This window comes from Streptomyces sp. NPDC087310 (assembly GCF_044744405.1).
In the GTDB taxonomy this organism is placed as follows: domain Bacteria; phylum Actinomycetota; class Actinomycetes; order Streptomycetales; family Streptomycetaceae; genus Streptomyces.
On record NZ_JBIUYF010000011.1, the window covers coordinates 1 to 57,671 of the forward strand.

At 71.2% G+C, this 57,671-nt stretch carries 48 protein-coding genes and 1 pseudogene (1 of these 49 running past the window's edge); 14 read left to right on the top strand and 35 right to left on the bottom strand.

Features of this window, described 5'->3' with window-relative positions:
- The 16 genes from ACIO3P_RS34740 to ACIO3P_RS34815 all read right to left on the bottom strand — a co-directional run.
- A partial coding sequence (locus tag ACIO3P_RS34740) for a PH domain-containing protein (RefSeq protein ID WP_401978265.1) occupies positions 1–1,539 on the bottom strand: 1,539 nt, incomplete at its 3' end.
- Entirely contained in the window at positions 1,536–2,033 is a 498-nt protein-coding gene (locus ACIO3P_RS34745; protein ID WP_401787871.1) for a PH domain-containing protein, read from the bottom strand. The genes ACIO3P_RS34745 and ACIO3P_RS34740, both read right to left, overlap by 4 nt.
- Before the next feature lie 4 nt (positions 2,034–2,037).
- Positions 2,038–3,690: a glucose-6-phosphate isomerase gene (gene pgi, locus ACIO3P_RS34750; protein ID WP_401850833.1), complete on the bottom strand. Its 1,653-nt coding sequence runs from the start codon at positions 3,688–3,690 to the stop codon at positions 2,038–2,040.
- Between the two features lie 88 nt (positions 3,691–3,778).
- Positions 3,779–5,002 (bottom strand): MFS transporter, encoded by a 1,224-nt coding sequence (locus tag ACIO3P_RS34755; protein ID WP_401850294.1) that lies wholly within the window; start codon positions 5,000–5,002, stop codon positions 3,779–3,781.
- 192 nt (positions 5,003–5,194) lie between these two features.
- Positions 5,195–5,530, bottom strand: a complete 336-nt coding sequence (locus ACIO3P_RS34760; RefSeq protein ID WP_078854845.1) for an RNA polymerase-binding protein RbpA — start codon at positions 5,528–5,530, stop codon at positions 5,195–5,197.
- A 183-nt stretch (positions 5,531–5,713) separates the two neighbouring features.
- On the bottom strand, positions 5,714–5,944 hold the full coding sequence (gene secG / locus ACIO3P_RS34765; protein WP_365742844.1) for a preprotein translocase subunit SecG: 231 nt from the start codon (positions 5,942–5,944) through the stop codon (positions 5,714–5,716).
- 235 nt (positions 5,945–6,179) lie between these two features.
- A complete protein-coding gene (gene tpiA / locus ACIO3P_RS34770; protein WP_329826152.1) occupies positions 6,180–6,974 on the bottom strand; it encodes a triose-phosphate isomerase in 795 nt (264 codons plus the stop codon).
- A gap of 7 nt (positions 6,975–6,981) precedes the next feature.
- The gene (locus tag ACIO3P_RS34775; RefSeq protein WP_401850295.1) at positions 6,982–8,193 is read right to left on the bottom strand and encodes a phosphoglycerate kinase; all 1,212 of its coding nucleotides are present in this window, start codon (positions 8,191–8,193) and stop codon (positions 6,982–6,984) included.
- A 135-nt stretch (positions 8,194–8,328) separates the two neighbouring features.
- Positions 8,329–9,333 carry a type I glyceraldehyde-3-phosphate dehydrogenase gene (gene gap / locus ACIO3P_RS34780; RefSeq protein ID WP_329826150.1) on the bottom strand — a complete coding sequence of 335 codons (1,005 nt, stop codon included), beginning with the start codon at positions 9,331–9,333 and terminating at the stop codon, positions 8,329–8,331.
- Positions 9,334–9,525: 192 nt separating this feature from the next.
- Positions 9,526–12,489 carry a M14 family zinc carboxypeptidase gene (locus ACIO3P_RS34785; protein ID WP_401850296.1) on the bottom strand — a complete coding sequence of 988 codons (2,964 nt, stop codon included), beginning with the start codon at positions 12,487–12,489 and terminating at the stop codon, positions 9,526–9,528.
- A gap of 187 nt (positions 12,490–12,676) precedes the next feature.
- Positions 12,677–13,666, bottom strand: a complete 990-nt coding sequence (gene whiA, locus ACIO3P_RS34790) for a DNA-binding protein WhiA (protein WP_329826148.1) — start codon at positions 13,664–13,666, stop codon at positions 12,677–12,679.
- On the bottom strand, positions 13,657–14,691 hold the full coding sequence (yvcK, locus tag ACIO3P_RS34795; protein ID WP_329826147.1) for a uridine diphosphate-N-acetylglucosamine-binding protein YvcK: 1,035 nt from the start codon (positions 14,689–14,691) through the stop codon (positions 13,657–13,659). Before yvcK ends, whiA begins: the two co-directional genes overlap by 10 nt.
- A complete protein-coding gene (gene rapZ / locus ACIO3P_RS34800; protein WP_329826146.1) occupies positions 14,688–15,626 on the bottom strand; it encodes an RNase adapter RapZ in 939 nt (312 codons plus the stop codon). The genes yvcK and rapZ overlap by 4 nt, the downstream gene beginning before the upstream one ends.
- Positions 15,619–17,823: an excinuclease ABC subunit UvrC gene (uvrC, locus tag ACIO3P_RS34805; protein WP_401850298.1), complete on the bottom strand. Its 2,205-nt coding sequence runs from the start codon at positions 17,821–17,823 to the stop codon at positions 15,619–15,621. Before uvrC ends, rapZ begins: the two co-directional genes overlap by 8 nt.
- Before the next feature lie 107 nt (positions 17,824–17,930).
- Entirely contained in the window at positions 17,931–18,359 is a 429-nt protein-coding gene (locus ACIO3P_RS34810) for a Rieske (2Fe-2S) protein (RefSeq protein ID WP_329826144.1), read from the bottom strand.
- A 116-nt stretch (positions 18,360–18,475) separates the two neighbouring features.
- Complete coding sequence (locus ACIO3P_RS34815) at positions 18,476–18,988, bottom strand: MarR family winged helix-turn-helix transcriptional regulator (RefSeq protein WP_401850300.1); 513 nt, start codon at positions 18,986–18,988, stop codon at positions 18,476–18,478.
- A gap of 132 nt (positions 18,989–19,120) precedes the next feature.
- On the opposite strand from ACIO3P_RS34815, the gene ACIO3P_RS34820 reads away from it, so the two are divergent.
- Both ACIO3P_RS34820 and ACIO3P_RS34825 read left to right on the top strand, forming a co-directional pair.
- On the top strand, positions 19,121–19,243 hold the full coding sequence (locus tag ACIO3P_RS34820; protein ID WP_329826142.1) for a hypothetical protein: 123 nt from the start codon (positions 19,121–19,123) through the stop codon (positions 19,241–19,243).
- A complete protein-coding gene (locus tag ACIO3P_RS34825; protein ID WP_401850301.1) occupies positions 19,240–20,481 on the top strand; it encodes a cytochrome P450 in 1,242 nt (413 codons plus the stop codon). The genes ACIO3P_RS34820 and ACIO3P_RS34825 overlap by 4 nt, the downstream gene beginning before the upstream one ends.
- A gap of 61 nt (positions 20,482–20,542) precedes the next feature.
- Here ACIO3P_RS34825 and uvrA read toward each other — a convergent pair whose 3' ends face one another.
- Positions 20,543–23,602 (bottom strand): excinuclease ABC subunit UvrA, encoded by a 3,060-nt coding sequence (uvrA, locus tag ACIO3P_RS34830; protein ID WP_401850302.1) that lies wholly within the window; start codon positions 23,600–23,602, stop codon positions 20,543–20,545.
- Between the two features lie 229 nt (positions 23,603–23,831).
- Here uvrA and ACIO3P_RS34835 point away from each other — a divergent pair, with 229 nt between their 5' ends.
- Together ACIO3P_RS34835 and ACIO3P_RS34840 are read left to right on the top strand one after the other, a co-directional pair.
- Positions 23,832–24,518 (top strand): maleylpyruvate isomerase family mycothiol-dependent enzyme, encoded by a 687-nt coding sequence (locus ACIO3P_RS34835; RefSeq protein WP_401850303.1) that lies wholly within the window; start codon positions 23,832–23,834, stop codon positions 24,516–24,518.
- 172 nt (positions 24,519–24,690) lie between these two features.
- A complete protein-coding gene (locus ACIO3P_RS34840) occupies positions 24,691–25,344 on the top strand; it encodes an MBL fold metallo-hydrolase (protein ID WP_401850305.1) in 654 nt (217 codons plus the stop codon).
- A 121-nt stretch (positions 25,345–25,465) separates the two neighbouring features.
- Here ACIO3P_RS34840 and ACIO3P_RS34845 read toward each other — a convergent pair whose 3' ends face one another.
- The 5 genes from ACIO3P_RS34845 to ACIO3P_RS34865 form a co-directional block, all read right to left on the bottom strand.
- Entirely contained in the window at positions 25,466–26,473 is a 1,008-nt protein-coding gene (locus tag ACIO3P_RS34845; protein WP_401850307.1) for a TerC/Alx family metal homeostasis membrane protein, read from the bottom strand.
- Positions 26,474–26,726: 253 nt separating this feature from the next.
- The gene (locus tag ACIO3P_RS34850; protein WP_401850836.1) at positions 26,727–28,688 is read right to left on the bottom strand and encodes a TerD family protein; all 1,962 of its coding nucleotides are present in this window, start codon (positions 28,686–28,688) and stop codon (positions 26,727–26,729) included.
- 325 nt (positions 28,689–29,013) lie between these two features.
- The gene (locus tag ACIO3P_RS34855; protein WP_329826330.1) at positions 29,014–29,580 is read right to left on the bottom strand and encodes a TerD family protein; all 567 of its coding nucleotides are present in this window, start codon (positions 29,578–29,580) and stop codon (positions 29,014–29,016) included.
- Between the two features lie 191 nt (positions 29,581–29,771).
- A complete protein-coding gene (uvrB, locus tag ACIO3P_RS34860; protein ID WP_329826136.1) occupies positions 29,772–31,898 on the bottom strand; it encodes an excinuclease ABC subunit UvrB in 2,127 nt (708 codons plus the stop codon).
- Between the two features lie 85 nt (positions 31,899–31,983).
- Entirely contained in the window at positions 31,984–32,874 is an 891-nt protein-coding gene (locus ACIO3P_RS34865; protein WP_401850309.1) for an MHYT domain-containing protein, read from the bottom strand.
- A gap of 304 nt (positions 32,875–33,178) precedes the next feature.
- Between ACIO3P_RS34865 and ACIO3P_RS34870 the strand changes: the two genes are divergently transcribed.
- From ACIO3P_RS34870 to ACIO3P_RS34885, 4 genes are all read left to right on the top strand, one after another.
- Positions 33,179–34,081, top strand: a complete 903-nt coding sequence (locus ACIO3P_RS34870) for a glycerophosphodiester phosphodiesterase (protein WP_401787901.1) — start codon at positions 33,179–33,181, stop codon at positions 34,079–34,081.
- An 84-nt stretch (positions 34,082–34,165) separates the two neighbouring features.
- Complete coding sequence (locus tag ACIO3P_RS34875) at positions 34,166–34,720, top strand: methylated-DNA--[protein]-cysteine S-methyltransferase (RefSeq protein WP_401850311.1); 555 nt, start codon at positions 34,166–34,168, stop codon at positions 34,718–34,720.
- Between the two features lie 82 nt (positions 34,721–34,802).
- Positions 34,803–35,798: a pseudouridine-5'-phosphate glycosidase gene (locus tag ACIO3P_RS34880; protein ID WP_401850312.1), complete on the top strand. Its 996-nt coding sequence runs from the start codon at positions 34,803–34,805 to the stop codon at positions 35,796–35,798.
- Positions 35,795–36,709, top strand: coding sequence for a carbohydrate kinase family protein (locus ACIO3P_RS34885; protein WP_401850314.1), 915 nt, complete (start codon positions 35,795–35,797; stop codon positions 36,707–36,709). The genes ACIO3P_RS34880 and ACIO3P_RS34885 overlap by 4 nt, the downstream gene beginning before the upstream one ends.
- 89 nt (positions 36,710–36,798) lie before the next feature.
- Here the strand turns inward: ACIO3P_RS34885 and ACIO3P_RS34890 are convergent, their stop codons facing one another.
- A complete protein-coding gene (locus ACIO3P_RS34890) occupies positions 36,799–37,443 on the bottom strand; it encodes a uridine kinase (RefSeq protein WP_401850315.1) in 645 nt (214 codons plus the stop codon).
- 84 nt (positions 37,444–37,527) lie between these two features.
- Positions 37,528–38,208, bottom strand: coding sequence for a winged helix-turn-helix transcriptional regulator (locus tag ACIO3P_RS34895; protein WP_401850316.1), 681 nt, complete (start codon positions 38,206–38,208; stop codon positions 37,528–37,530).
- A 69-nt stretch (positions 38,209–38,277) separates the two neighbouring features.
- Here ACIO3P_RS34895 and ACIO3P_RS34900 point away from each other — a divergent pair, with 69 nt between their 5' ends.
- Complete coding sequence (locus tag ACIO3P_RS34900; RefSeq protein ID WP_401850318.1) at positions 38,278–39,489, top strand: pyridoxal phosphate-dependent aminotransferase; 1,212 nt, start codon at positions 38,278–38,280, stop codon at positions 39,487–39,489.
- Between the two features lie 479 nt (positions 39,490–39,968).
- Here ACIO3P_RS34900 and ACIO3P_RS34905 read toward each other — a convergent pair whose 3' ends face one another.
- On the bottom strand, positions 39,969–40,700 hold the full coding sequence (locus ACIO3P_RS34905) for a hypothetical protein (RefSeq protein ID WP_401850320.1): 732 nt from the start codon (positions 40,698–40,700) through the stop codon (positions 39,969–39,971).
- A 226-nt stretch (positions 40,701–40,926) separates the two neighbouring features.
- Between ACIO3P_RS34905 and ACIO3P_RS34910 the strand changes: the two genes are divergently transcribed.
- A complete protein-coding gene (locus tag ACIO3P_RS34910) occupies positions 40,927–42,084 on the top strand; it encodes a S1 family peptidase (protein WP_329826126.1) in 1,158 nt (385 codons plus the stop codon).
- Between the two features lie 100 nt (positions 42,085–42,184).
- Here the strand turns inward: ACIO3P_RS34910 and ACIO3P_RS34915 are convergent, their stop codons facing one another.
- The 5 genes from ACIO3P_RS34915 to ACIO3P_RS34935 form a co-directional block, all read right to left on the bottom strand.
- The gene (locus tag ACIO3P_RS34915) at positions 42,185–42,628 is read right to left on the bottom strand and encodes a hypothetical protein (protein ID WP_401850321.1); all 444 of its coding nucleotides are present in this window, start codon (positions 42,626–42,628) and stop codon (positions 42,185–42,187) included.
- Positions 42,629–42,695: 67 nt separating this feature from the next.
- The gene (locus ACIO3P_RS34920; RefSeq protein WP_401850323.1) at positions 42,696–43,943 is read right to left on the bottom strand and encodes an SWIM zinc finger family protein; all 1,248 of its coding nucleotides are present in this window, start codon (positions 43,941–43,943) and stop codon (positions 42,696–42,698) included.
- On the bottom strand, positions 43,940–46,912 hold the full coding sequence (locus ACIO3P_RS34925; protein ID WP_401850325.1) for a DEAD/DEAH box helicase: 2,973 nt from the start codon (positions 46,910–46,912) through the stop codon (positions 43,940–43,942). Before ACIO3P_RS34925 ends, ACIO3P_RS34920 begins: the two co-directional genes overlap by 4 nt.
- Before the next feature lie 92 nt (positions 46,913–47,004).
- Positions 47,005–48,480 carry a carboxylesterase/lipase family protein gene (locus ACIO3P_RS34930; protein WP_401850326.1) on the bottom strand — a complete coding sequence of 492 codons (1,476 nt, stop codon included), beginning with the start codon at positions 48,478–48,480 and terminating at the stop codon, positions 47,005–47,007.
- Between the two features lie 10 nt (positions 48,481–48,490).
- Positions 48,491–49,546, bottom strand: coding sequence for a slipin family protein (locus ACIO3P_RS34935; protein ID WP_401850328.1), 1,056 nt, complete (start codon positions 49,544–49,546; stop codon positions 48,491–48,493).
- Positions 49,547–49,808: 262 nt separating this feature from the next.
- On the opposite strand from ACIO3P_RS34935, the gene ACIO3P_RS34940 reads away from it, so the two are divergent.
- Both ACIO3P_RS34940 and ACIO3P_RS34945 read left to right on the top strand, forming a co-directional pair.
- Positions 49,809–50,150 (top strand): hypothetical protein, encoded by a 342-nt coding sequence (locus ACIO3P_RS34940; protein ID WP_401787926.1) that lies wholly within the window; start codon positions 49,809–49,811, stop codon positions 50,148–50,150.
- A 90-nt stretch (positions 50,151–50,240) separates the two neighbouring features.
- Positions 50,241–50,498, top strand: a pseudogene (locus ACIO3P_RS34945) (DUF6343 family protein); the annotation flags it as partial.
- A 130-nt stretch (positions 50,499–50,628) separates the two neighbouring features.
- On the opposite strand, the gene ACIO3P_RS34950 reads toward ACIO3P_RS34945, so the two are convergent.
- The 5 genes from ACIO3P_RS34950 to rpsA all read right to left on the bottom strand — a co-directional run bounded on the left by ACIO3P_RS34950 (position 50,629) and on the right by rpsA (position 56,243).
- Positions 50,629–51,003 (bottom strand): tetratricopeptide repeat protein, encoded by a 375-nt coding sequence (locus tag ACIO3P_RS34950; protein ID WP_329826119.1) that lies wholly within the window; start codon positions 51,001–51,003, stop codon positions 50,629–50,631.
- Positions 51,004–51,110: 107 nt separating this feature from the next.
- A complete protein-coding gene (gene coaE / locus ACIO3P_RS34955) occupies positions 51,111–51,716 on the bottom strand; it encodes a dephospho-CoA kinase (protein ID WP_329826118.1) in 606 nt (201 codons plus the stop codon).
- A 113-nt stretch (positions 51,717–51,829) separates the two neighbouring features.
- Positions 51,830–52,774 (bottom strand): PAC2 family protein, encoded by a 945-nt coding sequence (locus ACIO3P_RS34960; RefSeq protein WP_329826117.1) that lies wholly within the window; start codon positions 52,772–52,774, stop codon positions 51,830–51,832.
- Between the two features lie 132 nt (positions 52,775–52,906).
- Positions 52,907–54,430 carry a flavin monoamine oxidase family protein gene (locus ACIO3P_RS34965; RefSeq protein WP_401850839.1) on the bottom strand — a complete coding sequence of 508 codons (1,524 nt, stop codon included), beginning with the start codon at positions 54,428–54,430 and terminating at the stop codon, positions 52,907–52,909.
- Between the two features lie 301 nt (positions 54,431–54,731).
- Positions 54,732–56,243: a 30S ribosomal protein S1 gene (gene rpsA, locus ACIO3P_RS34970; RefSeq protein WP_365808547.1), complete on the bottom strand. Its 1,512-nt coding sequence runs from the start codon at positions 56,241–56,243 to the stop codon at positions 54,732–54,734.
- A gap of 337 nt (positions 56,244–56,580) precedes the next feature.
- Between rpsA and ACIO3P_RS34975 the strand changes: the two genes are divergently transcribed.
- Both ACIO3P_RS34975 and hrpB read left to right on the top strand, forming a co-directional pair.
- Positions 56,581–57,471 (top strand): class I SAM-dependent methyltransferase, encoded by an 891-nt coding sequence (locus ACIO3P_RS34975; RefSeq protein ID WP_401850842.1) that lies wholly within the window; start codon positions 56,581–56,583, stop codon positions 57,469–57,471.
- A gap of 78 nt (positions 57,472–57,549) precedes the next feature.
- On the top strand, positions 57,550–57,671 hold the 5' end (the start) of the coding sequence (hrpB, locus tag ACIO3P_RS34980; RefSeq protein ID WP_401850329.1) for an ATP-dependent helicase HrpB. The gene runs 2,419 nt beyond the window's last position; only the first 122 of its 2,541 coding nucleotides appear in the window; the start codon lies at positions 57,550–57,552; its stop codon lies off the right edge, out of view.

The window sequence follows — 57,671 nt, forward strand, 5'->3', positions numbered from 1 at the left end:
GCCCTCCCCCGCGGCCGTCGTCGCCGTCAGGGTGACCAGGCCGGCCCGGCGCTGGAACAGGGACTGCCGGACCGTCCAGCCGATCACCCCGGTCCGCTGGAGCGCGACCGTCGAGCGGCGGACCGTGCCCGAGCGGGCCACCAGATAGGCGCCGCGCAGAGCGTGGCCCAGATTCCGGTAGGCGTCCAGGGCGAGGAGGACCGCGGCCGGGAACAGCAGCACCGCGCAGGCCGCCGCCACCGGCAGGAGTACGTCCGTGAGCAACAGGCCGAGGCCCGCGAGCAGCGCCACCGGCAGCAGCGCGGCGGCCAGGGACCGGCGCAGCCTGCGACTCCGCGCGGCGCGCGGATGCGGGGTCAGACGGGCCTGGCCTGTCGGGTCCGTGTCCGTGGGGCCCTTCGGGCCTGTCGGGCCTGTCGGGTCCGTCGAGTCCCCCGGGTCCGTCGGGGAGACGGCTTCGCGCAGGACCCGCGCGGCCACCGCGTGGGCCACCGCTCGGGGCGCGGCGGGCAGCAGCGCCTTGTTGTCGGCGTGCTCGTCCTCCTCGTCCTGAGTGAGGCCGGTGGCGATCGCGTCCAGCCGCGCCGCGCCCGCCAGCCGGACGCCCAGCGGTTCGACCAGCTCCACACCGCGCAGCCGGCGCTCCTCGATGGAGACCGAGCGGGAGGTCAGCAGTCCGCGGCGGACCCGCAGGGTGCCGCCAGGCTCGCGCTCCAGCCGGTAGTTCCACCACATCTCGACCCACAGGCCGAGCGCGCCGACGATGCCCGCGAGCGCCGCCGCGGCGACCAGGATCAGGATCGTCCAGACGAGCGGGGTGTTCTCGAAGCGGTCGCGCACCCAGTCGATGACCTGGGTCTGCGCGCCGAACCACTCGCTGATCTGGAGCAGCCCGCCGGCCGCCGCGCCGCCGAGCACCGGGGCGACGAACGAGAGCGGCGCGTACCGGAGCCAGCCGGGGTCGAGGACGGCGAGCATGCCCTCGGGGTGGGTTCCCGGCTCGCCCCGCGTCCGGTCGAGCAGTTCGGTACGGAGCCGTTCGCCCTCGGCGCGGGTGACCGGGTCGAGTTCCAGCGTGGACTCGCCGCCGGAGTGCTCGCCGGTGCCGATACGGACCTTGACCAGGCCGAGGATCCGCAGCAGCGGATGCGCCGTCAGGTCGACGCTGCGGATCCGCTCCCGGGCCAGCGAACGGCGTTTGACCAGGAACAGGCCCGTGTGGAGTTCGGCGCGCTCGGGCCCTATCCGGTAGCGGGTGCGGCGCCAGCGGACATACTCGCCGCCCGTCCCGGCGACGACCAGCAGCGCGGCCCCGGCCACCACCCAGGCCACCGCCTCCCCCGGCGGCATCCGGCCGGCCATCCCGACGGCGGTGGGCAGCCCGGCGCCGAGGACGACCCCGGCCAGGACGAGGGCGGTGACCAGCAGGGTGCGCCGGTCGAGCCGCCGCCACGGCGCCTCGGCCCCCGTCGCCTCGGCCCCCGTCGCCCCGGCCGGTTCCACCACCGGCGCGGCCGCCGGTTCCGGGGGCCCGCTCATGTCGCGTCCCCCGGCGTGGCCTGGGTGATGTGGGTCAGGCGCTCGGCGAGCCCCGCCGCCAGCTCGTGGTCGAGGCCCCGGATGTGTACGGCGCCCTTGGACGAGGCGGTCGTGACGATGACGGTGGAGAGCTTGAAGAGCTGCTCCAGCGGGCCGCGCACGGTGTCCACGGTCTGGATCCGGGACATCGGCGCGATCCGCCACTCCTGCCGGAAGAAGCCGGTGCGGACGTAGACGGCCTCGTCCGTCACCTCCCAGCGGTGCACCCGGAACCACCACACGGGTATCAGCGCCGTACAGGCGAGGCCCAGCACCGCGAGGACGGCCGCCGGGCCCAGCAGCCATCCCCGCGCGGGGGCGATGAACACGCCGAGCACCACCAGCACGGCCACCGGGGCCAGTGTCAGCAGCAGCCACTGCGCGCGCCACCAGCCGACGGCACGCCCGTCCAGCGTGTTGTTCGGCGGTCGCAGTCTCCGCACCCCCTCCCCCATCGGCTCAGCGGCCCCGCAGCGAGCGGTACGTGGCGACCAGCGCCGCGGTCGAGCCGTCGAGCTGCTCGCCGGGCTCGTCCCCGGTGAGCACGGGCTCGATCTTCTTGGCGAGGACCTTGCCCAGCTCGACGCCCCACTGGTCGAAGGAGTCGATGTTCCACACGGCGCCCTGGACGAACACCTTGTGCTCGTACAGCGCGATCAACTGGCCCAGTACGGACGGGGTCAGCGTCTCGGCGAGGATGGTCGTGGTCGGGTGGTCGCCCCGGAACGTCTTGTGCGGCACCAGTTCCTCGGCCACCCCCTCGGCCCGTACCTCCTCGGGCGTCTTGCCGAAGGCGAGCGCCTGGGTCTGGGCGAAGAAGTTCGCCATCAGCAGGTCGTGCTGGGCGACCAGGCCGGGCAGCAGGTCGTCGACGGGCCGGGCGAAGCCGATGAAGTCCGCCGGGATGGTCTTCGTCCCCTGGTGGATGAGCTGGTAGTACGCGTGCTGCCCGTTGGTGCCCGGGGTGCCCCAGACCACGGGCCCGGTCTGCCACTCCACCGGATGGCCGTCCCGGTCCACGGACTTGCCGTTCGACTCCATGTCGAGCTGCTGGAGGTACGCGGTGAACTTCGACAGGTAGTGGCTGTACGGCAGGACCGCGTGCGACTGGGCGTCGAAGAACGCTCCGTACCAGACGCCCAGCAGCCCGAGCAGCAGTGGCGCGTTCTCCTCGGGGGGCGCGGTGCGGAAGTGCTCGTCGACGAGGTGGAAGCCGTCCAGCATCTCGCGGAACCGGCGGGGCCCGATCGCGATCATCAGCGAGAGCCCGATGGCCGAGTCGAACGAGTAGCGTCCGCCGACCCAGTCCCAGAACTCGAACATGTTCGCCGTGTCGATGCCGAAGTCGGAGACCTTCTCGGCGTTCGTCGACAGGGCCACGAAGTGCTTGGCGATCGCCTCGGGGCCGACGCGCAGCTCCGTCAGCAGCCAGTTGCGGGCCGAGGTGGCGTTGGTGATGGTCTCGATGGTGGTGAAGGTCTTGGACGCGACGATGAAGAGCGTCTGGGCCGGGTCCAGGTCCCGTACCGCCTCGTGGAGGTCCGCGCCGTCCACGTTCGACACGAAACGGACCGTCAGGTCGCGGTCGGTGAAGGAGCGCAGCGTCTCGTACGCCATGGCGGGGCCGAGGTCGGAGCCGCCGATGCCGATGTTGACGATGTTCCTGATGGGCAGGCCGGTGTGGCCCGTCCACTCGCCGTGCCTGACCTGGTCGGCGAAGGCGGCCATCCGGTCGAGCACGGCGTGCACCGCCGGGACGACGTTCTCCCCGTCGACCTCGACCACGGCGTCGCGCGGGGCGCGGAGCGCGGTGTGCAGGACGGCGCGGTCCTCGGTGGTGTTGATCTTCTCGCCGCGGAACATCGCGTCGCGCAGTTCGGCGACCCCGGTGGCCGAGGCCAGCTCGCGCAGCAGCGCCAGGGTCTCGTCCGTCACCAGATGCTTGGAGTAGTCCAGGTACAGGTCGCCCACCTGGAGGGTGTAGCCGGTGCCACGCGCCGGGTCGGCGGCGAACAGCTCCCGCAGAGTGGTGCCCGCCAACTGCTCCCGGTGCTTGCCCAGGGCGCTCCACTCGGGCGTCCGGTTGAGCCTGGTACGGCTTTCCGCGTTCATCTCGGACATCAGCCCACTTCTTCTCGTGCCTGTGTTCCTGCGTGGCTCTACGCCTACGAGTCTGTCTGCCCCCACTGTCGGTCCCAACTTAATTGATCAGAGTGCCGAGCGAGGCGACAGCCAGTGCGAAGAGTCCGGCGGCGAGCAGGGCCGGGGTGTTCAGCCCCCAGCCGGCCGCCGCGGCCCCGGCCAGCAGCGCGCCGAGCGGCGCCCCGGCGAGCGCGAGCGTACGGAACGCGGAGCTGATCCGGCCCAGCATCTCCTGGGGGCTGCGCTCCTGCGTCAGGGTGGTCTGGCTGACGTTCCACACCATGGTCATCGCCCCGAAGACCGCGAGGCACAGGGCCGGCGCCCAGATCTCCCGTACCGAGCCCAGCGCGACCAGACAGCCGATCTGTACGGATCCGGCGAGGAACATGGCCCGTACCCGCCCGATCCGCTCGGCTATCCGGCCGGCCAGCAGACCGCCCGCCACGCTTCCCGCGCCGAAGGCGGTGAGGGTCAGCGCGTACGCCCGGTCGCCGCCGCCCAGCCACCCCGTGACATGCAGGACCAGCGTGGCGATCAGCCCGCCCATCGCGATGTTGCAGAGCGTCGTGGCCAGGCACAGCCCGCGCAGCGTCCGGTCCGCCACCAGGAACCGGATCCCCTCGGCGATCTCCGTGCGCAGGGTGGATCCTGACGCGCGGGGCGGGCGCTCCGGCGCCGCGATCCGCAGGGAGGCGATGAGCAGGGCCGCCACCCCGTAGGTGAGGGCGTTGGCCGCGTGCGGCGCGGCCACGCCGACGACCAGCAGCACCGGGACCAGCGGGGCGGCGAGGAACGCGTTCGCCATCTGCTGTCCGGTCATCAGCCGGGCGTTGGCGGCGGCGAGGGCCGGCCGCGCCACGAGCGAGGGCAGCAGGGCGGTGGCCGCGTTGTCGAAGAGCGTCTGGAGCGTCGTGAGGAGGAAGGCGAGCGCCAGGAGCAGCGCGATCGACGCGTGGCCGAGGGCGACGGCCCCCGCGAAGGCGGCCATCAGCACGCCGCGCGCCAGGTCGACGCCCCACATCGCCCGCCGCTGGTCGACCCGGTCCGCGAGCGCCCCGCCGAGCAGTCCGAACAGCAGCCACGGCAGATAGCCGCAGGCCGTCACCGAGGCGATCAGCAGCGGATTGTCCGTGAGGGAGGCGGCGAGCAGCGGCAGGGCCGCCGTGCGCAGCGCGTCACCGAACCGCGAGACGACCGCGGCCGACCACAGCCGCCCGAACCCCCCGCGCCAGGCGGGCGCGCGTACCTCCGCGCGTACCTCCACCGTGCCGACAGCCGTCATCACTACCCCCTCCGGTCGACTGATACAGACCGTAAGGGGTGCCACTGACAATGCCGCCGGACACCGCGTGGAGCCGGGTCGGCGCCGAAAGGGCGGCGACGCGGGAAAAACGGTTCGGCCGGACACGTGCCACGTGTCCGGCCGGAAAAGCTTTCCAGTACCGGAGGGGGTACCAGTGCCGCGAGGCGGTAGCTAGAGTTCGCCGCGCAGTTTGGCGAGGGCCTCGGCGAGAATCGCCTCTCCGTCCGCGTCGCTGCGCCGCTCCCGTACATATGCGAGATGGGTCTTGTACGGCTCGGTGCGCGGCGGGTCCGGTGGATTGTCCCGGTCCTGACCGGCCGGGAATCCGCAGCGCGGGCAGTCCCACGTCTCCGGAACCTGTGCGTCACTGGCGAAGCTCGGCACCGTCTCGTGCCCGTTCGAGCACCAGAAGGAGATGCGCAGGCGGGGCGCGGACTCGCCACGCTCGGCCTCACCCATCGGCCCCGCTCCGACCCGGCTTCCCCGGATCGCGTTGCCACTTGCCACGGTCGTAACTCCCTGCGTGATGGTGCCGCAAAGCATCGGTAGGCAGCTCCGCTGCCGGGCGCCCCAGTCTACGTAAGGCCCAACGCGCGTCCAGTGAAGGGAGTTACCCTCCTGCCGCCGGTCGCGCAACCCATGATAGGCCGCGCCCGCGGTGCCGTACGGCAGCCATCCCCAGGGCCTGTCCTAGCTGTCCAGCTTGAGGACGAGACCAAGCACGACAATGCACGCGAACCACAGCAGCCCGACCACCACGGTGATGCGGTCGAGGTTGCGCTCGGCCACCGAGGACCCGCCGACGGAGGACTGCATTCCGCCACCGAACATGTCGGAGAGGCCGCCGCCCTTTCCCTTGTGCATCAGCACCAGCAGCATCATCAGCAGGCTGAAGACGATGAGGGCGATCGAGAACCCCATAACCACGGCTGGACCAACTTCCTCGGACTGATCGACCTGCTGGCTCGATCCGATCGACGTGATCGACTTGATCGCACTAACAGGATCAACAGGACTGATTATCGGCAGAACGCATAAAGCATAAAGAACGACGGGGGCCGGGTGACATCTCCCGCAATACCGCACCGGAAATGCCCACTCGACCCCCGCCAGGGTACGACGGATCCGCGCCCCCGCATACTCAGACCGACCGGTCTTACTGGTCGCGGAACCTGACGATCTTGACGAACTCGTCCGTGTCCAGCGCCGCGCCGCCCACCAGGGCGCCGTCCACATCGGGCTGCGCCATGATCGCGGCGACGTTCCCGGACTTCACCGAGCCGCCGTACTGGATCCGGACCCCGTCGGCCAGCTCCTGCGAGTACAGCTCGGCCAGCCGCCCGCGGATCGCCCCGCAGACCTCCTGCGCGTCCTCGGGGGTGGCGACCTCGCCGGTACCGATGGCCCACACCGGCTCGTACGCGATGACCACGGACTCGGCCTGCTCGGCCGGGATGTCCTTGAGGCCGCCGTCGAGCTGGTTGAGCGTGTAGGAGACCTGGTCACCGGCCTTGCGGATGTCCAGGCCCTCGCCGACGCAGAGGATCGGGGTCAGGCCGTGCTTGTACGCGGCCTTCACCTTGGCGTTGCAGACCTCGTCCGTCTCGGCGTGGTACTGCCGGCGCTCGGAGTGGCCGACGGCCACGTACGAACACTTGAGCTTGGCCAGCATGGGGCCCGAGATCTCGCCGGTGTACGCACCGGAGTCGTGCGCCGAGATGTCCTGGGCGCCGTACTTGATCTTGAGCTTGTCGCCGTCGACCAGCGTCTGCACGGAGCGCAGGTCGGTGAAGGGCGCCAGTACGGCGACCTCGACGGCGTCGTAGTCCTTGTCGCCCAGCGCGAAGGCGAGCTTCTGGACGTGGGCGATGGCCTCAAGGTGGTTGAGGTTCATCTTCCAGTTGCCCGCCATCAGCGGGGTGCGGCCGGTGGTCTCTGTCAAAGCGGTCATGAAGTGTTCAGTCCTCCAGTGCGGCGAGGCCGGGAAGCGTCTTGCCCTCTAGGTATTCGAGGCTGGCGCCGCCACCGGTCGAGATGTGGCCGAAAGCCTTCTCGTCGAAGCCCAGGATCCGGACGGCCGCGGCGGAGTCCCCGCCGCCGACGACCGAGAAGCCCGGGGAGTCGACGAGCGCCTGGGCGACGGCCTTGGTGCCCTCGGCGTAGTCGGGGTGCTCGAAGACGCCCATGGGACCGTTCCAGAAGACGGTCTCCGCGTCGGCGAGCTTCGAGGCGTACAGCCGGCCGGTCTCGGGGCCGATGTCCAGGCCCATCTGTCCGGCCGGGATGGCGTCCGCGGCCACGGTGGCGGGGTGCGCGGGCGCCTTGGTCTTAAGGTCGGGGAACCGGTCCGCGACCAGGACGTCGACGGGGAGCACGAACTCCACGCCGCGCTCCTCGGCCCGCTTGAGGTAGCCCTGGACGGCCGGGATCTGGTCCTCCTGGAGCAGCGAGGTGCCGATCTCGTGGCCCTGCGCCTTCAGGAAGGTGTAGGCCATGCCGCCGCCGATCAGGATGCGGTCGGCCTTCTCCAGCAGGTGGTCGATGACGCCGAGCTTGTCGGAGACCTTGGCGCCGCCGAGGACGACGGCGTACGGCCGCTTCACGTCGTCGGTGAGGCGCTTGAGTACGCCGACCTCGGTGGCGATGAGTCCGCCAGCCGCGTGCGGCAGCCGGGCCGGGAGGTCGTAGACGGAGGCGTGCTTGCGGTGCACGGCGCCGAAGCCGTCGCCCACGTACAGATCGGCCAGCGCGGCGAGCTGGTCGGCGAAGGCGCCGCGCTCGGCGTCGTCCTTCGCGGTCTCACCGGCGTTGAAGCGCAGGTTCTCGATAACGGCGACCTGGCCGTCGGCGAGCGCGGCGACGGTCGCCCGGGCGGAGTCGCCGACCGTGTCGGTCGCGAAGGCCACCTCGGCGCCGAGGAGTTCCCCGAGGCGCGCGGCGGCGGGGGCGAGCGAGAAGGCGGGGTCCGGGGCGCCCTTGGGGCGGCCCAGGTGCGAGGCGACGATCACCCGGGCGCCGGCCTCGGCGAGCCGGGCGACCGTGGGCTGTACGGCGCGGATGCGGCCGTCGTCGGTGATGGTGGTGCCGTCGAGCGGCACGTTGAGGTCGGCACGGACGAATACGCGCCGGCCGGCGACCCCTTCTGCGAGGAGTTCGTCGATCGTCTTCACTGGTGCTGGGCTCCTTGGGATCTCTGGACAGACAGACCAACAGGGCTCGAACAGCGCCTCATGTGCGCCGACCGAGCCCTGTCACTCATATCGAGGTGCCTACGCCTGCCGGCGCTGAACTCAGAGGCCCTGAGATCAGAGCTGGCCGCCGACGAAGACGGTCAGGTCGACCAGACGGTTGGAGTAGCCCCACTCGTTGTCGTACCAGCCGATGATCTTCACGCTCTTGCCCTGGACCATGGTCAGGGAGGAGTCGAAGGTGCAGGAGGCCGGCCAGTTGACGATGTCCGAGGAGACGATCGGGTCCTCGGTGTAGTCCAGGTAACCCTTGAGCTCGCCCTGCGATGCCTTCTGGAAGGCGGCGTTGACCTCTTCCTTGGTCACCACGCGCTCCGTCTCGACGACCAGGTCGGTGACGGACCCCGTCGGGACGGGGACGCGCATCGCCATGCCGTTGAGCTTGCCGGCCAGCTCCGGGATGACCAGCCCGAGCGCCTTGGCCGCGCCGGTGCTCGCCGGGATGATGTTCTCGGCGGCGGCACGGGCCCGGCGGAGGTCCTTGTGCGGGAAGTCCTGGAGGCGCTGGTCGCTGGTGTACGCGTGGACCGTGGTCATCAGGCCCGAGACGACGCCGAAGTTCTCCAGGAGAACCTTGGCCATCGGCGCCACACAGTTGGTGGTGCACGAGGCGTTGGAGATGATGTGGTGGTTGGCCGCGTCGTACTTGTCCTCGTTGACGCCCAGCACGATCGTGATGTCCTCGTCCGAGGCCGGAGCCGAGATGAGGACCTTCTTCGCGCCGCCCGCGATGTGCTTCTCGGCGTCGGCTTTCTTGGTGAAGATGCCGGTCGACTCGATGACGATGTCGACGCCCAGCTCACCCCAGGGGATGTCGGCCGGGTTGCGCTCGGAGAGCACCTTGATGGTGTGACCGTCGACAGTGATCGTGTCGGCGGTGTGGGTCACCTCGGCCTTGAGTCGGCCCAGGATGGTGTCGTACTTCAGCAGATGCGCCGTGGTCGCAGTGTCACCCAGGTCGTTGACAGCCACGATCTCGATGTCTGCACCCTGCTCCAGCAGCGCGCGGAAGTAGTTACGACCGATGCGGCCAAAGCCGTTGATGCCTACGCGGATCGTCACGAACCGATCTCCTCGTTGGTACGCCGGGTTTCGACGCCGGCGAGTTGTATGGGATGTCCCCGACCGCTTATGACCCTACCTCTCCACGGCCTGGCTGGTGACATCGAGTGCCCGGGGAAACCGGCGGACGGCCGGCGCCCGGCCCGTGCCCGTACCGGCGCGTAGGGGCTGGTACGGGCGCGGGTCCGGGAATCAGCGCCGGAGCGAGCGCAGCGCCCGGTCCAGGAGCGCCGCGCGCTCCCCCGCGCCGGTCAGGTGCTCCAGGCCGAATCCGAGGAGCACGGTGTCACGCGTGGTGACGGAGGCGTACGAGGTGAAGAGCGTCCGGGAGCGCGCCCAGTCCCCCGCGACGGCGGGGGATCCGGCCGGTGGCCCGGGTACGGACCAGGCGCCGAGCGAGGTCTCGAAGCCCTCGGCCTCCCGCTCCGCGCCGCCCACGGCCAGACGCGCGTCGTCCGCGAAGACGCCGCGCCCGCCGCTGCCGGGGTCGGTGACGTAGCTCAGCGACAGCTCGGCCTTCTTACCCGCGTAGGCGCTCAGGTCGAAGGCGACCTGCTGCCAGCCGTCGGAGGCGCCGGTGAGGCTGTTCCAGGCGCCGCTGGTGCCGGTGGCGGCGCAGCCGTCGGCGCCGAGGGTCAGGTAGTGGCCGAGGAAGGGGTGGCCCTGGAGGAGGAACCCGGCGTCGCACTCGGTGGGTACGGCCGCGCTGCTGGCGCCGCCGGCCTCGGGCAGGGTGGTCCAGTCCTCGCCGCCGCTGGTGCGGGCCTCCAGGAGGGCGTGGTCGTACCCCTCCTCGGTGTTCCAGTTGAGCGCGAGGCGCAGCTCGGGCCGGTCGGCGGCGCTGACACCGGTGAGGTCGACGGTGCGGGTGAGCCGGCGCCAGGCGTTGTCCTGGTGGGCGGTGGCGGCCATCCACTGGCCCGCATAAGGGGCGTACGGGTTGGAGATGCCCGCGTACGAGCCCGACTGGGCGCTCCTGAACTGCGGATACGTCGCCGGGTCCAGCGTGTCGGAGGTGACGGTGTACGCGCCCACCGGGTTCAGCGGGCTGCCGGGCAGGGCGGCCAGGGAGCCGTTCGCGCCGGTGAGCGTGCCGGCACCGGTGAAGCCGGTGGCGCCGGAGGTGGCGGTCCTGCCGTAGGCGCCCAGGTAGTACTGGCTGAAGTCGTTGGTGGCGGCGCGGCCGATCTGGGTGTTGCCGCCGGCGAGCCGGCCGGCCTCGATCAGCTTGCCGCCCTCGTTGAGGAAGGCGCGCAGCGCGAGCTGGGTGGCGCCGCCGGGGGCCGCCGCGCCGGTGTAGTGGACCGCGGCGGAGAAGTGGCCGAGGACGCCCAGCGGGTGCGGGGCGCCCTGGGTGGCGACGTCCCAGACGGCGGCGGTACGGCCGCTCGCGCGCAGCGCGTCGGTGTAGGCGGCCGTCCGCTGGGCGGGGGCGCCCTCCTCGGCGATCACGAGGGTGTCGGCGCGGGGGCGTTCGGCGACGGTGTAGCCGAAGTGCTCGCTGGAGGTGGGCTTCCCGCCCTTCGTGCGCGCGGTGAACCAGACCTCGACCTTGTCACCCGTACGAGCGGTTCCGGTCGTGCCGCGGTACTCGTCGAAGTGGAGGTTGTCCTCGCCGCCGTAGGTCTCGCCGCCCTTCCAGGCATGGAGCTTGCCGGTCTGGGTGCGGCCGCCGTTGACGCGGTACTTGAGCTCCTTGTTCCGCAGCGACTTGCGGGCGGTGACGGAGACCTCCTGGCCCGTGCCGCGCGCGTACGAGGTGGTGAACGGGTCGAGCGTGAAGTCGGGGGCGGTCAGGCCGACCGAGGAGGACGGCAGGTCGGGGTGGGCCGCGGTCTCGGCGACGGAGAGCGCGAAGGGGATGTTCTTGGCGAACTCGTCCTGGATCAGCTTCTCGTCGTCGGGGAAGTTGAAGCCCGAGCGGCAGTCCCTGGCCTCCCACGCGTCGTCCGGGTCGAGTGCGGAGGCGGTCTGGCAGGTCGTCATCTCCGGGGTGAACATCATCGTGCCGTTGACGTTCGCGGCGTGCCCGTCGGCCTCGCCGTTGGTGGTGTACAGCTCGGAGGAGACCTGCGGGTAGTAGCCGGGGACCGCCGGGTTCTCCGGGGTGCCCGCGAGCGCCTTGTAGAGCACGTCGTCGGGGGTGGGGGTGGCGACCTGCCAGCCGACGCCGTAGAGCAGCAGTTCGGCGGCGGAGTGGTAGTTGATGCCGTAGTCGAAGCCGATGCGCTTCTGGAACCGGTCGAGCGCCTGGGTCTCCGGCTCGGATCCGGGGCCGCCGCCGCGGTAGGTCTCGCTCGCGGGCCGTGGTGACGAGCCCTCGTCGTCGTAACCCCACTTGTAGGGGAAGTTCCGGTTGAGGTCCACGCCGTCGCCGGAGGTGATCTGCCCGTCGCCGTTGACGTCACGGAGGTTCTTGCGCCAGAGGCGGTTGCTGTCGGCGCTGTGGGTGAAGTCGTAGCCGTCCGGGTTGGCGGAGAGGACGAACCACAGCTCGGTGGAGTCGACGATCTTCGTGATCCGCCGGTCCTTGCCGTAGTTGTCGATGTAGTGGTGCATCAGCCGGCGGGTCATCTCGGGAGTGATCCACTCCCGGGCGTGCTGGTTGGACATGTACAGCACGGAGGGTTTGGTGCCGTCCTTGGTGGTCCGCGCGCCCTTGCTGAGCTTGAGGGCGAGGATGTCCTGGCCGCGCAGGGTCTTGCCGAGGGAGACGACCTTGGTTGTCCGGGGGTTGGCCTGCCCGGTCGCGACGATCTCCTCCTGGAGGTTGCCCGCGCCGCTGTACGGGCGGAACACCCCGTCCCCGGCGGCCCGCAGCCGGGCGGCGGACCGGTCGGAGACCGTGCGCTCCGTGACGGTGACGCCCTGCCGCTCCAGGTCGCGCGCCTGGGCGTCGGTGAGGAAGACCTCGACCTTCGCCGTGCCCTTCTCGGGGGCCCGTTCGCTCAGTTCGTGGGCGTCCTGGCCGGCCGCGAGGAGCAGGGGTATCTGCTCCTCGGTGACCTCGGCGTCGAAGACCTTCACCGCGTCGGCGGCGGTCCCCTCCCCGGCCGGCGTGCCGGGCGCCTGCTGTGCCTGGGCGGCGGTGGCCGCCGTCATGCCGCCCAGCAGCAGCGCGCCCGCCACCAGGATCGATCCCGCTCTTCGTCTCATGTGCCCCTCTTGCCGTCGACTGTCATGTCCCTGGACAGACGTCAGGCTCGCGAGGGCCTCATGATCATGTCAAGAGCGCCTCAAGGGGCCGTAAAATACCTGCTGCCGGCACCTTTCGGCACCGGCAGCAGGCGTACGCGGGAACGCGGGAAGCCAGTCCTGTACGCGGGAACGCGGGAAGCGGGTCCTATCCGACGAGACCGTCGGCCAGCTCCTCGCTCAGATTGGACTCCGTACCCGGGATCCCCAGGTCCTGCGCCCGCTTGTCGGCCATCGCCAGCAGCCGCCTGATCCGCCCCGCGACCGCGTCCTTCGTCAGCGGCGGGTCGGCGAGGGCGCCCAGCTCCTCCAGGGACGCCTGCTTGTGCTCCATACGGAGCCGGCCCGCGGCGGCCAGATGTTCGGGCACCTCCTCGCCCAGGATCTCCAGCGCGCGCTGCACCCGGGCCCCCGCGGCCACCGCCGCGCGGGCGGAGCGGCGCAGGTTCGCGTCGTCGAAGTTGGCGAGCCGGTTGGCCGTGGCCCGGACCTCGCGGCGCATCCGCCGCTCCTCCCAGGCCAGCACCGCCTCGTGCGCGCCGAGCCGGGTGAGCAGCGCGCCGATCGCGTCCCCGTCCCGTACGACCACGCGGTCCACCCCGCGCACCTCGCGCGCCTTGGCGGCGATCTGGAGCCTGCGGGCCGCGCCGACCAGCGCGAGGGCGGCCTCCGGGCCCGGGCAGCTCACCTCCAGCGAGGAGGAGCGGCCGGGCTCCGTGAGCGAGCCGTGCGCCAGGAACGCGCCGCGCCAGGCGGCCTCCGCGTCACAGGTGGCCCCCGAGACCACCTGGGGCGGCAGCCCCCTGATCGGGCGTCCCCGGCCGTCGACCAGGCCGGTCTGGCGGGCGAGCTGATCGCCGCCCGTAATCACCCGTACGACGTAACGGCTGCCGCGGCGCAGCCCGCCGGGCGCCATCACCACGAGCTCGGAGTTGTGTCCGAAGATCTCCAGGATGTCCTTGCGGAGCCGGCGCGCGGCGATGCTGGTGTCCAGCTCCGCCTCGATCACGATGCGCCCGCTCACCAGGTGCAGCCCGCCCGCGAACCGAAGGATCGCCGAGACCTCCGCCTTCCTGCAGCACGTCCGGGTGACGGGGAGGCGGGCGATCTCGTCCTTCACCGCTGGCGTCATCGCCATGGGCCGATCCTTCCATGCATCCGAAAAATACGGTCGTACGCGGCTGCCAGCAGCTCCGGGTCGTGCTTGGGGGAACTGCCGGTCGCTGCCACCGGCGCCAGCTCGACGGCGGCACCGAACCGTTTGGCGGCATCGGAGAGAGAATCGCTGTCGGGCACGGCGGCCTCGTCGGCCAGCACCACGTCCAAGGCGAGTTTAGGGGCGTGTCGCCCCAAAACCTCCAAATGACGCTGCGGTGAGAAGCCATCGGTTTCGCCGGGTTGCGGTACGAGGTTCAGCGAGAGGACCCGGCGGGCCTTCGTCTCGACGAGCGCGTCGAGCAGTTCGGGCACCAGGAGATGCGGGATCACGGAGGAGAACCAGGACCCCGGGCCGAGCACCACCCAGTCGGCGTCCAGGACGGCGGCGACCGCCTCGGGAACGGCCGGCGGGTCGTTGGGCACGAGGTGGACGGATTGCACCTCGCCGCGGGTGAGCGCGACGGTCGCCTGGCCGCGCACCGTGGAGATCTCGTCCGGGCGCGCCGGGTCGTGGCCCCGTACGAGGGCCTGGAGCTCCAGCGGTACGGCGGACATCGGCAGCACCCGGCCGTGGGCGCCGAGGAGCTTGCCGACCAGGTCCAGGGCCTGGACATGGTCGCCGAGCTGCTCCCAGAGCGCGACGATCAGCAGATTGCCGACCGCGTGCTCGTGCAGCTCGCCCTGGGACTGGAAACGGTGCTGGATCACCCTGGCCCAGGTCTGGCCCCAGTCGTCGTCGCCGCAGAGCGCGGCGAGGGCCTTGCGCAGGTCGCCCGGGGGCAGGACACCCAGCTCATCGCGGAGCCGGCCGCTGGAGCCGCCGTCGTCGGCCACCGTGACGACCGCCGTGAGGTCGCCGGTGATCCGGCGGAGCGCGGCGAGGGAGGCGGAGAGCCCCATGCCGCCGCCGAGCGCGACGACCTTGGGCTGGGCGGCCGGTCCGCGCCCCGACAGCGGGGGGATGCCCCGGCGCAGCCGGCGCATCCGGAAGGTGCGTCCGGTCACTCGCGCCCCATGTCCCGGTGGACGACGACGGTCTCCATGCCCTCGGAGACGAGACGGGCACCGAGCTTCTCGGACATCGCGACCGAGCGGTGCTTGCCGCCGGTACAGCCCACGGCGACGGTCACGTAGCGCTTGCCCTCGCGCCGGTATCCGGCGGCGATGAGCTGGAGCAGCTCGGTGTAGCGGTCGAGGAACTCCTTGGCGCCCGGCTGGTTGAAGACGTACGCGGAGACCTCGTCGTTGAGCCCGGTGAAGGGGCGCAGCTCGGGGACCCAGTGCGGATTGGGCAGGAAGCGGCAGTCCACCACGAGGTCGGCGTCGACCGGCAGGCCGTACTTGTAGCCGAACGACATGACGGTGGCCCGCAGCTCCGGCTTCTCGTCGCCGGCGAACTGGGCGTCCATCTTGGCGCGCAGCTCGTGGACGTTGAGGCTGGAGGTGTCGATCACGAGGTCGGCGTCGCCCCGCAGCTCCCTGAGCAGGTCGCGCTCCGCCTCGATGCCGTCGACGATCCGGCCGTCGCCCTGGAGGGGGTGCGGGCGGCGTACGGACTCGAAGCGGCGCACCAGCGCCTCGTCGGAGGACTCCAGGAAGACGATCCGCCGGGTGACCTCCTTCGCGTCGAGGTCCGCCAGCGACTCGCGGAGGTTGTCGAAGAAGCGCCGGCCACGGACGTCCACGACGACCGCGATCCGTGCCACATTGCCCTGCGAGCGGGCGCCCAGCTCCACCATGGTGGGGATCAGCGCGGGCGGCAGGTTGTCCACGACGAACCAGCCGAGGTCCTCCAGGCACTTGGCCGCGGTGCTGCGGCCCGCGCCCGACATGCCGGAGATGATCACCAGCTCGGGGATGGCCGCCTCGCCGGCCTCGCCGTTCTCCTTCGTGGTGCCCGTACTCACGTGCCCTGCTCCGTCCCGGTCGTGCTCAGTCATGCTTGGTGCCCCCGTTGTCTTCCATGATCTCTCCTGTCGCCGTGTTCACGGCGGGTGCCGCCGGAGCCGCCGCGGCCAGGGCCACGGCGACGGACTCGGCCGTCTTGCGGCCCACCCCCGGCACCTCGCAGATCTGGTCGATTGTCGCCTGCCGGAGCCGCTTCACCGAGCCGAAATGCTTGATGAGTGCCTGTTTACGGGACTCGCCGAGGCCCGCGACCTCGTCCAGCGGGCTCGCCCTGACCCGTTTGGCCCGCTTCGCCCGCTGATAGGTGATGGCGAAGCGGTGCGCCTCGTCCCGTACCCGCTGGAGCAGGTACAGGCCCTCGCTGGAGCGGGGCAGCACCACGGGGTCGCTCTCGTCGGGCAGCCAGACCTCTTCGAGGCGCTTGGCGAGCCCGCAGACGGCGACGTCGTCGATGCCCAGCTCGTCCAGGGCCCGCTTGGCCGCCGCGACCTGGGGCTGCCCTCCGTCGACCACCAGGAGCTGGGGCGGGTAGGCGAAGCGCTTGGGCCTGCCGTCGTCCTCGTCCAGGGGTTCCGGCTGCTCGCCGGGCCGCTGGGGTCCTGGCCGCTCGCCGGACGGCGGCTGTCCTGGCTGCTCGCCGGACGGCGGCTGTACCGGCTGCTGCTCACCGGGCTGCTCCGGTCCTGGCCGCTCGCCGGGCTGCGGCTGTACCGGCTGTCGCTGTCCTGGCTGCTCCGGTCCCGGCTGCTCCCCGGACTGCTGTTCGGCCTGTTCCGCCCACTCCCCGGTCTTCTCCTTCTCCAGGAGATAGCGGCGGAAGCGACGGCTGATCACCTCGTGCATGGACCGGACGTCGTCCTGGCCCTCGCCGTGCCAGACCTGAGTGTCTCCGACCCGGCCCTTGATCTGGAAGCGGCGGTACTCGCTCTTGCGGGCGAGGCCGTCCTCGAAGACGACCATGGAGGCCACGACGTCGTCGCCCTGGAAGTGGGAGATGTCGTAGCACTCGATGCGCAGCGGCGCGCTGTCCAGGCCGAGCGCCTCGGAGATCTCCTCCAGGGCGCGGGAGCGGGTGGTGAGATCGCTGGCCCGCTTGGTCTTGTGCAGGACGAGGGACTGCTGCGCGTTGCGCCCGACGGTCGCCATCAGGTCCTTCTTGTCGCCGCGCTGCGGGATCCGCAGCGAGACCTGGGCGCCGCGGCGCTCGCTCAGCCACTGGGCGAGCGCCTCGGTGTCGGCGGGGTCCGTGGGCAGCGCGGGAACCAGCACCTCCTTGGGGACGGCGTCGCCGCGCTCCTCCCCGTAGAGCTGCTGGAGGGCGTGTTCGACGAGGCCCGCGGTGTCCACGGCCTCGACCTTGTCGGTGACCCAGCCGCGCTGGCCGCGGACCCGGCCGCCGCGTACGTGGAAGATCTGGACGGCGGCCTCCAGCTCGTCCTCGGCGACCGCGATCAGGTCGGCGTCGGTGGCGTCGGCGAGCACGACGGCGTTCTTCTCCATCGCGCGGCGCAGCGCGCCTATGTCGTCACGGAGCCGGGCCGCCCGCTCGTACTCCATCTCCTCGGCCGCTTCCGTCATCCGCTGCTCCAGGCGGCGGATGTACGTGCCGGTGCGGCCGGCCATGAAGTCGCAGAACTCCTCGGCCAGTTCGCGGTGCTCCTCGGGGGTGACCCGGCCGACGCAGGGCGCCGAGCACTTGCCGATGTAGCCGAGGAGGCAGGGGCGGCCGGTGCGCGCCGCGTTCTTGAACACCCCGGCGGAGCACGTCCGTACGGGAAAGACACGGAGCATCAGGTCGACGGTCTCGCGGATGGCCCAGGCGTGTCCGTACGGGCCGAAGTAGCGCACGCCCTTCTTCTTGGCGCCCCGCATCACCTGGACGCGCGGGAACTCCTCGTTGAGCGTGACGGCGAGCGACGGATAGCTCTTGTCGTCGCGGTACTTGACGTTGAAGCGGGGGTCGAACTCCTTGATCCAGGAGTATTCGAGCTGCAGCGCCTCGACCTCGGTGTTGACGACGGTCCACTCGACGGAGGCCGCGGTGGTGACCATCGTGCGGGTACGCGGATGCAGACCCGCCAGGTCCTGGAAGTAGCTGGCGAGCCGCTGCCGGAGGCTCTTCGCCTTCCCGACGTAGATCACCCGGCGGTGGTCGTCGCGGAATTTGTAGACCCCCGGCGAGTCGGGGATCTGTCCCGGCTTGGGGCGGTAGCTGGAGGGGTCGGCCATGCACTCCACCCTACTGTCGGGCACCGACAGCGGACCTCGGCGCGGCCCTCCTGAACCCGTCCCGGCGCGGCCTCCCGAACCCTCCCGTCCCTGGGCGGGATGGCGGCTCAGGTCTTGGGGCCGGCGACGAGCTTTCCGCCCTGCTCCGCGACGGGCACCTCGGACAGCGGGACGGTGGCCGGGCCGTGCAGCACCTGGCCCGTCGTGACGTCGAACTTGCTGCCGTGGCACGGGCAGTCACCCACCGTGCCCTCCAGCGAGCCCAGCAGACAGCCCGCGTGGGTGCACTGCGCGCTGAACGCCTTGTACTGCCCCTTCGCCGGGCAGCTCACCACGACGCGCTCCTCCTTGTAGAGCTTGGCGCCGCCGACCGGCACGTCGGACGCCGCGCCCAGCTCGACCGGGGTGGTGGGTGTGGGGGTCTCGGCGTGGCCGAGCTTCGAATCGGTGGAGCAGGCCGCCGCTCCCAGCCCGGCGACACCGGCGAGCGCGGCGCCCTTCAGCACGGTACGGCGAGGGGCGGGCGAGCCGGCCATGGTGTCTCCACTGGTCTGGGGGTCCGACGATCCGGGGGTCCGAACAGGCTGCCGACGACATCCGGACGAGGGGGCGGCGACATACATGACGATACCGGGGCCGTTCCGGCGGCCGTTCAGGGGCCGTCGTACGGTCTCCCGCCGCTCCCGGGCAGCTCACCCTGGCGACGGGCGCCGGAGATCCGGCGCAGCACCTCGATCGCGTGACCGATCCGGTCGGCGGCCACGCCCTCCAGGTTCTGGGCGAGCAGCGCCTGGGCCGCCCGGTCGAGCCGCGCGAGGGTGTCGAACCCCTTGCCGGTGGGCGCGACCCGCTGCACCCTGCGGTCGGCGGACTCTTCCACCCGTACGACGAGACCCTGCCGCTCCAACTCCCTGACCTGCCGCGTGACATGCGGGGCGCGGACGCCCAGCCGCTCCGCGATCCGGCCGATGCGCAGCGGCTCCCGCTCGTCCGCCAGCACGCGCAGCAGTGCGACGCCCGCCCGGTCGATCGGGGCGCCGGCCATGCTCACGAGGAGTTCGTGGGAGCGGGGCCGGGTGATGTCGTACGCGAGGGCGCTCAGCAGAACCTGCAGTTCGGCGATGCGGGCAGGGGCATCGCGCTCGCGGGCAGGGGAACCGTCCATCCGCCCCATCATGCCGGTTCCGGATGGCCGAAGAAGCACTTGCCCCATACACGCATCCGGACTAGAAAATACTTCGGGTAACTAACATCCAAGAGGTACGGGCCGCGCCCCCGGGCCCGCGAGGAGGGTTCCATGCCCATCCGGACCGACCAGACCATCCGGACCGACCACACCGACCGGACCATCCAGTTCGACCCACCCGACCGGAGCGGCCGGAACAGGTGCCGCACCACCGCTCCGGAGGACGCGTCATGACCGGGACCGCCGTTCCCGCCGCCGATCCTGCCGCCGTCCCCGCCTTTCCGTACCGCCGTGCGACCGGCTGTCCCTTCGACCCTCCGCCGCAGTACGCGGAGCTGCGCGAGGAAGCGCCCGTCTCCCCGATCCGGCTGTGGAACGGCGCCGTGGCCTGGCTCCTCACCCGTTACGAGGACCAGCGCGCCGTGCTCGCCGACCCGCGGTTCAGCGCGGACGTCACCCGGCCGGGTCACCCCGTCCAGAGCGCGGGCGTCCACGCCCGGCGCGACCCCGCGCATCTGCCCTTCCTCGTGCAGGACGACCCCGAGCACCACCACACGCGGCGCATGTTCACCGCCCACTTCACCGTCAAACGCGTCGCGACCATGAAGCCCCGTATCCAGGAGGTCATCGACCACCTGCTGGACGCCATGGAAGCGGCCGGTCCGCCGGCCGACCTGGTCAGCGCGTTCGCCCTGCCCATGCCCTCGCTCGTCATCGGCGAACTCCTCGGGGTCCCCCACGGGGATCACGCCCTCTTCCAGCGCGCCGCACGCACCCTGGTCACGCTCGACAGCACACCGGAACAGGCCAGGGCCGCCGCCGGGGAGCTCGCCGGGTATCTCGACGACCTGATCACCGTCAAGGACCGCGATCCGGCCGATGATCTGCTCAGCACTCTGGTCGTGGAGCGGGTACGCACCGGTGAGCTGGACCGGGCGCAGCTCGTCGAGAACGCGGTCCTGCTGCTCGCCGCCGGGCACGAGACCACCGCGAACATGACCGCCCTGGGCACCCTCGCCCTGCTCCACCACCCCGAACAGCTCGCCGCGGTCCGGGACAGCGACGACCCCGCCCGCGTGGCCAACGCCGTGGAGGAGCTGCTGCGCTACCTCACCATCACCCACAGCGGGCGCCGCCGCGTGGCCACCGAGGACGTGGAGATCGCGGGCACGCTCGTCCGCGCGGGCGAGGGCGTCGTCCTGGCCAACGACGCCGGTAACCGGGACGGGACCGTCTTCCCCGACCCGGACCGGCTCGACATCGACCGCACGGGGGTACGGCGCCACATCGCGTTCGGCCACGGCACCCACCAGTGCCTGGGCCAGAACCTGGCCCGCGCCGAACTGCAACTCGCCTATCCGGCGCTGCTGCGGCGCTTCCCCGGTCTGCGCACCACCGTCCCCGACAGCGAGATCCGCTTCAAGGAGGACATGCTCGTGTACGGCGTCCACGAACTGCCCGTCGCCTGGTGAGATCCGGCCGGCCGGGGCCTCCAGGGTGTCCCCGGAGGCCCCGGCCGCCGTGGCCCGCCCGTCAGGAGCGGCGCGAGCCGGTGGCGGACTTCTTGGCCGGTGCCTTCTTGGCCGCCGCTGTCGTCTTGGCCGCCGTCGTCTTGACCGTGGCCTTCTTGGCTGTGGCCGTCTTGGTTGTGGCCGTCTTCTTGGCGGGCGCCTTGGCGGGCGTCGCCTTCTTCGCGGCCGTCTTCCTCGCAGGGGCCTTCTTCACCGGGGCCGACGCGTCGCTGATCCGCTCGGCGTCCAGGATCTCCCGCAGGAACTTGCCGGTGTGGCTCGCCGGGACCCCGGCCACCTGCTCCGGGGTGCCCTCCGCGATGACCAGCCCGCCGCCGTTGCCTCCCTCGGGGCCCATGTCGACCACCCAGTCCGCCGTCTTGATGACGTCCAGGTTGTGCTCGATGACGATCACCGTGTTGCCCTTCTCGACCAGACCCGAGAGCACGGTGATCAGCTTGCTGATGTCCTCGAAGTGCAGACCCGTCGTGGGCTCGTCCAGGACGTAGACCGTACGGCCCGTGGAACGCTTCTGCAGTTCGCTCGACAGCTTCACCCGCTGCGCCTCACCGCCGGAGAGGGTCGGCGCGGACTGACCGAGCCGGACATAGCCGAGGCCGACCTCGTTGAGCGTCTTGAGGTGGCGCGAGATCGTCGGCACGGCCTCGAAGAAGTCCAGCGCCTCCTCGATCGGCATGTTCAGCACCTCGGCGATGGACTTGCCCTTGTAGTGGACCTCCAGCGTCTCCCGGTTGTAGCGGTCGCCGTGGCAGACCTCGCAGGGGACGTAGACGTCCGGCAGGAAGTTCATCTCGATCTTGATCGTGCCGTCGCCCGAGCAGTTCTCGCAGCGACCGCCCTTGACGTTGAAGGAGAAACGGCCCGGGAGGTAGCCGCGGACCTTCGCCTCCATCGTCTCCGCGAAGAGCCTGCGGACATGGTCGAAGACGCCGGTGTACGTGGCCGGGTTGGAGCGGGGCGTACGGCCGATGGGCGACTGGTCGACATGGACGACCTTGTCGACCAGATCGTCACCGTCGACCCGGGTGTGCCGTCCCGGCACCGACTTCGCGCCGTTCAGCTCACGCGCGAGATGCGTGTACAGGATGTCGTTGACCAGCGTCGACTTGCCGGAGCCCGAGACACCGGTGACCGCCGTGAACACGCCCAGCGGGAACGACACGTCGATGTCCTGGAGGTTGTTCTCCCGGGCGCCGTGCACCGTGAGCCGCCGTCCCGGGGCGACGGGCCGGCGCACGTCCGGGGTCGGGATGGCCCGCTTGCCCGAGAGGTACTGCCCGGTCACCGACTCCTTGTTGGCCAGCAGCCCCTTCAACGGCCCCGAGTGCACGACCTTGCCGCCGTGCTCGCCCGCGCCGGGGCCGATGTCGACCACCCAGTCGGCCACCTTGATCGTGTCCTCGTCGTGCTCCACGACGATCAGGGTGTTGCCCATGTCGCGCAGCCGGACCAGGGTCTCGATCAGCCGGTGGTTGTCCCGCTGGTGCAGTCCGATGGACGGCTCGTCCAGCACGTACAGCACACCGACCAGACCGGAACCGATCTGGGTGGCGAGCCGGATGCGCTGCGCCTCACCGCCGGAGAGGGTCCCCGCGGCACGGTTCAGCGAGAGGTAGTCGAGGCCGACGTCGACCAGGAACCTCAGCCGTTCGTTGACCTCCTTGAGGACCCGCTCGGCGATCTGCTTGTCGCGCGCGTTGAGCGTGAGCCGGGCGAGGAAGTCGGCGCAGTCGCTGATCGACAGGGCGGAGACCTCGGCGATGGACTTGTCCATGACCGTGACGGCCAGGACGATCGGCTTGAGCCGGGTGCCCTGACAGGTCGGGCAGGGCACCTCGCGCATGTAGCCCTCGAAGCGCTCCCTGCTGGTGTCGCTCTCGGCCTCGGTGTGGCGCCGCTTGACGAAGGAGACGGCCCCTTCGAAGGCAGGGGTGGTGTAGGCGCGCTCCCGGCCGTACCGGTTGCGGTAGCGGACCTCGACCTGGGTCTTGTGGCCGTGGAGCAGGGCCTTCTTGGCGCGCTGCGGCAGGCCGGCCCAGGGGATGTCCGTACGGAACCCGACGGCCTTGGCGAGGCCGCCGATCATCCGGCCGAAGTACTCCTTGGTGTGGCCGTGGGACCAGGGGTGGATCGCGCCCTCGTCGAGGGACTTGTCCTCGTCGGGGACGATCAGCTCCGGGTCGACCTCCATGCGCGTACCGATGCCGGTGCAGTCGGGGCAGGCACCGAAGGGCGAGTTGAAGGAGAAGGAGCGGGGCTCCAGCTCCTCGAAGGACAGATCGTCGTACGGGCAGTACAGGTGCTCCGAGTACATCCGCTCGCGCTCGGGGTCGTCCTCGGGGAGGTCCACGAAGTCCAGCACGACCATGCCGCCGGAGAGCCCGAGCGCGGTCTCGACCGAGTCGGTCAGCCGGCGCTTGGCGCTGTCCTTCACCGTGAGGCGGTCGACGACCACCTCGATGGTGTGCTTCTCCTGCTTCTTGAGCGTGGGCGGCTCGGTGAGCTGGATCGTCCGCCCGTCGACCCTGGCCCTGCTGTACCCCTTGGTCTGGAGATCCGCGAAGAGGTCCACGAACTCGCCCTTGCGCTCACGCACGAGCGGGGAAAGGACCTGGAAGCGGCTGCCCTCGGGCAGTTCGAGCACCCGGTCCACGATGGCCTGCGGCGACTGCCGGGAGATCGGCCGGGAGCACTCGGGGCAGTGCGGCTTGCCGATCCGCGCGAAGAGCAGCCGGAGGTAGTCGTAGACCTCGGTGATCGTGCCGACCGTCGAGCGCGGGTTGCGCGAGGTCGACTTCTGGTCGATGGAGACGGCCGGGGAGAGCCCTTCGATGAAGTCGACGTCCGGCTTGTCCATCTGGCCGAGGAACTGCCGGGCGTACGAGGAGAGCGACTCCACGTACCGGCGCTGCCCCTCGGCGAAGATCGTGTCGAACGCGAGGGAGGACTTACCCGATCCCGAGAGCCCGGTGAAGACGATGAGTGAGTCACGGGGCAGGTCGAGCGAGACGTTCTTGAGATTGTGCTCGCGCGCGCCACGGACGATGAGACGGTCGGCCACGCCGGTCCGCACCTTTCTGGAGAGAAGCAGGGGCTGAGCCCCCGACCCAGGGTACGGGGGGCCGCCAAAACGGTGAATTCTGCGAGATACGGAACACCGGGCGCGGTCGGGCCACGCGGGGATTCCTCTTGGCCAGGATGCCTCTACCGAGCTTATAGCACGCGCATTCGATTTACGGCGGGTCTCGGCCGTCTTCACCCGATCGAGTGGCGGCGCTATGGTCGGCGCCATGATCGACCACGTGCGTGACCTGGAAGCAGTACGCGAAGCGACCGAGCGGCTCCTCAGCGCAGCCACCGCACTGGACAACGCGGCGCTCGCCGCGCCGTCACGGCTCCCGGGGTGGAGCCGCGGTCATGTCCTGGCGCATATCGCCAGGAACGCGGACGCACTGATCAATGTCCTCGAAGGCCGGCCCATGTACCGGGACGCCGCGACCCGGGACGCGGACATCGAGCGGGACGCCCCGAGGCCGCTCGCCGTCCAGCTCGCCGACGTACGGGACTCGGGCGACCGCTTCCTGCGGACCGCCGAGGTCCCCGCCGACTGGTCGCGCGTGATCACGATGCGCAACGGTGTCACGGACGTGGCGGCCCGGGTGCCGTTCCGGCGGCTGGTCGAGGTCGAGCTGCACCATGTCGACCTGGGTCTCGGCCGGGAGCTCGAAGACCTGTCCGAGGAGTTCACCGGGCGGGAGACCGACTTCCTGGTGGAGCGCTTCGCCGGCCATGCCGAGGTCCCGCCGCTGGCCCTGAGCACACCGGACGGACGCCACTGGCGCACCGGGCGCCACGAGGGCACCCCGCTCCCCGTGACCGGCCCGGCTCCGGAGCTGATGGGGTGGCTCGCGGGCCGCCGCGACGGCGCGGCCCTGACCTGCCCGGCCGCCACCCTGCCCGTACTGCCGCCCCTCTAGGCCCGGGTCCCGCCCCGGGCCCGGACTCAGATCCTGCCCAGGTCCAGGTCCTGTCCGACACCGCCCGCCGGGGCGACGCGGAGCGTCACCGACCGACGACAACGCCGCGAGGCGCGGTGCCAGGGCACGCGAGCCCAGCAAGATCCAAACGAGAGGCCCTAGGGTGATCCGTATGACATACAGCGGAACCGTGACGGTCGGCGGACCGGCGGACGTGCATGAGCTGCCCGCCCTGATGATCTCCAAGGTCGCCGTCGGGCCGATGGAGAACAACGCCTATCTGCTGCGCTGCCGGGCCACCGGCGAGCAGCTCCTGATCGACGCGGCCAACGATGCCGCGACTCTGCTGACGCTGGTGGGTGACGGGGGCATCGCCTCCGTCGTCACCACCCACCGGCACGGCGACCACTGGCAGGCCCTCGCGGAGGTCGTGGCGGCCACCGGGGCGCGGACGTACGCGGGCCGGTACGACGCGGAGGGCATCCCCGTACCGACCGATGTGCTCGTCGACGACGGGGACACGATCCGGGTCGGCGAGATCAGCCTCACCGCCGTCCATCTCGTGGGGCACACCCCGGGCTCGATCGCCCTCGTGTACGACGACCCGCACGACCACGCGCATGTCTTCACCGGCGACTGCCTCTTCCCCGGCGGCCCCGGCAGGACCGGGGAGCCGGCGGACTTCGCCTCGTTGATGGACGGCCTCGAAACGAAGATCTTCGGGAAGCTGTCCGACGAGACGTGGATCTACCCCGGCCACGGCGACGACTCCACCCTCGGCGCGGAGCGCCCGCATCTCGCGGAGTGGCGGGCGCGGGGCTGGTAGCCCCGGGCGGCGGCCCCGGCGTGGGGGCGCACCGTACACAGCAGTGAGCGGGGCGGGTGGCGGTATCGCCACCCGCCCCGCTGCCGCACCGGCCTGCTGAATCAGGCTCTGTCGCGCGGGATCAGGCTTCTATGCTGTCCTTCGCCTTGCCGTCGCCCGTCTCGGCGGCCTCGGCGGCCTCGCGCTCCGCCTGCTTCTTGGAGGCGATGAGGCTGGTGATCGTGGTGATGATCAGGACACCGCAGATGACGCCCAGCGAGACCGGGATGGAGATCACGGGGACGTGCACCCCGAGCTCGTGCAGGGCGTGCAGCACGAGCTTCACGCCGATGAAGCCCAGGATGGCCGACAGGCCGTAGCTGAGGTGCACCAGCTTCTTCAGCAGACCGCCGAGGAGGAAGTAGAGCTGGCGCAGACCCATCAGGGCGAAGGCGTTGGCCGTGAAGACGATGTACGGGTCCTGGGTCAGGCCGAAGATCGCGGGGATGGAGTCCAGCGCGAACAGCACATCGGTGGTGCCGATGGCGAGCATGACCACCATGAGCGGGGTCAGGATCCGCTTGCCGTTCTCCCGGATGAAGAGCTTCGTGCCGTGGTAGCGGTCGGCGACACCGAAGCGCTTCTGGACGGACTTGAGGAGACGGTCCTCCTCCCACTCCTCCTCGTCGTCATCAGCGCGTGCCTCCTGGATGAGCTTCCAGGCGGTGTAGATCAGGAACGCGCCGAAGATGAAGAAGACCCACGAGAAGCTGGAGATGATCGCGGCGCCCGCCGCGATGAAGATCGCGCGGAGCACCAGCGCTATCAGCACACCGATGAGCAGCACGCGCTGCTGGAGGTGTGAGGGCACCGAGAACTTCGCCATGATCAGGATGAAGACGAAGAGATTGTCGACACTGAGCGACTTCTCGGTGACGAACCCGGCGAAGAACTCGCCGGACGCCTGGGCCGAGCCGAACCACAGCAGGCCGAGACCGAACAACACGGCGAGGGCGATCCAGACGATCGTCCATATGCCGGCTTCCTTCGTCGACACGTCATGGGGCTTGCGCCCGATGAAGAAATCGACGGCGATGAGGGCACTGAGACCAAGAATGGTCAGCACCCACAGGTTCATGGAGACGTCCACTGTTCCTCCGGCTTCGTACGGCTACTGATCAGCGTCGTCGCTGCCGGAGGTCTCTTCCACCCGGGCGGCACTGCCGCTCCACGGGCCGACGCCCCGGGACCGATGGCGGTCCGTATTGACGGGCACGTCGCGATGTGGGAGTACTCCCCTCCGCTGCCAGGAACAGTACAGGAAAGACCAAAGAAAGGTAAAGAGAGCTCCAAGTGATCTTCAAGTGTGCTGTTCGGAGCTCTCCCGCCCGGGTGGGCGCCGGTCAGCGCCCTCCCGTCCGCCGGGCCTCCGCGACCTGGTCCAGCACCCTGCGCAACACCCGGCTGCCGGGCGGGACCGCCGGGGGCTCGTACGTCCAGGAGTGGCCGACCCAGGGGTCGGCGAGATGGTCGTCGGGCACCGGGCTGATCCGGAGCAGCGAGCGCCAGAGCGGGTCGAGGACCGGTCCGTACGCGCTCGCGTCCTCGCGGTTCGCGACCATCAGCAGATGCACGCCGACCGCCGGGCCCTCGTCGGCGAGATAGCGGAGCTGGGTCACGGCGCGGTCGTCGAAGCCGTGCGGGAAGTCGTTGACGATCAGAAGCTGCTCGGCGGTGTCCAGGTCCGGCGGCAGCGACTCGGCGGCCCCGCCCCGTACTGCCATCTGGACGAGGTCCACCCGCTGGGTGAGGCGCGCGAGGACGGCGGAGACTCCCCCGGCGCCGGCGGCGGGCGGCTGGTCGAGCACGCCGGACGTGACCAGCGGGGCGAGCGGGACCGCGGCGGAACCGGCCGGGTCGATCACATGGACGGTGAACTCGCCGGGCGGATGGACCGCGAGGAGCCGGGCGGCGAGGGTGACAGCGGTGTCCATGGCCGCTCCGCGGAGCCGCGCGTCGTCCATCATCAGGGCGGCGTCGGAGCCGGTCCTGCCGCTGTCGATCCACAGCCCGCGCTCCAGCGGCAGCCGTACGAGCATCGGGATCCGCAGATCGGGGCGCTCGGGCAGATGGACGTCACCGAGGCGCAGCGCCATCGGGATCTCCATCGGGACGCGGTAGGCGTGCCAGACGGGGCTGTCCCAGCGGGCGAACGCGGGCGGCAGCGCGGGCTCGACCACCTCGGACTCCGCGACGAGCTGGGTGAGGTCGCGGTCGAGGACCTCGCGGGCCTGGGCGGCGAGCCCGTCGTGCTTGGCGCGGGCCGCAGCGCGGGCGGCGTCACCCGCGCCGCCGATGCGCTGCCGGGGGTCCGAGAGGACGCGATCCAGCTCCTGGTCCATCCGGGACTCCGCGAAGTCCATGGCGCTGCGGTAGGCGGCCACGCTGCGGGCCAGGTCCTCGAACATCCCCCAGACCTGGTTGTAGAGCCGCTCGTCCAGGGACCAGCCCGTGGCGTCCCCGGCGACCGGCCGGGGCGGCTGTCCCGGCGGGGTGGGCGGCGCGGCCGGTGGCGGGGTGGGCGGCGCGGCGGTCCTGCGGCCCGGATGCGTGTAGTTGACCGCGCCGGTGGCGCCTCCCGTACCGCCCGTACCTCCCGTGCCGCCTGTGCCGCCCGTGCCGCCCGTGCCGCCTGAAGCGGGGGCGGCTGCTCCGCCGGGTACGGCGGGCGGGTCGGCGGGGAGCGGCTGTGGGGCGGCGGACGGCTGCCGCCCCTCGCCGCCAGGGGTGAGGGGGGTTTGCACGGCGCCGGCGAGATGCCGGGCCACGGCCTCCTGGACGGCTGCGGCGAACCCCGCGGCCTGCGGCAGGCCGCGGTCGCCGAGGAGCTCGGCGAGGCCGCCCGCGTACCCCTGGCCGACGGCGCGGACCTTCCAGATGCCCTGGCGGCGGTAGAGCTCCAGCGCCACCACGGCGGACTCGGTGTCCAGTCCGGTGAGGGTGAAGCTGGCGATCTCGGTGCCGTCGGTCGCGGTGACGGCGGCGAAGGGCGCAGCGGTGGCTCCGAACCGGTCGGGGCCGCCGACGCCCTCGGGGAGCGCGAGCAGCACCTGCACGAGGTGCGCCTGCTCGGACAGGGCGCCCAGATCGATGTGGAAGCGGAGCGAGACCGCGGCCTGCCGGGACACCTCGATACCGGGAAGGCGGGGCGAGCCGGGGTGGACGATCCACTCGGGGCCGCGTACGGCGCCCTGGGCGTCGCCCAGCGTGGCGCAGGCCATCACCGGGGCGCCGGCCGTCACCCGGATCTCCAGTCGGGTGTGGGGCAAGGGGTGGTTCTGCCCCCGGACCAGCTCGGCCGTCATCGCCTCTGTCCCCTCGTCGGTCACGCGTCGTTCTTCAGGTGTGGGTGGTACGGGCGCGGCCCTCGGGCCCGCCCGTCCGGCGCGGATCCCCGGACGCGCCCCTCGGATGCGCCCTTCGGGTACGCCGGAGCAGCCGCGCAGCCCCCGGCGGCCGGGCGATGCCGGGCCTCCGGGAGCTGCGCGTACGTCGGCGGTCCGCCGTGATCACGGATCCGTTCATGAGCACGGATCCGCAGTGGTCACGGATCCGTCGTGATCACGGATCCGCGGTGGTCACGCATCCGTCGTGGTCGCGGGACCCGCCATGGTCACGGGATCCGCCGTGTCACAGGTGCGGCAGGATCGACGGCATCAGGTCCTGGAACGTACGGCCGTTGGCCGGGTTGCCGAGGGCCGTCATCTGCCAGCCGGCGCCCACCCGGTGGACCTTCGCCATGATCTGGGCGGTGTACTGCCCGCCGCCGTCGAGCGTGTAGCGCGCCAGCTCCTGGCCGTTGGTCTCGTCGACGATGCGGCAGAAGGCGTTCTGCACCTCCTGGAACGTCTGGCCGGTGAAGGAGTTCACCGTGAAGACGATCTGGTCGATGTGGACCGGCACCCGTGCCAGGTCGACGAGGACCGCCTCGTCGTCGCCGCCCTGTCCCGCGCCGCCGACCAGGTTGTCCCCGGTGTGCCGGACCGAGCCGTCGTCGCTGACGAGGTGGCGGAAGAAGACCACGTCGACCGGCTGCTTGTCGGCGAAGAGCACCGCCGAGGCGTCCAGGTCGATCTCGCGCGTACGGGAGCCGAACAGACCGCGGCGCGGGGCGGCCTGCCAGCCGAGGCCCATACGCACCGCGGTCAGCGAGCCGCCGTCCTTCTTCTGCAGGCTGATGGCCTGTCCCTTGGTCAGATTGACCCCAGGGCCCCCGGGCGCGCCGCCCTTGGATACGTCCACCACGCGCTGTCCCCTCTCGAATGGTTTCCCCCGCAACCGTCCGAATACGGTTACGCGTACGCGGCACCCTACGCAGTCACCCGGACGGCGCAGGAGGCTTGGACCGTTTTTGTGTCGGTCTTGCAACACACCAGGTGTCCGGCGTGTCAGGCGAGTCCCGCCTCCCTCATCTGCCGCAATTCCTTCTTCAGTTCGCCCACTTCGTCGCGGAGCCGGGCGGCGATCTCGAACTGCAGCTCGGCCGCCGCCGCCCGCATCCGCTCGGTCATCTCCTCGATGATTCCCGCGAGTTCGGCGGCGGGCCGGTCGGTGACCACCGCGCCGGTGGCGCCCGCCTTGCCGCTCTTCGCCGGCTGCACGCCGAGCGAGGGCACCGGTGCCTTCGCCTTGCCGTCCTTGGACTGCCGGTACCCCGTGCCGAGCAGGGCCTCGGTGTCGACCTCCTCGCGCGCGATGGTCGCGACGATGTCGTTGATCTTCTTGCGGAGCGGCTGCGGGTCGATACCTCGCTCGGTGTTGTACGCGGTCTGCTTCTCCCGGCGGCGGTTCGTCTCGTCGATGGCCTTCTCCATCGCCGGGGTGACCTTGTCCGCGTACATGTGGACCTGGCCGGACACGTTGCGCGCCGCCCGGCCGATGGTCTGGATGAGCGAGGTGCCGGAGCGCAGGAAGCCCTGCTTGTCGGCGTCGAGGATCGCCACGAGGGAGACCTCCGGCAGGTCGAGCCCCTCACGCAGCAGGTTGATGCCGACGAGGACGTCGTACTCCCCGGCGCGCAGTTCGCGCAGCAGCTCGACCCGGCGGAGCGTGTCCACGTCGCTGTGCAGGTACCGCACCTGGATGCCCAGCTCCAGGAAGTAGTCGGTGAGGTCCTCCGCCATCTTCTTGGTGAGGGTGGTCACCAGGACGCGCTCGTCCTTCGCGGTGCGCTCGCGGATCTCGTGCACCAGGTCGTCGATCTGGCCCTCGGTGGGCTTGACGACGACCTCCGGGTCGACGAGTCCGGTGGGACGGATGATCTGTTCCACGAACCCGTCGGAGCGGGAGAGCTCGTACGCGCCGGGCGTGGCCGAGAGGTAGACGGTCTGGTCGATCCGCTCCTGGAACTCCTCCCACTTCAGCGGCCGGTTGTCGAGCGCGGACGGGAGCCGGAACCCGTGGTCGACCAGGGTGCGCTTGCGGGACGCGTCGCCCTCGTACATCGCGCCGATCTGCGGCACGGTGACATGCGACTCGTCGATGACCAGCAGGAAGTCCTCGGGGAAGTAGTCGAGGAGGGTGTTGGGCGGGCTGCCGGGGCCCCGGTCGTCGAAGTGCATCGAGTAGTTCTCGATACCGGAGCAGGAGCCGATCTGGCGCATCATCTCGATGTCGTACGTCGTCCGCATCCGCAGGCGCTGGGACTCCAGGAGCTTGCCCTGCTTGTCCAGCTCGGCCAGGCGTGTCTCCAGCTCCCGCTCGATGCCGTTGACCGCCTTCTCCATGCGCTCGGGTCCCGCCACGTAGTGGCTGGCCGGAAAGATGTAGAGCTCCTCGTCGTCGCTGATGACCTCGCCGGTGAGCGGGTGCAGCGTGGAGAGCGCCTCGATCTCGTCGCCGAACATCTCGATGCGGACGGCCAGCTCCTCGTAGACCGGGAAGATCTCGATGGTGTCGCCGCGGACGCGGAAGGTGCCGCGGGTGAACGCCAGGTCGTTGCGCGTGTACTGGATGTCGACGAAGCGGCGCAGGAGCTGGTCGCGGTCCAGCTCCGCGCCGACCTTCAGCGGCACCATCCGGTCCACGTACTCCTGGGGCGTGCCGAGGCCGTAGATGCAGGAGACGGAGGCGACCACGACCACGTCGCGCCGGGTGAGGAGGGAGTTGGTCGCGGAGTGCCGCAGCCGCTCGACCTCCTCGTTGATCGAGGAGTCCTTCTCGATGTAGGTGTCCGACTGGGGGACGTACGCCTCGGGCTGGTAGTAGTCGTAGTACGAGACGAAGTATTCGACGGCGTTGTTCGGCAGCAGCTCGCGGAATTCGTTGGCGAGCTGGGCGGCGAGGGTCTTGTTCGGCGCCATCACCAGAGTCGGACGCTGAAGCTTCTCGATCATCCAGGCGGTGGTCGCCGACTTTCCCGTGCCGGTCGCGCCGAGCAGGACGACGTCCTTCTCCCCCGCGCGCACACGCCGCTCCAGGTCGGCGATGGCCGTGGGCTGGTCGCCGCTGGGCTGGTAGGAGCTGACGACCTCGAAAGGCGCCACCGTACGTTCGATCTTGGAAACGGGCCGCATGGATCCACCGTACGACCCCGCACTGACAGTGGGGTCCCGAGCGGCTCCGGGACCGCGGTGGATCATGCGCGCGGCGTGGCCGGGATCACCAGTCGTGGAGGTCCGGGGGGCTGCGGCGCGGGGACCGGGCAGCGGTCCTCTCGGCCGGGTCACGGTAGGCCGGGCGCGGCCGGATGCGCTGCGCCGGCACCCCGGAGTGTCCGCACGGCCCGCCCGCGGAGCCCGTGGGCCGCTTCCGGCCGCCGCCCGTCACGAGCAGCGGGTCGACCACGACCGCCACGCTCGCCAGCAGCAGGAAGACCGCGGGGCCGATCAGCATCGGGACGAGCAGTTCGGTGGCCCGCTCGCCGGAGGCGACGCCGGCGGTGTCCTCCAGATGGACATGGACGGCGGCCATCGCCGTGTAGTGCATCCCGGTCGACGCGGCGCCCATGACCAGGCTGGCGGCCACACTGGCCAGGAATCCCCGGCGCGAGACGACGACCCACAGGGCGCCCGTGGCGGCGATGACGGCGATCAGCACGGAGAGGGCGACCGTCACGGTGTCGTAGTCGATGGTCCCCCCGTCCAGCCGCAGTCCCGCCATGCCGAGGTAGTGCATGGTGGCGAAGCCCAGGCCGGTGATGGTCCCGCCGGTGAGCAGGGCCATCGGTGTCGACGCGCGGTAGCCCACGATGAAGATCCCGACGCCGACCATGAGGATGCCCACCACCAGGCTGGCGAAGGTCGTCAGTCTGTCGTAGCCGACCGGCGCCTCGATGACGACGAACCCCGTCATCGCGATGAAGTGCATGGTCCATACACCGGAGCCGATCGAGGCGGCGCCGAGCGCCAGCCCGCCCGGTTTCCAGGCGCGCCGGGTCCGCAGGCATCTCATGGTGCAGCGCAGGCCCAGCGCCGAGCCGAGGCAGGCCATGAGAAAGGCCACCACGGGTGTGACGAGACCGTAGCTGAATCCATCGATGGTGCCCTGCATGTTGGTTTGCCCTTCGCCCCTTCTGCTCACTGTACGGATGCGCCGGTTTCGGGAGGGTAGGACGGTCGGCCTTGGATTCAAACAGGTACTCGGCGATTTATCGACAGGGGTCGTCCCCAACCGGCACATCCACAACTTCCGGACAGCTCTCCCCCGGCGTGTCTTCACGATGCCACCCCACGCTGTGACTTCATGTTGTGGCCAGCCTTCGCCTGTCTCCTGTTGACCCAAGGCTGCCACCCTCGGGCAGACCGTCCCACCGCACACCCCCCTTCACGACCACCTCACGACGCGAGGAGTCCACGTGTACGCACGCACCTCAGTCACCACGGCCGCCGCTCTGCTCGGGGTCTCGGCGCTGCTCCTTCCGGGCACCGCCACCGCAGCCACCACCGCCACCGCCACCTCTGCCGCGGCCCCGGCGGCACGGTGCGCCGGTCCGCTCGTGATCGCGCACCGCGGTGCCTCCGCCTACGCACCGGAGAACACCCTCCCGGCCGTCGAAGCGGCCGAGGCCCTGGGCATCGACTGGGTGGAGAACGACGTCCAGCGGACCAAGGACGGCCGGCTCGTCGTGATCCACGACGACAACCTCGTGCGCACCACGGACGCGGAGCAGGTCTTCCCGGACCGCGCGCCCTGGAAGGTCAAGGACTTCACCGCCGCGGAGATCGCCCGGCTGGACGCGGGAAGCTGGTTCGGCGAGCGGTGGGCGGGCGCCCGCGTACCGACCCTGGAGCAGTATCTGCGCGCGGTCGAGGCCAACCAGCAGAAGCTGCTCCTGGAGATCAAGGCCCCTGAGCTGTATCCGGACATCGAGAAGGACATCCTGCGGGTGCTGCGCCAAGAAGGGTGGCTGGACCGGGAGCACGTCAGGAACAAGCTGGTGATCCAGAGCTTCGGCGCGGACAGCGTCCGCGCGGTGCATCAGGGGCGGCCCGACATCACGACGGGCTTCCTCGGCACGCCCCCGGTGGCCGAACTGCCGTCGTACGCGGCGTTCACGGACCAGATCAACCCGACGCACACCTCGCTGACCAGCGAGTACGTGGCGGCCGTGCACCGCTTGAAGGGCCCGCACGGCAAGCGGCTGACGGTGAGCACCTGGACGGTCAACGACGCGGCGGGCGCCGTACGGGTCAGGGACCTGGGCGTGGACGGGATCATCACCAACAACCCCGACGTGGTGCGGGACGCAATCGGCTGAGCCGGACCCGGCCCCGTCATCTCGGGTAAGCCCCGTCGTCGCAGGTGAGGCCCGTTGTCAGTGGCGGCCCGTACCGTGGTTCACATGAACGAGTACGGGCGGTCGCCGGCGTCGCCGGTGGAGTGGACCGTCATGGAGAGCGGCATCGGGCCGCTGCTGCTGGCCGCGACGGACCAGGGGCTGGTGAGCGTCGTCTTCCACGCGGGGCCGCGCGTACGGGAGAGGGCGCTCGCCCGGATCGGGGACCGGCTGGGCGCCGAGCCGGTCGAGTCCGCCTCCGGGCTGCTCACCGGGGCGATACGCGAGCTGTCGGCGTACTTCGCCGGTGAGCTGCGGGAGTTCGGCCTGCCCCTGGACTGGACGCTCTCCTCCGGCTTCAACCGGCAGGTGCTGCGCGAACTGGCGACGGGTGTCCCGTACGGCACGGTGGTCGGTTACGGGGACCTGGCCGGGCGGGTGGGACAGCCGGCGGCGGCGCAGGCCGTCGGCGCGGCGATGGGCTCCAACCCGCTGCCGGTGGTCGTGCCGTGCCATCGCGTGGTGGAGAGCCATGGCGGGCTGGGCGGTTTCGGAGGCGGGCTGGAGACGAAGCGTCAACTGCTGGCCCTGGAGGGCGTGCTTCCCGAGCCGCTGTTCTAAGAGGGGCGTGTTCCGGCCGTCGGGGCCGCCGGTGGGCGTGCCCGCACGTTTGCGTGAGCCTCGCATGTGCCAGGGATGGGACATGCCAGACAGAGCAGGCACCACACCGCAGGTCTCCCCCGAGGTGAGGGAGGCGCTGGCCACGGGCCGTCCCGTGGTCGCCCTGGAATCGACGATCATCGCGCACGGTCTGCCGCGGCCCCGGAATCTCGCGGTCGCGGAGGAACTGGAAGAGCTCGTACGGTCCGGCGGCGCCGTCCCCGCGACCGTGGCCGTCCTGGACGGCCGGCCCCGTCTCGGCCTGGACAAGGACGAGTTGGAGCGGGTCGCGCGGGACGACTCCGTACGGAAGCTGGGCCATCGCGATCTCGCGCCGGCGATCGCGGCGGGCGCGAGCGGGGCGACGACCGTGTCCGCCACCGCGTTTCTCGCCGCGCGCGCCGGGATCCGGGTCTTCGCGACCGGCGGCCTGGGCGGGGTGCATCGCGGCTGGACCGAGACCCAGGACGAGTCGGCCGATCTGCGGCTGCTGGCCAGGACCCGGATCACGGTGGTCTGCGCGGGGGTCAAGTCGATCCTGGACGTTCCGGCGACCCTCCAGCGGCTGGAGACGCTGGGCGTCTCCCTCCTCGGCTACGGGACGGAGCGTTTCCCCGGCTTCTGGCTGTCCTCCTCCGGCGAGCCGGTCGACTGGACGGTGCGTACACCCGAGGAGGTCTCCGCGGTGATGCGCGCGCAGGACGCGCTGGGCGGCCCGGAGGCCGCGCTCGTCGTGGCCAACCCCGTACCGGAGGCGGACCAGCTCGATCCGGAGCTGCACGACCGGGTGGTCGCGGAGGCGCTCGCCGCCTGCGCCGAGCGGGGCATCGGCGGCCAGGCCGTCACCCCGTTCCTGCTGGACCTGCTGACCCGGCGGACCGGAGGCGCCTCGCTGGAGGCCAATCTCGCGGCGGTGCGCGGCAATGTGCGGCTCGCGGCGCGGATCGCGGCGGCGTGGACGGCCGCTCCCCCGCCGGCCACTCCCCTGCCGACCGCTCCCGGGGAGCCGGCAGCCGCGAGGAAGGAAGCGGCCGAGTGACGGTCCGCCACGGTCGCCCGGGGTCGGGGCTGCTGGTGATCGGTGACGTGGTCACCGATGTGGTGGCGCGGTACCGCACCCCGCTCGCCCGCGGGACCGACACCGCCGCCGAGATCCGTACGCTCCCGGGCGGAGCCGGGGCTAACGCGGCCTGCTGGGCGGCGCACACCGGCTGCGCGGATGTCCGGCTGCTGGCCGGGGTGGGCGCGGACGCCCGTGACTGGCACGCGGAGCGGCTGCGGCTCGCCGGGGTACGGGCCCGTCTCGTGGTCGACGCGCGAGCGCCGACGGCCACGGTCATCTGCCTGGTCGACGCGTCCGCCGAGCGCACGCTGCTCACCGACAGCGGCGCCGCGCTGCGCATGTCGCCCGCCGAGTGGTCACCGGATCTGCTCGACGGGATCGGCCGGCTGCATCTCTCCGGCTATCTCTTCTTCGCCGACACCAGCCGTCCACTGGCTCTCGCCGCCTTGGGCTCGGCAGTGGAACGAGGCGTTCCGGTGAGTGTGGACCCCGCCTCCGCCGGGTTCCTCAAGGAGTGGGGGGCGGATCGTTTCCTCGCGGCGGTCGAGGGCGCCGAGACCCTGCTCCCCAACGCGGACGAGGCCCGGCTGCTCACCGGTCTGCCGAACCCGGCGGACGCCGCGGCCGAACTGAGCAGGCGCGTACCGGTCGCGGTGGTGACCCTGGGCGGCGACGGCGCGCTGGTGGCCGAGCGGGGCGCGGTGACGGCCCGGGTCCCGCCGCTCCCCGCGCGGGCCGTGGACTCGACGGGCGCGGGGGACGCCTTCACCGGCGCCTTCCTGGCAGCGCGCCTCAGGGGAGCGGGTCCGGCGCGGGCGGCGGAGGCCGGCTGCCGGGCGGGCGCGCGGGCGGTGGAGATCCCGGGCGGACGACCGGCGGCGGAGTGAGGGCCGGCGGCGCGGGCCGAGCGTCGGCCAGGCGCGGTCGGATCGGGCAGGGGGCGGATCGGGCAGGGGGCGGGGCAGGCAGGGGGCGGTCAGGGGCTGCCCAGGCCGCTCCAGGCCGGGTGGCGCGGGTCGTCGGCCCGTACGACCACGTCGGCGGTCGCGGCCGGGTCCACCTCCGCCTCGTACCGTTCGAAGGCGGGGAGCGTCCAGCGCTCGCCCGGGTCCGTACGGCGCCGGAGCGCGCCCGGTGACAGCCGCAGATGCACCGTGAGGTCGAACGGGAACCAGTGCCCCATCAGCAGGGGCCCGTGCACCACCAGCACCCCGCCCGGGGCGAGTTCGCGGTGCGGGGAGCGGGTGGCCCGGTCGGTGGCCGGGTCCCAGAGGTCCGGCAGGACCCGCCCCGTACCGCCGGGGTCCAGCGGCCCGAGCACCTCGCGCCAGAGCGCCCCGGTGTCGAACCATCCGCTGTAGTACGTGTCGGGGTCCTCGCGCCCGTACTCGTACCGCAGCGACGCCGGGCGCAGAAAGCCCCCGGCCCCGACCACCAGCACCGAACGGCCGCGTACGCGCAGCGCCTGGGCGAGCGCGGCGGCCGACTGGTCGGGGCGGGCCGCCGGGGCGCCGTCGAAGGCGACGCGCAGCCAGGGGCCGCCGTCGGCCGGCGGGGTCTCCAGGAGCCGGTCGGCGAGGGCCTCGGTCAGCCGTTCCCAGGTGATCGCTTCGAGTCGCACCGGTCCATCATCGTCCAGCGGCCGGGGAAGCGGAGCGGCACGGTGTTGACGTGGAGCCCCCTGTAACCCACCCCCGGCCGTACCTCACTCACCGCGCAGGATCTTCGCGAGCGTCCCCTCCCCCGTCACCGCGATCCGTCCGTCCCGCACCCCGTCCCCGACCGTCAGCGCGCCCGCACTCAGCGCGCGGCAGGTGTCGGCGTCCAGGGTGAGGCAGGCGTCAGGGCCGGGCGCGGGGCCGTCGCCGTACGCCGGCCGGGCGGCGTCCCGTACCGCTCCGTCCTCCCCGAGCCGCAGGTGGAACACGCCCTCGTCGAGCCGGACTTCCACCACCCCCTCGGCGCCTGGGGCACCCGACGGCCCCGACAGCGCCCGCAGCAGCGGTACCGCGAACCAGTGGGCCCGTACCGCGTCCGTCGGCCGGCGCTCGTCCAGCGCCGGAGCGCCCCATTCCGCCAGCGCGGCGAGGACCGGCAGCAGTCCTCGTCCACGCTCCGTCAGTTCGTAGACGTACGCGGCGGCCGGCGGGGGCAGCCTGCGCCGCGTGGCCAGTTCGTCGCGCTCCATGTCCTTCAGCCGGGACGCGAGCACATCCGTGCTGACGCCGGGCAGATCCGCGTGCAGGTCGGTGTAGCGGCGCGGACCCGCCAGCAGTTCACGGACGATCAGCAGCGTCCAGCGGTCGCCCACGGCATCGAGGGCGCGGGCGGCGGCACAGTACTGGTCATAGCTTCGGCGACGTGGCATGCGACGCAGTCTAGACATGTCGTTGGACTTTCCAAGCTCACACTTGGTAAAACCAAGTATCGCATTCAAGGTCGGGGAGGCCACCGCATGGAATTCCGGCAGTCGAGCAAGCTCAGTGAGGTCTGCTACGAGATCCGCGGCCCGGTGATCGAACACGCGGACGCGCTGGAGGAGGCGGGCCACAGCGTGCTGCGCCTCAACACCGGCAACCCCGCGCTCTTCGGGTTCGAGGCGCCGGACGAGATCCTCCAGGACATGATCCGGATGCTGCCGCAGGCGCACGGCTACACGGACTCGCGGGGCATCCTCTCCGCGCGCCGGGCCGTGGCCCAGCGCTACCAGGCCCTCGGGCTGAACGATGTCACGGTCGATGACGTCTTCCTCGGCAACGGCGTCTCGGAGCTGGTCTCCATGGCCGTGCAGGCGCTGCTGGAGAACGGCGACGAAGTCCTGATCCCGGCCCCCGACTTCCCGCTCTGGACCGCCGTCACCACCCTGGCGGGCGGGCGGCCCGTGCACTATCTCTGCGACGAGTCCGCGGAGTGGTACCCGGATCTGGACGACATGGCGTCGAAGATCACCGGCCGCACCAAGGCCGTGGTGATCATCAACCCCAACAACCCCACCGGCGCGGTCTATCCGCGGGAGATCGTCGAAGGCATCCTCGATCTCGCCCGCCGCCATCAGCTCATGGTGTTCGCCGACGAGATCTACGACCAGATCGTCTACGACGACGCGGTCCACCACACCGCCGCCTCCCTCGCCCCCGACCTGGTCGTCCTCACCTTCAGCGGGCTCTCGAAGACGTACCGCGTGGCCGGTTTCCGCTCCGGCTGGCTCCTCGTCACCGGCCCGAAGCAGCACGCGCGCAGCTATCTCGAAGGGCTCACGATGCTCGCCTCGATGCGCCTGTGCCCCAACGCGCCCGCCCAGTACGCCATTCAGGCCGCCCTCGGCGGGCGGCAGTCCATCAAGGAGCTGACCGCGCCGGGAGGCAGGCTGTACGAGCAGCGCGACCGCGCGTGGGAGAAGCTCAACGAGATCCCCGGTGTGTCGTGCGTCAGGCCGAAGGGCGCGCTGTACGCGTTCCCCCGGCTCGACCCCAAGGTGCACAAGATCCACGACGACGAGCGCTTCGTCCTCGATCTGCTGCTGCGCGAGAAGATCCAGGTCGTCCAGGGGACGGGCTTCAACTGGCCGCGCCCCGACCATTTCCGGATCCTCACCCTCCCGTACGCCGACGATCTCGACGCGGCCATCAGCCGTATCGGACGCTTCCTGAGCGGATACCGCCAGTAAGGGAGGCCCACGCACCCGGAAAAAGGAGCGGACCCGGGGGCATAGCCAACCTCCCGGGCCCTGAGATGCCACCCATCTGGCACGCCGGCACGTTTAAGAACCCAGGTCATTCATGAAGTCGCCGCGTCCTGCCTTTGGACCACCGCGCATCGAGCTGCGCAGGCCGGAGTTGAACCGGCATTTCGACGTCCGGGGCCTGGGCCCGTTCGATCCGGCGATCGGCGGCGAATGCTGAGTCTGGAGCAATAGTCTGAGATTGATCGCGGTCTGCCTCTGCCCGTTGGGCTACCGCGGCCCGTCCATCCGTACGGATGTGCCGCGAGGAGGACTCGAACCTCCACTGGAACCGCGCCTTCACGACAAGCTTCAGTTTCAGCTTGCGCTCCTCGCGCACCCCGGCACACACCGGAACAGGGCTCAAGCCCTGCCCCGACGGCCGGGGAATCTTGGGGAACTGCTCTGGCTTTACCTGAGCGAGACTACCCGAACAGGTAGCCGAATACGGCGTCACCCACCCGCTCGTCGGTGACCTCGGCGCCATTGGCCTCCTCGCGGGCGAACTTCACCGCCTGCTGGAGTTTCTCGACCCGGTCGAGCAGTTCGTTGACCCGGCGGGCCGGCAGCGACCCGCTGAATTTCACCGTGGTCCAGTAACCGACGGGAATGTCCTCGTAGTACACCTCGACCTGCGCCGGGTGTTTCTCCGTGGCCTCGGCCTTCACATGGTTGCGCGGCACCTTCTTCGTACGGAGGGTGCGCACCGCCTCCGTCTTCCACGCGTCCGTGGACGGGTCCTGGCTCCAGGACTCCGCCGCGTCCAGCACCGGCAGCTTGCGCACAAAGGTGTTGAGGTCGGTGAGCTGCTTCTCCAGGAAGAGCAGGTACGACACCGGCGCGTCGCTCACCAGCACCCGTCCGTCGACGGTGACATCGGCGCGCGCCACGCAGTTCGCCCAGTCCTTGGTGGCGGTCACGTCGAACAGGCGCGTCAGGGTCTTCGCGGTCTCACGCAGGACGTCCTCGGCCTTGACCTGGACCCGGGTGGACTCGGGCGGAAGCTGCTCGCCCTCCTCGTCCTTGGGCTGGTAGGTACGGGAGATGCCGGCCAGCAGCGCCGGCTTCTGGAGACCGTGATGAGCCGCCGTCAGGTCCTGGTGCGCCTTGGACTTAATGCCCTTTTCGACCGCGATTATCTGATTGAGTTTCGCCACATCGTCGACCCTAACAAGCCAACAACCCGTGATCGAAGGATTAAACGACCGGACGGAAGGGCGACAGGAAGGCCACGGGGAGGCCGGTGGAGCGGTGGCCGACGGACAGTCGTTGGTATGGACCTGTCACGCATCCTCGGTTACGCTCCGGCTGGCATCGCCTGGAAGCGCTCTCAGGCGCTGCTGTTCCACCCCCACGCTGCTGGAACACAGAAGGGCAACTCCCTTGAGACGTACGACAGTTGTTCGCACCGGTCTCTCCGCGCTCCTCATTCTCGGAACCTGGGTGACCGCCGGGATCTCCCCCGCGGCCGCCACCCCCTCCACAGCCTCCGATGCCAAGGCCCCGGCCTCCTCGGGCATGCTCACGGCGATGCAGAAGGACCTCGGCCTGACGAAGAGCCAGGCCGTGGCCCGGCTGGCCGCGGAGAAGACCGCGACCGCCGTCGAGACCAAGGCGAAGCGCGCGGCGGGATCGTCGTACGGCGGCTCCTGGTTCAACCCGGACAGCGGCACGCTGACCGTCGCTGTCACCGACACGGGCAAGGCCGAAGCGATACGGGCGACCGGCGCGACCGTACGCCTGGTCAAGCACAGCGAGCGGCAGCTCGACGCGGCGAAGGACCGCATCGACGCGCTCGCCGACGACGCGCCGGCGGGTGTCAGTGGCTGGCGCGTCGACACCAAGTCCAACCAGGTCGTGGTGGACGTCGTGACCGCGCGGAAGAACGACAACGATGTCCGTGCCTTCGTGGCCCAGGCCCGCGAGGCCGGCCCCGTCACGGTCGAGGAGACCGCCGAGGCCGCGAAGACCTTCGCGGCGGGCACGGTCGGCGGCGACCCGTACTACACGGGCAACGTCCGCTGTTCCATCGGCTTCTCGGTGCACGGCGGCTTCGTCACCGCCGGCCACTGCGGTGGGACCGGCTCCCAGGTCAGGGGCTGGGACAACTCGTACATCGGCAACTTCCAGGGCTCGACCTTCCCCGGCAACGACTACGCGTGGGTGAACGTCGGCAGCGGCTGGTGGACCGTTCCGGTCGTCCTCGGCTGGGGCACCGTCTCCGACCAGCTCGTCCGCGGCTCCAACGAGGCCCCCATCGGTGCCTCGATCTGCCGCTCCGGCTCCACGACGCACTGGCGCTGCGGCAACGTCCAGGCCAAGAACGTCACGGTCAACTACGCCCAGGGCGCCGTGTACTCCATGACCCAGACCAGCGTCTGCGCCGAGGGCGGCGACTCCGGCGGCTCGTACATCAGCGGTGACCAGGCCCAGGGTGTCACCTCGGGCGGTTCGGGCAACTGCACCAGCGGCGGTACGACCTTCTACCAGCCGCTCAACCCGATCCTCAGCCGTTACGGCCTCACTCTGCACACCGCCTGACGTTCCTCGTACCTCGTCAGGCACACGGAAGCCTGTCGCACGGACCGGGCCGGGAAGACCGCCCCGGCCCCCGGGCGGCAGGCTTTCCGGCGCGCTCACATCACGGCGCGCCTTCCCGTCCAGGGGAGCCGAAGTGCCGGCCGCCGACCATGCCGACCTGAATGACCGGGTCGTGATACGTGCCGCCGCTGATCGTGTTGTGGATCTCGATGACCTGCTGGGCAGGGAGGTCCGAGGACAACTCGTCCAGGAGCGCGCGCAGTTCAGCCGCTGCCTCCGGGTCCGCGCGCAGGGTGCGGCGCAGTCGGCCGCGCCACTCCGCGTGGAGGTCGTCGACGGCTTCCGTGTCGTCCTCCCGCTGGGCCGCCGTCAGTTCGGCCCGGGTCGCCTCCAGGTCGGCGCCGACGGACTCCGCGGATCCCCAGCCGCGCGCGGCGAGGAATCCGGCCACCCGGTCGCGCGCCGCGGTCCAGCCGTCCGTCGCCATCTGCTGGACGAGTGCTGTTGCCCCTGCCGTCGCCAGTGCCACCAACTCGGCTTCCACCGCTCCCCCTTCAACCGCTACGAATTGTGTCCGCTCACCGAAGTACGGGAGTGAACGAGTTTACCGGTCACCACCCCAGCAGGGCGGTGAGCGCGCCCACCGGGTCGGTGTCCGGGGTGCCACGCGGCCACCAGTCCTCCCGGTCCCGGTCCGACTCGTAGCCGTACCAGAGGCCGTCACGGCCGAAGCGGAGTTGCAGGGTGCCGGTGGAGAGCTGGTTGCGCCGGGGGCGGAAGTGCGGGAAGTCCGCGGCTACGAGGGCGGGGCGGGCCCGGTCGAAGGGGCCGGCCGGCGGGTCCCAGGGCTCTTCCAGTACGGCCAAGCCCGCCAGGCCGCCCTGACGCCAGGCGGCGACGGCGCGGGCCAGGTCGGTGGGCGTGCGGTGGAGCGCTGCCGCCAGGTCCCGGTAGAGGGCGCGGGTGGAGGCCGTCAGCCCCGAGCCGGGGTGGGCGGCGGCCAGGCGCACCGCGTCCTGCCAGGGGGTGAGGGCGCCGACCGGGTCGAGTCCCGTGGTGAGGAAGGTGTGCGCACGGGCCGCGGCCTCGGTGGCGAGGAGGTCGAGGGCGAGCGGATCGGGCGCGCCGGACGACTGGGGGTAGACGGGCGGGCGGCCGGGGTGCGCGGGGACGGGGAACGGCGGCGGGAGCGGCGGGAGCGTGCGCGGGGCGAGGGCGGTCCGCGCGTCGACCGTGGGCATCGGCGGTGCGGCCGTGGTCCGTTCGGCCGCGGAGCGGGCGGCGTTCCGGCGGGTCAGGTCGGCGAGGACTTCCTGTTCGCCGCGGCCTCGGAGCAGGAAGAGGACGAACGGGTCCTCGTCCAGGAGCCTGGCCGTCTGGTAGCAGAGGGCCGCCGCGTGTTTGCAGGGGTAGCCGTCGTCGGGGCAGGAGCAGTCCGGGGTGAGGTCGCCGGCGGTGGGCAGCAGATCGGCGGAGGCCGCGAGGGTGTGCGGCATGGCCTTGTCGAGCAGGGCGGCGATGTGGTCGGGGCGGGCCGCGGCGGCGTCGAGAAGGTCCTCCCAGTCGGTGTCGCCGAGGGTGCGGAGCCGGATCTCCGTACGGTACGGGCGCGGCCGGGAGCCGTGGACGTACGCCATGACCCGGCCGGGGGTGACGGTGATCGCGTCGACCTTGCCGCTGCCCGCGTAGGTACGGCCGCGCTGGAGCCTGGCGGTGTCGAGGGCGGTGTCCTCCATGGACTCCACCCAGGCGTTGCCCCACCAGGTCTCGGCGAAGTCGCCGTGGTTGCCGGGGCGAGCGGGCAGGGCGGGGAACGTACGGCGGCGGTCGTCGTGCCGGGGCGGGCGCGTGGGGGTCATGACGGCCTCCGCAGGGAGACCAGATCGCCCAGCTCACGGTCGGTCAGCTCGGTGAGCGCCGTCTCGCCGGAGCCGAGGACGGCGTCGGCCAGGGCCTTCTTGGAGGCGAGCATCTCGGCGATCCGGTCCTCGACCGTGCCCTCGGCGATGAGCCGGTGGACCTGTACGGGCTGGGTCTGGCCGATGCGGTAGGCGCGGTCGGTGGCCTGTTCCTCCACGGCCGGGTTCCACCAGCGGTCGAAGTGGACGACATGACCGGCCCTGGTCAGGTTGAGCCCGGTGCCCGCCGCCTTCAGCGAGAGGACGAAGACGGGCACCTCACCGGACTGGAACCGGTCGACCATACGCTCGCGCTCCGGGACGGGCGTACCGCCGTGGAGCAACTGGGACGGGATCGCGCGGGCCGCGAGGTGGGCGGAGAGCAGCCGTGCCATCGACACGTACTGGGTGAAGATCAGGACCGAGCCGTCCTCCGTGAGGATGGTGTCGAGCAGTTCGTCGAGCAGGGCGAGCTTGCCGGAGCGGCCGGTCAGGCGGGCGGCGTCCTCCTTCAGGAACTGCGCCGGATGGTTGCAGATCTGTTTGAGGGAGGTGAGCAGCTTCATCACGAGGCCGCGGCGCGCGATGCCCTCGGAAGCCTCGATCGCGGCCATCGTCTCGCGCACGACCGCCTCGTACAGCGACGCCTGTTCCCGGGTGAGGGCGACGGGGTGGTCGCTCTCGGTCTTGGGCGGCAGCTCCGGCACGATCCCCGGGTCGGACTTCTTCCTGCGCAGCAGGAACGGCCGGACCAGCCGGGCCAGTCGCTCCACCGCCTCCTCGTTGGCGACGTCCTTGAGGTCGGCGCTCTTCGCGTTCTCCACGTTCTCGACGATCCGCGCGTGGCGCGCGCGGAACGCCTTGAGGGGGCCGAGCAGCCCGGGGGTGGTCCAGTCGAGGAGGGCCCACAGCTCGGAGAGGTTGTTCTCCACGGGGGTGCCGGTGAGCGCGACCCTGGCGGGGGCGGGGATCGTGCGGAGCGCCTTGGCGGTGGACGAGAAGGGGTTCTTGACGTGTTGCGCCTCGTCGGCGACGACCATGCCCCAGGGGTGTGCGGCCAGGGTCTCGGCGCTGCCGCGCATCGTGCCGTACGTGGTGAGGACGAAGCCGTCCGTCACCTCGTCCAGGGTGCGGCCCGCGCCGTGGAAGCGGTGTACGGGGACGCCGGGGGCGAAGCGGGTGATCTCGCGCTGCCAGTTGCCGAGGAGCGAGGCGGGGCAGACGACCAGCGTCGGGAGGGGGCGGGCGCGGTGCAGATGGAGGGCGATGACCGTGACGGTCTTGCCGAGGCCCATGTCGTCCGCGAGACAGCCGCCGAGACCGAGCGAGGTCATCAGGTCCAGCCAGGCCAGGCCGCGCAGTTGGTAGTCGCGCAGGGTGGCGGCGAGCGCCGCGGGCTGGGGGACCGTCCCCGGGCCTGAGAGGAGCCGGTCGCGCAGCGCCGCCAGCGCGCCCGTGGGAACGGCCTCCACCGTCTCGCCGTCCACGTCGGCCGTGCCGGTGAGGGCGACGGCCAGCGCGTCGACGGGCTCCAGCAGGCCCAGCTCCCGCTTGCGCGCCTTCCGTACGAGGGTGGGATCGATGACCACCCACTGGTCGCGCAGGCGGACGATCGGCCGGTGCGACTCCGCGAGAGCGTCCATCTCCTGCTCGGAGAGCGGGTCGCCGTCGAGCGCCAACTGCCAGTTGAACTTGAGCAGTTCCACACTGTCGAAGAACGGGGTGCCGTCGGTGGCCGAGCCGGGCGCGGGGCGGACGACCGCCGCCGCCGTGAGCGTGCGCGCCAGCTCCCGGGGCCAGTGCACCGCGACCCCCGCTTCCGCGAGGCGGGTCGCCCCTGGCCCGAGCAGTTCGTACAGCTCGTCCTCGGAGAGCGGCAGCGCGTCGGGGACGTCGCGCTCCAGGAGCCGGGCGAGCGGCGTCCAGACGCGGGCGGCGCGGCGCAGTGCCAGCATGGCGTCGATCCGGGCGCGCGGTCCGAAGCTCTCGGCGCCGTCACCCGCCCAGAGTCCGGCCGCGTCGATGACCAGGGTCGGGTCGGCGAGGCTGTGGATCTGGACGAGCGCGGTCCCCGCGCGGCGCGCGTCGTCACCGGTGGTGTCGCGGTCACCGGTGATGTCACGAACCGAGGCGGTGTCACGAACCGAGGCGGTGTCGCGGTCCGCTGTGGTGCCGTGGTCGGCCCGGACCGCGGGCGCCGTCTCCGTGTGGTCGAACAGCTCGTACGCCGAGAGGTCGAGGCGCAGCGAGACCCGTACCCCCGCGTCCATGCCGGCCGCCGCCTCGGCCGCCCAGGTCCTGGCGCCCGGCAGGTGTTGTGCGGCCCGCGCGGCGAACGGCGCCCCCGCCGCGTAGGCGGCCGCCGGGGTACGGGGCAGGGAGTCGGCCACCGCGTCGAGGAACGCCCGCACCAGCGCTTCCGGTTCGGGCAGCAGGAGCGGTCCGCCACCCGGCAGCGGTACGGGGTGTGCCTCGGGCGGCATGGCCGCGGCGATGGCGCGCAACTGCGCGATGTCGTCGGCGTCGAGCGGGCCGGCCCGCCAGGCGTCGTGGTCGGAGGCGGTAAGCCCGGGGAGCAGCCGGCCGCGCGCGGCCAACTGGAGCGCGTGGAGCGCGGCGGCGCCCCAGCAGGCCGACGCAGGGTGGGCCGTCCTGTCACGCCGGGCACGGACCAGCAGCGGGACCGCGTCGGCGACGGACATCAGCACCACGGGAACCGTGACCGTACGGACACCGCCACCGCCGGCCTCGTCCGCGCCGCCGTCACCAAGGCCACCGCCGTCGCGCCGTACGACCGTCAGCTCGTCCCCCGGCGCTTCGGGCAGCTCCCCGTCCGGGGACCAGAAGGCGACCCGGCCCTCACGCGGCAGCCCCGCGGGCAGGAAAACGGCCGCGTGTCGCACCAGCCCCGCAGTCCCGTGCACGGTCATGGTCCTTCCCCCTCCCGCTGCCAGGATCCGATTACTTCTGCGAGTCTAGGCGGGGGGTCTGACACTGCCCCTCGGCAGAGCCTTTCCGCAGGTCAGCGCAGCCCGTCCCAGAGTTCGCGCTCCCGCGCCCTGGGGTCGCGCACGGGCGCGGAGACGGTGCCGGGACCACCGCCGAACACCATCGTCGTCCGGGTGTCCCGGTCGTACGGCTCCCAGCCCGGGTCGCCGGTCCGTGCGAACGCCACCCACGCCTGGTGCATCGCCTCCGCGAGGTGCGCGGGCGGCCGGTCGCCGAGCATCGGGGCGTACGCCGGGTGGCCGGGGCGGTCGAAGACGAACCCCAGCTCCGCGCCGTGGCAGGCGCCGAGCAGGCCGCCGTGGCGCGGGGAGCGCCAGGCGAACTCGTACAGGTACGAGCCGGGCACGGACTCGGCGAGGCGGATCGCGGGGATCCGGTAGAACCAGTCCGTGGCCAGGGCGTCGAACACCTCGCCCGGGCCCGCGCCGGGCCGCGCCGCTCGGTAGACGTCCGGCGCCCGGCCGGGGTCGAGCCCGTACGCGGTGGCGGTCGCGCGCAGCTTCGCCTCCGGCAGCGCGTCCAGCCGTCCGGTGGGCACGAGGAAGAGGCGGTACTCCTCGCGGTTGCTGCCGGCCAGCAGCCGGACGCCGTGGCCGGGGCCCGGCAGGGGCAGCTCCGTGAGGACCGGTTCGAACGGCATCATGTTGAGCGCCGCCTCACCCCACAGCTCGGGGTCGGGCCGGGCGCCGATCTCCGCGCGCAGCTCGCTCTGCGCGGACAGCAGCCGGGCCTGGGGGACGGCGGCGAAGGCGTCGGCGGTGGGCGGTACGGAGAGTTTCCGGGCCAGCCGTGCTGTGATCAGCCGCGCCGACGCGGGGCGCAGGAAGTGATGGGCCGCGCCGCTCTGAAGGATCGCGCCGTGGAAGAGCCCTCGCGCGCGCTCCATGGCGAGCAGCACGCCGATGCTCATCGCTCCGGCCGACTGTCCGAAGAGGGTGACCCGGTCCGGGTCGCCTCCGAAGGAGGCGATGTTCTCCCGTACCCACTCCAGGGCGGCGATCTGGTCGAGCAGCCCCCTGTTGTCCGGTACGCCGTCGAGATGGAGGAAGCCCTCGACGCCGAGCCGGTAGTTGATCGTCACGCACACCACGCCGTCGCGGGCGAACGTTCCGCCGTCGTACGCGGGCAGCGATCCCGAGCCGTTCGCGAAGGCCCCGCCGTGCACCCACACCATGACCGGAAGGCGGGCCTCCGGGTCGGGTGCCGGGGTCCAGACATTCAGATTGAGGCAGCTCTCCCCCGGCCCGCCCGGGACGGTGTGCTGCGGCAGGAGAGCGTCCAGGGGCGGCGGGTACGGGGCCTGCGGCGCCGTCGGACCGTACGAGAGCGCCGACCGGACGCCCTCCCAGGGGTCGGCGGCCACCGGCGCGCCGAAGCGCGGGGCGCTCGCGTACGGGATCCCCAGGAAGGCCACCACCGGCGGGGTCGGGGCCGGGCGCCCGCGGACCCTGCCCTGCCGGGTCGCGCTGACCGGACCCTGGAGCATCATGCCCCGCGGGTCAGACGTGCGGCTGGACGTGGGGCCTGGCCGGTGGCGACGTGTCGGGGGCGGCAAGCCGCTCCCTCAGCGCGTCCGGCTCCGGATCGTCCACCGGTCCCGGCGCCGGTCCCGGTTCCGGCCTCGGCTCCGGCTCCTCGATGGACTCGTACGGCTCGGTGGAAGGCGTTGGAGGCTCCGGCGCGGCAGGGGCCGCAGGAGCCTCCGGGGCGGCGGGCGCAGCGGGAGCAGCGGTCTGTGCGGCCCCGGAAGCCTGGGCGACCCCGGAGACCGCCTGCACCGCCTGTACGGCCTCGGCGGGCGTGGCGCGCTCCAGGAAGCGCAGCAGTTCGACGGGGAAGGGCAGGACGAGGGTGGAGTTCTTCTCCGCGGCGACGGCCACGACCGTCTGGAGCAGCCTGAGCTGCAACGCCGCGGGCTGCCCGGACATCTGCTTGGCGGCCTCGGAGAGCTTCTTGGACGCCTGGAGCTCCGCGTCCGCGTTGATGACCCGCGCCCGCCGCTCCCGGTCCGCCTCCGCCTGGCGTGCCATCGACCGCTTCATCGTCTCCGGCAGCGACACGTCCTTGATCTCGACGCGGTCGATCTGGACGCCCCAGCCGATCGACGGGCTGTCGATCATCAGTTCCAGGCCCTGATTGAGCTTCTCCCGGTTCGACAGCAGGTCGTCCAGGTCGCTCTTGCCGATGATCGAGCGGAGCGAGGTCTGGGCCATCTGCGAGACCGCGAACCGGTAGTCCTCGACCCGGATCACCGCGTCGGCCGCGTCGACCACCTTGAAATAGATCACGGCGTCCACGCGCACGGTGACGTTGTCGCGGGTGATGCCGTCCTGGGCGGGCACCGGCATCGTCACGATCTGCATGTTCACCTTGTGGAGCTTGTCCACGAAGGGGATGACCGTGGTGAACCCGGGGCCCCTGATCCCCTCTCTCAGCCGGCCGAGACGGAGGACCACGCCCCGTTCGTACTGTTTGACGACCCGGGCCGCCGCCATGGCGTACAGCCCGCACGCGCAGATGACGGCTATGACCGCGATGACCAGTTCCTCGACCATGATGGGCCCCCTGACGCCAGACGCCGGACCGAGGTGCTAATAACCACGGTATGCCTTGTATGACCCGGTGGTCGAGACACGCGGAGCAGGAAGATACCGGCGCGTAGCCCGACCGGCCGCGCTCGCGGTGCCGCGGTGGCGTCCATCCGGCAGGGTGACCAGCACATGCCCGCTTCCGGTCGGCATCCCGCCCGTTTCCCGCCTTTCCTCCGCCCTCTTCTTCCCCTCTCTTCCCCGCAGCTTCCGAGACGAGGACCCGCCCATGTCCGTGACCGATCACCGGCGCCTCGGCATCGCCGCCGGGGCCGCGCTCCTGACCCTCGCCGTCGCGGGCTGTTCCGGTCTCGGCCGGGCCGCGGTGGGGACCATCACGTACGACACCGGCCGCAAGGTCCATGTCCAGGTGACCACCCCGTCGGTCACGGGCTGCCACAAACTGAGGCCGGTCGGTGCCGTGTCGATCACGAACCGCACCGTGCTCGATCTCGTCGCGTACCCGACGGCCGACTGCACCGGCAAGAGCACGACCTACATCGCCACGACGCTGTCCGATGTGATCGCTCCCGGCGCGGGCCCGTGGCGGAGCTACTCGATCGTGCACTGACGCCGGGGCTCAGGAGGCCACGGCGACGTTCAGCGGTGCGCGTTCCCGGGTACACCAGGGATGTGGGCCGGAACGGGAGGTGCGAGAGCCATGCGCACTGGTAGTGAACCTGTCACCGCGCGCAGTGCGCTGCGGATGCGGTTCTGGCTGAGCCTGTGGGGGCTGGTCTGGACCGCCCTCGGTACGGCGGCGTTCGCCGTGGCCGGGAGACCCGGGTGGGCGGCTGCCTGTGGCGTGCTGGTGCTGATCGTCGCGACCGATCTGGCCGTGGTCCTGGTACGGATCCGGCAGGGGGAGCGCTTCCAGCCGGGCCGGGATGTCCCCCCGTACCCACCGGAACACGCCCCCTACCCGACGCTCACCCAGGACCGGGAGCGCATCCGGGACCTGGAGCGTCATCGGATGCGCCGGCGCCACCGCATCGGCCACCACACCCCGTGACCTTGCTCAGACCTACCTGATCTGTCTGCTCTACGTTCTACGTGTCCGACGCGTTCGAGTCGAAGCGGGCCGCCTGCAGATACTCCGGCTTGGGGTCCAGCGCCGCCGCCAGCCTGAAGTGGCGCTTCGCCTGCTCGGGCCGCCCCGACCGCTCGAACGTACGGGCCAGCGCGAAGTGCGCGAACGCGTTGTCCGGCTCCCGCTCCAGGACGAGTTCGAATTCCAGCTCGGCGGGGCGCAGTTGGGCGGCGGCGAAGAACGCACGGGCGCGCAGCAGCCGGGCCGCGGTGTTCTCGGGGTGGGACGCGATCACCGAGTCCAGCAGTTTGACGGCCCCGCGCGGGTCGCGCGCGGCGAGAAGCTGCTCCGCCGCGCGGTAGTCGATGATGTGGGTCTCCGGGCTCTCAGGCACGTTCGCATCCTTCCCTGACTTCGCGCTCTCAACGCCGCACGCGACGACGCTATTCCTCACACCGTTTTCCCTGCACACCGGCGCCCGCTCCCCGGCGTGCGCCCGGGTCAGCCGCGCGCCGCGGCGCGTTCGGTCGCGGTCCGCCAGACCTCGCGGACCTGCGGTTCCAGCCGCTCCAGCGGACCGTCGTTGTCGATGACGAGGTCGGCGACGGCACGGCGCGCCTCGCGGGTGGCCTGGGCCGCCATCCGCTCGCGCGCCTCGTGCTCCGTCATCCCGCGCAGCCGTACGAGCCGGTCGAGCTGGGTCTCGGGGGTGGCGTCGACAATGACGACGAGGTCGTACAGGGCGGCCATGTCGTTCTCGACGAGCAGCGGTACGTCATGGACCACGATCGCGTCCGGGCCCGCCGCCGCCTCCAGCTCGGCCGAGCGCGCCCGCACCAGGGGGTGCACGATCGCGTTCAGCGCCCGCAGCCGCTCCGGGTCGCCGAAGACGATCCGGCCGAGTCCCGGCCGGTCGAGAGCGCCCTCGGCCGTGCGGACCTCCGGGCCGAACTCGGCGATCACGGCGGCCAGCCCCGGTGTTCCCGGAGCCACCACCTCCCGTGCGATCCGGTCGGAGTCGATCAGTACCGCTCCGTATCCGGTCAGCAGACGAGAGACCTCGCTCTTTCCCGAACCGATTCCGCCGGTAAGTCCCAACCTCAGCATGGAGCCAGCCTAGAGCCTCTCTAAAGACCCCAGGCCGGCTCCACACCGACCGGTCCTCCCACGCCGACCGGTCAAGGCGGCCGGGCGTCACACTCCGCCCAGACTGCCGGGCGTCACGCTCCGCCGTCGCCCTCCCGATCCGCGAGGAACTTCTCGAACTCGCGGCCGATCTCGTCGGCCGACGGCAGCTCCGCCGGCTCGGCGACCAGGCTGCCCCGGGTCTCGGCGCCCGCCATCGCGTCGTACTGGTGCTCAAGCCCCTGCACCATCGTGACCAGTTCCTCGTCCCCCTCGCCGAGCTGCCGCTCGATCTCGGTCTGGGTGCGCTGCGCCTCCGTACGCAGGGAGTGCGCGACGCTCGGCAGCACCAGCCCCGTCGCGGCCGTGATCGCCTCCAGGGCGGTCAGCGCCGCGTCCGGGTACGAGGACCTGGCGACGTAGTGCGGGACATGCGCGGCGACGCCGAGCACGTCGTGCTCCGTCTCCATCAGCCGGTACTCCACCAGCGATTCGGCGCTGCCCGGTACCTGGGCCTCGTCGAACGGGCCGCGGTGGCCCGGCATGAGATCGGTGCGGTTGCCGTGCGGGGTGAGGCCGACGGGGCGCGTGTGCGGCACACCCATCGGGATGCCGTGGAAGTTGACGGACAGCCGTACGCCGAGGCGTTCGACGATCTGCCGTACGGCCACGGCGAAGCGCTCCCACTCCACGTCCGGCTCGGGGCCCGACAGCAGCAGGAACGGGGCGCCCGTGGCGTCCTGGACCAGCCGTACGTCGAGCGTGGGCGTCTCGTAGTGCGTCCAGCGGTCCCGCCGGAACGTCAGGAGCGGGCGCCGCGCGCGGTAGTCGACCAGCCTGTCGTGGTCGAAACGAGCCACCACCTGGTGGGGCAGCGACTCCAGCAGGTTCTCGACGATCTGGTCGCCGGTCTCCCCCGCGTCGATGTAGCCGTCGAAGTGGTACAGCATGACCAGGCCCGCCGACTCCTGCGCCAGCGCCATGTCGACGACGGCGAGGCCCTTGGGCTCCCACTCGTACAAACCCTGCGGATCAAGCACGGTTACCGCTCCTCCTCGTGTTCATAACGAAGAACGCGTCATGGGGCGCAGGCATTCCCCACGCCCCACCCCGCTAACCCATCCAACCTGTCCGACCCGCCCAACCCGTCCGCCCCGTGCGGCCCGCCACGGTCAGGCGAGCACCCGCGTGTGCAGCGCCGTGACGGCCCTGCGGGCGGAGGTGAAGGCGCCGTGCTGCCAGGCGTCGGCGTACGAGAGGTAGTCACCGGCGAAGTAGACGCGTCCCGTGGGCTTGTTGAGCGGGTCGAAGACCGGTGCGTCGGGGCCCCCGGCCAGGGAGTGCCAGGATGCCTCCAGATAGGGGGTTTGCCGCCAGTGGTGCGAGAAGGAGGACACCAGTTCGCTGCGGTACTTCTCCCCGTGGATCTTCACGCCCTGGGCCACGGCGCGCGCCTCGCGCCCGCTCGGGGAGAGCCGCGCGTACGCGTCGGCCTGGGCGCCCGTGTTGTAGTAGCCGACGATCACGCCGCGCCGGCCGTGGTGTCCGTGCGACGGGTACCAGACATGGGCCAGATCGAGATCGGTCTCGGTGATGCCGCCGTATATCCGGTGGTCGGTCTCCCACCAGCGGCTGCGGTACTCCAGGCCGATCTTCCCGGCCGAGGAGGGCGCGCACGCCTCCAGCGCGCTCTGGACGTCCGCGCCCAGGTTGTGCGCGGTCGTGGCGAGGATGTTGGGCGGCAGGGCGGCGACGCAGTAGTCGGCGTCGAGGGTACGGGTGCGGCCGTCTCTCCGGTACGTGACGGTCACTCCGCGCGCCTTGTCGGTGATGTCCTGGACGACGGCGCCGGTCCGGATACGCCGCTCGCCGACCGCGCGGGTCAGCGCCGCCGGTATGCGGTCCATGCCGCCGACGGGCTGGAACATCAGCATCGCCTGGTCGTAACCGAATTCGAACGAGAAGTAGCGGCCGACCCCGCTGGCGAAGACCTCGGACGCGGTGGGTACGGAGCCGAGTTCGACCCCGGGGGTGCCCGCGGCGGCCGGGTCCACTCGGTAGCCGCGCCGCTCGCTGCCGCTGTAGGAGAGTTCGGCGCCGATGTCCCCGAAGCTCTTGAGGAATTCGAGCAGCCGCTCCCGGTCCTCGGCGGTCAGCTCCGTGTCGAGCGCTCCCTTTCCGGTGGCCTTGGCGAGCAGTTCGGAGACGTAGCCGTACACGTCGGCCTTGGCGGTGCGGTAGCGGACGGGGGCCGTCATGCCGGCCTTCTCGTTGAAGAGGTACGCGTTGGCGTTGGTGTTGGTGAACACCTCTATGGGGACGCCCAGTTCACGGCAGTAGTCCAGGGTGACCATCCACTGCGGGATCCGGGCCGGCCCCGCGTTCAGGTACTGGCCGTCGCCGAACCGCGCCGTCTGGCGGTTGCCGTACACATCGACGCTGGAATCCCCGCCGCGTACGGTGAAGTTGCGCCCGCCGGTGCGGTCCCTGGCCTCCAGGACCGTACAGTCGTACCCCGCCTTGCCCAGTTCGTAGGCGGCGGTGAGACCGGCTATGCCGCCGCCGACGATGACGACCGAGGCGGCGCTTCTGCCGGTGAGGGAGAAGTCCCCGGTGCGGGGCGCGCGGAAGACGGGTTCGCGGCTCGCGGCCTCGGCGGTGGGGGCGAGCCCCAGAGCCCCCATGGTGGCGAGCATCGCGCCCGCTCCCCCGGTGACGCCTACCTGTTGCAGAAAGGTGCGACGGCTGGTGCCCGTGATGGTGTGCGGCGCATGCCTCATGTCCCGGTACCCCTTCCGATCCTCAGGTGTGCCGGGATCCTGGCAAGGGTGTGTTACGGGCTGTCGGACGGTCCTGTGTCCCCCTCGTTGCGGTCGTCGAACGGCCGATACCGGACGGTGGGCAACCTGCGGTGGGACATGCGTAAGGCCCGCTCCCCGGAGGGGAACGGGCCTTACGTTCAAGCGGTCCTGCTACCTACCACACACTGCCGGAGCGTCAGCTCTGGCCGCCGGCCAGCTTCTCGCGCAGCGCGGCCAGGGCCTCGTCCGACGCCAGGGCGCCGGAGTTGTCCGCCGACTCCGAGGAGTACGAGCCACCGCCACCGGAGGCGGCCGGAGCGCTGCCCCCGCCGGCGGGCGCGGCAGCACCCTCGGCAGCGGCGGCCTCGTCGGCCTCACGGGACTTGATGACCTGGGCCTGGTGCTGCTCGAAGCGCGACTGCGCCTCGGCGTACTGGCCCTCCCACGCCTCGCGCTGGGTCTCGAAGCCTTCGAGCCAGTCGTTGGTCTCGGGGTCGAAGCCCTCGGGGTAGATGTAGTTGCCCTGGTCGTCGTAGGACGCGGCCATGCCGTAGAGCGTCGGGTCGAACTCGACCGAGGCCGGGTCGCTGCCGAAGGACTCGTTGGCCTGCTTCAGCGAGAGGCTGATGCGGCGGCGCTCCAGGTCGATGTCGATGACCTTGACGAAGATCTCGTCGTTGACCTGGACGACCTGCTCCGGGATCTCCACGTGGCGCTCGGCCAGCTCGGAGATGTGGACCAGACCCTCGATGCCCTCGTCGACGCGCACGAACGCACCGAAGGGAACGAGCTTGGTGACCTTGCCGGGAACGACCTGGCCGATCTGGTGTGTCCGGGCGAACTGCTGCCACGGGTCTTCCTGCGTCGCCTTGAGCGACAGGGAGACACGCTCGCGGTCCATGTCCACGTCGAGAACCTCGACGGTGACTTCCTGGCCGACCTCGACAACCTCGGAGGGGTGGTCGATGTGCTTCCAGGACAGCTCGGAGACGTGCACGAGACCGTCGACGCCGCCGAGGTCCACGAACGCACCGAAGTTGACGATCGAGGAGACGACGCCGGAGCGGACCTGGCCCTTCTGCAGGGTCGTGAGGAAGGTCTGGCGGACCTCGCTCTGGGTCTGCTCCAGCCAGGCACGGCGGGACAGGACCACGTTGTTGCGGTTCTTGTCCAGCTCGATGATCTTGGCCTCGAGCTCCTTGCCCACGTAGGGCTGGAGGTCGCGGACGCGGCGCATCTCGACGAGGGAGGCCGGCAGGAAGCCACGGAGGCCGATGTCGAGGATGAGACCACCCTTGACGACCTCGATGACGGTACCGGTGACGATCCCGTCCTCTTCCTTGATCTTCTCGATCGTGCCCCAGGCGCGCTCGTACTGCGCACGCTTCTTGGACAGGATGAGACGGCCTTCCTTGTCCTCCTTCTGGAGAACCAGGGCCTCGATCTCATCGCCCACGGCGACGACCTCATTGGGGTCGACGTCGTGCTTGATGGAAAGCTCGCGGGAGGGGATGACGCCTTCGGTCTTGTAACCGATGTCGAGCAGGACCTCGTCCCGGTCGACCTTCACGATGACGCCGTCGACGATGTCGCCGTCGTTGAAGTACTTGATCGTCTCGTCGATCGCGGCGAGGAAGGCTTCCTCGTTACCGATGTCGTTGACCGCAACCTGCGGGGTGGTGGCGGTGGTCTCGGTGCTGCTCGTCATGTGGGAAAGGGCTCCGGTGCGGACAGTGAGTCGTAGGTACTGCTACGCCGGGAGCCCGTATCGCCACCTGCAAGAACCCGGACAGCCAAGGGCGCGCCGCCCCCGAAAAACCGGGGAAAGCGCCTCGCCGACCGAGGAAAACCTACTTACAGAGTGCGAGCGCGGCTGCTACGTCTGAGGCGCGCAAGCCCGCAGCGCAACCTTTAGCATACGGGGGCATCCGGGCACGGTCAATGCGCGAAGGCGCACACCCGGGGCGGAACGTCCCATACCCGGCACAAACTACGTTTGATGAGGCCACAAGGGCCTCCGCCCGCACCCTACGACGACGGACATGATGATCCAAGAGCAGCGAGAACAGGCCGAGCAGGCAGCCGTACAGGCGGCGGTACAGGCGGCGGCACCCGGCACCGGCGTGCCGGAGTCCGAACCCGAGGCCACCCGCCGTGACTCCGGCGAGACGGAGAGCAGCCGCGCCAACCGGGGCTGGTGGGACAGGAACGCCGACGACTACCAGGTCGAGCACGGCAGCTTCCTCGGCGACGACCGTTTCGTCTGGTGCCCCGAGGGGCTCGACGAGGTGGAGGCCGAGTTGCTGGGCCCGGCCGAGGAGCTGCGCGGCAAGGACGTCCTGGAGATCGGGGCGGGCGCCGCGCAGTGCTCGCGCTGGCTGGCGGCGCAGGGCGCGCACCCGGTGGCGCTGGACCTCTCCCACCGCCAGCTCCAGCACGCGCTGCGCATCGCGGAGGGGCGCTCCCTCACCTTCCCGCTGGTGCAGGCGGACGCGGGGACGCTGCCGTTCCGGGACGGCTCCTTCGACCTGGCCTGCTCGGCGTACGGCGCGATCCCCTTCGTCGCCGACCCGGTGAAGGTGTTCCAGGAGGTACGGCGCGTCCTGCGGCCGGGCGGGCGCTGGGTCTTCTCGGTGACGCACCCGGTGCGCTGGGCGTTCCCCGACGAGCCGGGGCCGGAGGGCCTGACGGCCACGGCGTCGTACTTCGACCGCACCCCGTACGTGGAGCAGGACGAGGCGGGGCACGCGGTCTACGTGGAGCACCACAGGACCCTCGGCGACCGGGTACGCGACGTGGTGAGCGGCGGCTTCCGGCTGGTCGACGTGGTGGAGCCGGAGTGGCCGGTGTGGAACACCCAGGAGTGGGGCGGCTGGTCCCCGCTGCGCGGCGCGCTGATCCCGGGCACGGCGATCTTCGTCTGCGAGCGCGACTGAGGACCGAGAACCGAGGTACACCGCCGAGGTACGAGGTACGAGGCGGACGCGACGGGCGGCACCGGCGACACTGGGCGGGTGATCCGCGACGACATCCTCGGCAGCCTGCCCGTACGTACCGCCGTCCCCGCGCTGGAGCGCGCCCTCGACGCGCACGGCTGCGCGGTGCTGTGCGCGCCACCGGGCACGGGCAAGACGAC

Excerpts from the sequence above, each read along its gene's own strand:
- ACIO3P_RS34835 (WP_401850303.1), top strand. The coding sequence starts at position 23,832 with ATGATCGACCACGTGCGTGACCTGGAAGCAGTACGCGAAGCGACCGAG.
- secG (WP_365742844.1), bottom strand. The coding sequence starts at position 5,944 with ATGGGGTTCTCGATCGCCCTCATCGTCTTCAGCCTGCTGATGATGCTG.
- ACIO3P_RS34935 (WP_401850328.1), bottom strand. The coding sequence starts at position 49,546 with ATGGTCGAGGAACTGGTCATCGCGGTCATAGCCGTCATCTGCGCGTGC.
- ACIO3P_RS34825 (WP_401850301.1), top strand. The coding sequence starts at position 19,240 with ATGACCGGGACCGCCGTTCCCGCCGCCGATCCTGCCGCCGTCCCCGCC.
- ACIO3P_RS34840 (WP_401850305.1), top strand. The coding sequence starts at position 24,691 with ATGACATACAGCGGAACCGTGACGGTCGGCGGACCGGCGGACGTGCAT.
- pgi (WP_401850833.1), bottom strand. The coding sequence starts at position 3,690 with ATGAACGCGGAAAGCCGTACCAGGCTCAACCGGACGCCCGAGTGGAGC.
- ACIO3P_RS34745 (WP_401787871.1), bottom strand. The coding sequence starts at position 2,033 with ATGGGGGAGGGGGTGCGGAGACTGCGACCGCCGAACAACACGCTGGAC.
- ACIO3P_RS34880 (WP_401850312.1), top strand. The coding sequence starts at position 34,803 with ATGCCAGACAGAGCAGGCACCACACCGCAGGTCTCCCCCGAGGTGAGG.
- uvrC (WP_401850298.1), bottom strand. The coding sequence starts at position 17,823 with ATGGCCGACCCCTCCAGCTACCGCCCCAAGCCGGGACAGATCCCCGAC.
- ACIO3P_RS34820 (WP_329826142.1), top strand. The coding sequence starts at position 19,121 with ATGCCCATCCGGACCGACCAGACCATCCGGACCGACCACACCGACCGG.
- ACIO3P_RS34895 (WP_401850316.1), bottom strand. The coding sequence starts at position 38,208 with ATGTCTAGACTGCGTCGCATGCCACGTCGCCGAAGCTATGACCAGTAC.
- ACIO3P_RS34965 (WP_401850839.1), bottom strand. The coding sequence starts at position 54,430 with ATGCTCGCCACCATGGGGGCTCTGGGGCTCGCCCCCACCGCCGAGGCC.
- rpsA (WP_365808547.1), bottom strand. The coding sequence starts at position 56,243 with ATGACGAGCAGCACCGAGACCACCGCCACCACCCCGCAGGTTGCGGTC.
- ACIO3P_RS34875 (WP_401850311.1), top strand. The coding sequence starts at position 34,166 with ATGAACGAGTACGGGCGGTCGCCGGCGTCGCCGGTGGAGTGGACCGTC.
- uvrB (WP_329826136.1), bottom strand. The coding sequence starts at position 31,898 with ATGCGGCCCGTTTCCAAGATCGAACGTACGGTGGCGCCTTTCGAGGTC.
- ACIO3P_RS34940 (WP_401787926.1), top strand. The coding sequence starts at position 49,809 with ATGTCCGTGACCGATCACCGGCGCCTCGGCATCGCCGCCGGGGCCGCG.
- ACIO3P_RS34975 (WP_401850842.1), top strand. The coding sequence starts at position 56,581 with ATGATCCAAGAGCAGCGAGAACAGGCCGAGCAGGCAGCCGTACAGGCG.
- ACIO3P_RS34865 (WP_401850309.1), bottom strand. The coding sequence starts at position 32,874 with ATGCAGGGCACCATCGATGGATTCAGCTACGGTCTCGTCACACCCGTG.
- ACIO3P_RS34810 (WP_329826144.1), bottom strand. The coding sequence starts at position 18,359 with ATGGCCGGCTCGCCCGCCCCTCGCCGTACCGTGCTGAAGGGCGCCGCG.
- ACIO3P_RS34785 (WP_401850296.1), bottom strand. The coding sequence starts at position 12,489 with ATGAGACGAAGAGCGGGATCGATCCTGGTGGCGGGCGCGCTGCTGCTG.
- tpiA (WP_329826152.1), bottom strand. The coding sequence starts at position 6,974 with ATGACCGCTTTGACAGAGACCACCGGCCGCACCCCGCTGATGGCGGGC.
- ACIO3P_RS34850 (WP_401850836.1), bottom strand. The coding sequence starts at position 28,688 with ATGACGGCCGAGCTGGTCCGGGGGCAGAACCACCCCTTGCCCCACACC.
- ACIO3P_RS34755 (WP_401850294.1), bottom strand. The coding sequence starts at position 5,002 with ATGACGGCTGTCGGCACGGTGGAGGTACGCGCGGAGGTACGCGCGCCC.
- coaE (WP_329826118.1), bottom strand. The coding sequence starts at position 51,716 with ATGCTGAGGTTGGGACTTACCGGCGGAATCGGTTCGGGAAAGAGCGAG.
- ACIO3P_RS34920 (WP_401850323.1), bottom strand. The coding sequence starts at position 43,943 with ATGACCCCCACGCGCCCGCCCCGGCACGACGACCGCCGCCGTACGTTC.
- ACIO3P_RS34930 (WP_401850326.1), bottom strand. The coding sequence starts at position 48,480 with ATGATGCTCCAGGGTCCGGTCAGCGCGACCCGGCAGGGCAGGGTCCGC.
- ACIO3P_RS34815 (WP_401850300.1), bottom strand. The coding sequence starts at position 18,988 with ATGGACGGTTCCCCTGCCCGCGAGCGCGATGCCCCTGCCCGCATCGCC.
- ACIO3P_RS34900 (WP_401850318.1), top strand. The coding sequence starts at position 38,278 with ATGGAATTCCGGCAGTCGAGCAAGCTCAGTGAGGTCTGCTACGAGATC.
- rapZ (WP_329826146.1), bottom strand. The coding sequence starts at position 15,626 with ATGACTGAGCACGACCGGGACGGAGCAGGGCACGTGAGTACGGGCACC.
- whiA (WP_329826148.1), bottom strand. The coding sequence starts at position 13,666 with ATGGCGATGACGCCAGCGGTGAAGGACGAGATCGCCCGCCTCCCCGTC.
- ACIO3P_RS34925 (WP_401850325.1), bottom strand. The coding sequence starts at position 46,912 with ATGACCGTGCACGGGACTGCGGGGCTGGTGCGACACGCGGCCGTTTTC.